Annotated in this window: 54 protein-coding genes (2 of these 54 cut by a window edge); 42 read left to right on the forward strand and 12 right to left on the reverse strand. The window is 42.7% G+C overall.

All coding sequences use genetic code 11. From position 1 onward, the window contains the following. A protein-coding gene (locus QM968_RS08625) for a carbohydrate-binding domain-containing protein (protein WP_414383608.1) crosses the window boundary here: on the reverse strand, positions 1-172 show its beginning. Its footprint begins 1,076 nt before the window's first position; 172 of the gene's 1,248 nt are visible here — the first part of the coding sequence; its start codon is at positions 170-172; the stop codon falls past the left edge of the window. A gap of 227 nt (positions 173-399) precedes the next feature. On the opposite strand from QM968_RS08625, the gene QM968_RS08630 reads away from it, so the two are divergent. The 11 genes from QM968_RS08630 (at position 400) to QM968_RS08680 (ending at position 11,185) form a co-directional block, all read left to right on the forward strand. Then, a complete protein-coding gene (locus tag QM968_RS08630) occupies positions 400-1,179 on the forward strand; it encodes a polyphosphate polymerase domain-containing protein (protein WP_414383526.1) in 780 nt (259 codons plus the stop codon). After that, a complete protein-coding gene (locus QM968_RS08635; protein WP_414383528.1) occupies positions 1,172-1,855 on the forward strand; it encodes a DUF4956 domain-containing protein in 684 nt (227 codons plus the stop codon). Before QM968_RS08630 ends, QM968_RS08635 begins: the two co-directional genes overlap by 8 nt. A 92-nt stretch (positions 1,856-1,947) precedes the next feature. Continuing rightward, a complete protein-coding gene (locus QM968_RS08640) occupies positions 1,948-3,207 on the forward strand; it encodes a S41 family peptidase (protein ID WP_414383530.1) in 1,260 nt (419 codons plus the stop codon). 168 nt (positions 3,208-3,375) lie between these two features. Beyond that, positions 3,376-3,504 carry a teichoic acid D-Ala incorporation-associated protein DltX gene (locus tag QM968_RS08645; RefSeq protein WP_006595368.1) on the forward strand — a complete coding sequence of 43 codons (129 nt, stop codon included), beginning with the start codon at positions 3,376-3,378 and terminating at the stop codon, positions 3,502-3,504. A 14-nt stretch (positions 3,505-3,518) separates the two neighbouring features. After that, on the forward strand, positions 3,519-5,069 hold the full coding sequence (dltA, locus tag QM968_RS08650; RefSeq protein WP_414383532.1) for a D-alanine--poly(phosphoribitol) ligase subunit DltA: 1,551 nt from the start codon (positions 3,519-3,521) through the stop codon (positions 5,067-5,069). Continuing rightward, a complete protein-coding gene (dltB, locus tag QM968_RS08655) occupies positions 5,066-6,319 on the forward strand; it encodes a D-alanyl-lipoteichoic acid biosynthesis protein DltB (RefSeq protein ID WP_414383534.1) in 1,254 nt (417 codons plus the stop codon). The genes dltA and dltB overlap by 4 nt, the downstream gene beginning before the upstream one ends. A gap of 15 nt (positions 6,320-6,334) precedes the next feature. Beyond that, entirely contained in the window at positions 6,335-6,574 is a 240-nt protein-coding gene (dltC, locus tag QM968_RS08660) for a D-alanine--poly(phosphoribitol) ligase subunit DltC (RefSeq protein WP_003002265.1), read from the forward strand. Then, complete coding sequence (gene dltD, locus QM968_RS08665) at positions 6,567-7,835, forward strand: D-alanyl-lipoteichoic acid biosynthesis protein DltD (RefSeq protein WP_414383536.1); 1,269 nt, start codon at positions 6,567-6,569, stop codon at positions 7,833-7,835. Before dltC ends, dltD begins: the two co-directional genes overlap by 8 nt. A gap of 253 nt (positions 7,836-8,088) precedes the next feature. Beyond that, positions 8,089-8,316: a hypothetical protein gene (locus QM968_RS08670; protein WP_414326569.1), complete on the forward strand. Its 228-nt coding sequence runs from the start codon at positions 8,089-8,091 to the stop codon at positions 8,314-8,316. Positions 8,317-8,413: 97 nt separating this feature from the next. Beyond that, positions 8,414-10,168 (forward strand): aspartate--tRNA ligase, encoded by a 1,755-nt coding sequence (gene aspS / locus QM968_RS08675; RefSeq protein WP_009731891.1) that lies wholly within the window; start codon positions 8,414-8,416, stop codon positions 10,166-10,168. Between the two features lie 75 nt (positions 10,169-10,243). Further along, on the forward strand, positions 10,244-11,185 hold the full coding sequence (locus tag QM968_RS08680) for a YitT family protein (protein ID WP_009731890.1): 942 nt from the start codon (positions 10,244-10,246) through the stop codon (positions 11,183-11,185). Between the two features lie 38 nt (positions 11,186-11,223). On the opposite strand, the gene pulA is transcribed toward QM968_RS08680, so the two are convergent. From pulA to QM968_RS08710, 6 genes are all read right to left on the reverse strand, one after another. After that, on the reverse strand, positions 11,224-13,278 hold the full coding sequence (pulA, locus tag QM968_RS08685; RefSeq protein WP_414383538.1) for a type I pullulanase: 2,055 nt from the start codon (positions 13,276-13,278) through the stop codon (positions 11,224-11,226). An 8-nt stretch (positions 13,279-13,286) separates the two neighbouring features. After that, positions 13,287-14,270, reverse strand: coding sequence for a LacI family DNA-binding transcriptional regulator (locus QM968_RS08690; RefSeq protein ID WP_009731888.1), 984 nt, complete (start codon positions 14,268-14,270; stop codon positions 13,287-13,289). A gap of 11 nt (positions 14,271-14,281) precedes the next feature. Beyond that, the gene (locus QM968_RS08695) at positions 14,282-15,094 is read right to left on the reverse strand and encodes a DUF1189 family protein (RefSeq protein ID WP_009731887.1); all 813 of its coding nucleotides are present in this window, start codon (positions 15,092-15,094) and stop codon (positions 14,282-14,284) included. Positions 15,095-15,322: 228 nt separating this feature from the next. Next, entirely contained in the window at positions 15,323-16,165 is an 843-nt protein-coding gene (locus tag QM968_RS08700) for a sugar ABC transporter permease (protein ID WP_009731886.1), read from the reverse strand. A gap of 1 nt (position 16,166) precedes the next feature. Then, complete coding sequence (locus QM968_RS08705; RefSeq protein WP_009731885.1) at positions 16,167-17,462, reverse strand: sugar ABC transporter permease; 1,296 nt, start codon at positions 17,460-17,462, stop codon at positions 16,167-16,169. Positions 17,463-17,543: 81 nt separating this feature from the next. Then, entirely contained in the window at positions 17,544-18,800 is a 1,257-nt protein-coding gene (locus tag QM968_RS08710; protein WP_009731884.1) for an extracellular solute-binding protein, read from the reverse strand. 461 nt (positions 18,801-19,261) lie between these two features. On the opposite strand from QM968_RS08710, the gene malQ reads away from it, so the two are divergent. The 5 genes from malQ to nrdI all read left to right on the forward strand — a co-directional run bounded on the left by malQ (position 19,262) and on the right by nrdI (position 27,863). After that, on the forward strand, positions 19,262-20,803 hold the full coding sequence (malQ, locus tag QM968_RS08715) for a 4-alpha-glucanotransferase (RefSeq protein WP_332251622.1): 1,542 nt from the start codon (positions 19,262-19,264) through the stop codon (positions 20,801-20,803). A 45-nt stretch (positions 20,804-20,848) separates the two neighbouring features. After that, complete coding sequence (glgP, locus tag QM968_RS08720) at positions 20,849-23,107, forward strand: glycogen/starch/alpha-glucan family phosphorylase (RefSeq protein WP_049471794.1); 2,259 nt, start codon at positions 20,849-20,851, stop codon at positions 23,105-23,107. 485 nt (positions 23,108-23,592) lie between these two features. After that, the gene (locus tag QM968_RS08725) at positions 23,593-26,403 is read left to right on the forward strand and encodes a GbpC/Spa domain-containing protein (protein WP_414383542.1); all 2,811 of its coding nucleotides are present in this window, start codon (positions 23,593-23,595) and stop codon (positions 26,401-26,403) included. 427 nt (positions 26,404-26,830) lie between these two features. Next, positions 26,831-27,346 (forward strand): hypothetical protein, encoded by a 516-nt coding sequence (locus QM968_RS08730; RefSeq protein ID WP_414383544.1) that lies wholly within the window; start codon positions 26,831-26,833, stop codon positions 27,344-27,346. 61 nt (positions 27,347-27,407) lie between these two features. After that, a complete protein-coding gene (nrdI, locus tag QM968_RS08735; protein ID WP_414383546.1) occupies positions 27,408-27,863 on the forward strand; it encodes a class Ib ribonucleoside-diphosphate reductase assembly flavoprotein NrdI in 456 nt (151 codons plus the stop codon). Between the two features lie 194 nt (positions 27,864-28,057). On the opposite strand, the gene QM968_RS08740 is transcribed toward nrdI, so the two are convergent. Both QM968_RS08740 and argS read right to left on the reverse strand, forming a co-directional pair. Further along, a complete protein-coding gene (locus QM968_RS08740; RefSeq protein ID WP_414383548.1) occupies positions 28,058-28,324 on the reverse strand; it encodes a MarR family transcriptional regulator in 267 nt (88 codons plus the stop codon). Positions 28,325-28,418: 94 nt separating this feature from the next. Beyond that, the gene (gene argS / locus QM968_RS08745; protein WP_414383550.1) at positions 28,419-30,107 is read right to left on the reverse strand and encodes an arginine--tRNA ligase; all 1,689 of its coding nucleotides are present in this window, start codon (positions 30,105-30,107) and stop codon (positions 28,419-28,421) included. A 104-nt stretch (positions 30,108-30,211) separates the two neighbouring features. On the opposite strand from argS, the gene argR reads away from it, so the two are divergent. Further along, positions 30,212-30,652 carry an arginine repressor gene (gene argR / locus QM968_RS08750; protein WP_371611467.1) on the forward strand — a complete coding sequence of 147 codons (441 nt, stop codon included), beginning with the start codon at positions 30,212-30,214 and terminating at the stop codon, positions 30,650-30,652. 124 nt (positions 30,653-30,776) lie between these two features. Further along, complete coding sequence (gene mutS / locus QM968_RS08755) at positions 30,777-33,326, forward strand: DNA mismatch repair protein MutS (protein ID WP_414383553.1); 2,550 nt, start codon at positions 30,777-30,779, stop codon at positions 33,324-33,326. A gap of 36 nt (positions 33,327-33,362) precedes the next feature. Here the strand turns inward: mutS and QM968_RS08760 are convergent, their stop codons facing one another. Continuing rightward, a complete protein-coding gene (locus QM968_RS08760; RefSeq protein WP_414383555.1) occupies positions 33,363-33,821 on the reverse strand; it encodes a DUF3021 domain-containing protein in 459 nt (152 codons plus the stop codon). Next, on the reverse strand, positions 33,818-34,255 hold the full coding sequence (locus QM968_RS08765; RefSeq protein WP_414383557.1) for a LytTR family DNA-binding domain-containing protein: 438 nt from the start codon (positions 34,253-34,255) through the stop codon (positions 33,818-33,820). The genes QM968_RS08760 and QM968_RS08765 overlap by 4 nt, the downstream gene beginning before the upstream one ends. Before the next feature lie 246 nt (positions 34,256-34,501). Here QM968_RS08765 and mutL point away from each other — a divergent pair, with 246 nt between their 5' ends. From mutL to QM968_RS08785, 4 genes are read left to right on the forward strand one after another with little or no spacing between them, the layout of a single operon-like run. Then, positions 34,502-36,445, forward strand: coding sequence for a DNA mismatch repair endonuclease MutL (gene mutL / locus QM968_RS08770; RefSeq protein ID WP_414326596.1), 1,944 nt, complete (start codon positions 34,502-34,504; stop codon positions 36,443-36,445). A 20-nt stretch (positions 36,446-36,465) separates the two neighbouring features. After that, complete coding sequence (ruvA, locus tag QM968_RS08775; RefSeq protein ID WP_414326598.1) at positions 36,466-37,059, forward strand: Holliday junction branch migration protein RuvA; 594 nt, start codon at positions 36,466-36,468, stop codon at positions 37,057-37,059. Continuing rightward, positions 37,059-37,628 carry a hypothetical protein gene (locus tag QM968_RS08780; RefSeq protein ID WP_414326600.1) on the forward strand — a complete coding sequence of 190 codons (570 nt, stop codon included), beginning with the start codon at positions 37,059-37,061 and terminating at the stop codon, positions 37,626-37,628. The genes ruvA and QM968_RS08780 overlap by 1 nt, the downstream gene beginning before the upstream one ends. Before the next feature lies 1 nt (position 37,629). Next, positions 37,630-38,196, forward strand: a complete 567-nt coding sequence (locus tag QM968_RS08785; protein WP_414383559.1) for a DNA-3-methyladenine glycosylase I — start codon at positions 37,630-37,632, stop codon at positions 38,194-38,196. 57 nt (positions 38,197-38,253) lie between these two features. On the opposite strand, the gene QM968_RS08790 is transcribed toward QM968_RS08785, so the two are convergent. Next, entirely contained in the window at positions 38,254-39,285 is a 1,032-nt protein-coding gene (locus QM968_RS08790; RefSeq protein WP_414383561.1) for a S66 family peptidase, read from the reverse strand. Positions 39,286-39,660: 375 nt separating this feature from the next. Here QM968_RS08790 and QM968_RS08795 point away from each other — a divergent pair, with 375 nt between their 5' ends. The 20 genes from QM968_RS08795 to QM968_RS08890 all read left to right on the forward strand — a co-directional run. Beyond that, entirely contained in the window at positions 39,661-40,929 is a 1,269-nt protein-coding gene (locus tag QM968_RS08795) for a competence/damage-inducible protein A (protein ID WP_414383563.1), read from the forward strand. A 119-nt stretch (positions 40,930-41,048) separates the two neighbouring features. Next, positions 41,049-42,194 carry a recombinase RecA gene (recA, locus tag QM968_RS08800; RefSeq protein ID WP_414383565.1) on the forward strand — a complete coding sequence of 382 codons (1,146 nt, stop codon included), beginning with the start codon at positions 41,049-41,051 and terminating at the stop codon, positions 42,192-42,194. A gap of 87 nt (positions 42,195-42,281) precedes the next feature. Further along, positions 42,282-42,680: a transcriptional regulator Spx gene (gene spx, locus QM968_RS08805; RefSeq protein ID WP_003009108.1), complete on the forward strand. Its 399-nt coding sequence runs from the start codon at positions 42,282-42,284 to the stop codon at positions 42,678-42,680. 134 nt (positions 42,681-42,814) lie between these two features. After that, positions 42,815-43,411: an SP0191 family lipoprotein gene (locus tag QM968_RS08810; RefSeq protein WP_414383567.1), complete on the forward strand. Its 597-nt coding sequence runs from the start codon at positions 42,815-42,817 to the stop codon at positions 43,409-43,411. A 126-nt stretch (positions 43,412-43,537) separates the two neighbouring features. Next, positions 43,538-43,804, forward strand: a complete 267-nt coding sequence (locus tag QM968_RS08815; protein ID WP_003002070.1) for an IreB family regulatory phosphoprotein — start codon at positions 43,538-43,540, stop codon at positions 43,802-43,804. Then, positions 43,804-44,223, forward strand: coding sequence for a Holliday junction resolvase RuvX (gene ruvX / locus QM968_RS08820; protein WP_009731864.1), 420 nt, complete (start codon positions 43,804-43,806; stop codon positions 44,221-44,223). The genes QM968_RS08815 and ruvX overlap by 1 nt, the downstream gene beginning before the upstream one ends. A 21-nt stretch (positions 44,224-44,244) precedes the next feature. Next, positions 44,245-44,550 carry a DUF1292 domain-containing protein gene (locus QM968_RS08825; RefSeq protein WP_003001941.1) on the forward strand — a complete coding sequence of 102 codons (306 nt, stop codon included), beginning with the start codon at positions 44,245-44,247 and terminating at the stop codon, positions 44,548-44,550. Positions 44,551-44,810: 260 nt separating this feature from the next. Beyond that, positions 44,811-46,043: a bifunctional folylpolyglutamate synthase/dihydrofolate synthase gene (locus QM968_RS08830; RefSeq protein ID WP_414383570.1), complete on the forward strand. Its 1,233-nt coding sequence runs from the start codon at positions 44,811-44,813 to the stop codon at positions 46,041-46,043. A gap of 73 nt (positions 46,044-46,116) precedes the next feature. Next, positions 46,117-46,530, forward strand: coding sequence for an SP_0198 family lipoprotein (locus QM968_RS08835; RefSeq protein WP_414383572.1), 414 nt, complete (start codon positions 46,117-46,119; stop codon positions 46,528-46,530). Between the two features lie 148 nt (positions 46,531-46,678). Beyond that, positions 46,679-48,214: a cardiolipin synthase gene (gene cls, locus QM968_RS08840; RefSeq protein WP_414383574.1), complete on the forward strand. Its 1,536-nt coding sequence runs from the start codon at positions 46,679-46,681 to the stop codon at positions 48,212-48,214. Between the two features lie 172 nt (positions 48,215-48,386). Further along, the gene (locus tag QM968_RS08845; protein WP_414383576.1) at positions 48,387-50,231 is read left to right on the forward strand and encodes an MFS transporter; all 1,845 of its coding nucleotides are present in this window, start codon (positions 48,387-48,389) and stop codon (positions 50,229-50,231) included. Positions 50,232-50,353: 122 nt separating this feature from the next. Further along, positions 50,354-52,564, forward strand: a complete 2,211-nt coding sequence (gene nrdD / locus QM968_RS08850) for an anaerobic ribonucleoside-triphosphate reductase (RefSeq protein ID WP_414383610.1) — start codon at positions 50,354-50,356, stop codon at positions 52,562-52,564. Between the two features lie 12 nt (positions 52,565-52,576). Then, complete coding sequence (locus QM968_RS08855) at positions 52,577-52,717, forward strand: hypothetical protein (protein ID WP_129822760.1); 141 nt, start codon at positions 52,577-52,579, stop codon at positions 52,715-52,717. 45 nt (positions 52,718-52,762) lie between these two features. Continuing rightward, the gene (locus QM968_RS08860; RefSeq protein ID WP_414383578.1) at positions 52,763-53,263 is read left to right on the forward strand and encodes a GNAT family N-acetyltransferase; all 501 of its coding nucleotides are present in this window, start codon (positions 52,763-52,765) and stop codon (positions 53,261-53,263) included. Positions 53,264-53,272: 9 nt separating this feature from the next. Next, positions 53,273-53,818 carry a GNAT family N-acetyltransferase gene (locus QM968_RS08865; RefSeq protein WP_009731856.1) on the forward strand — a complete coding sequence of 182 codons (546 nt, stop codon included), beginning with the start codon at positions 53,273-53,275 and terminating at the stop codon, positions 53,816-53,818. Then, entirely contained in the window at positions 53,784-54,383 is a 600-nt protein-coding gene (gene nrdG / locus QM968_RS08870; protein WP_414326620.1) for an anaerobic ribonucleoside-triphosphate reductase activating protein, read from the forward strand. Before QM968_RS08865 ends, nrdG begins: the two co-directional genes overlap by 35 nt. A 186-nt stretch (positions 54,384-54,569) precedes the next feature. Beyond that, positions 54,570-56,039, forward strand: a complete 1,470-nt coding sequence (locus QM968_RS08875; protein ID WP_414383580.1) for an LCP family protein — start codon at positions 54,570-54,572, stop codon at positions 56,037-56,039. Next, the gene (gene cps4B, locus QM968_RS08880; protein ID WP_009731853.1) at positions 56,036-56,767 is read left to right on the forward strand and encodes a capsular polysaccharide biosynthesis protein Cps4B; all 732 of its coding nucleotides are present in this window, start codon (positions 56,036-56,038) and stop codon (positions 56,765-56,767) included. The genes QM968_RS08875 and cps4B overlap by 4 nt, the downstream gene beginning before the upstream one ends. A gap of 44 nt (positions 56,768-56,811) precedes the next feature. Beyond that, the gene (locus tag QM968_RS08885; protein ID WP_009731852.1) at positions 56,812-57,507 is read left to right on the forward strand and encodes a Wzz/FepE/Etk N-terminal domain-containing protein; all 696 of its coding nucleotides are present in this window, start codon (positions 56,812-56,814) and stop codon (positions 57,505-57,507) included. 12 nt (positions 57,508-57,519) lie between these two features. Beyond that, on the forward strand, positions 57,520-57,671 hold the start of the coding sequence (locus QM968_RS08890; protein ID WP_009731851.1) for a tyrosine-protein kinase. The gene runs 541 nt beyond the window's last position; only the first 152 of its 693 coding nucleotides appear in the window; its start codon is at positions 57,520-57,522; its stop codon lies beyond the right edge, outside the window.

Here is a 57,671-nt window from a genome sequence, read left to right on the forward strand (position 1 = left end):
CCTTATCTGTAAAATAGTTGGAGCTATCTGTTTTACTATTTGAAGTAGAAGCAGCGGTTGTTTGGGCGGTATTGCTTGTTGTAGCTGATTGAGATGACGCTTGGGTATAAGCTGTCAGTAAGGTGAGGGTCGCGGCCCCCGTTACTAAGAATTTCCATTTGTTTGATTTCATGAGCTTTTCCTCTCGTTCCATTGATATGCTCCTAGTCTAAAGTTGCTAGCTGAAAGTTTCCTAAAGTTTTTCTGAAAGGAACCTTAACTTTAGTTTTCTTTAAGTTTGGCTTAATGAAAGCTTAAGAAAAGGCCACTAAACTAAGGAACCAGTAAAGCGACTCGTGGCTTTGCAACAAAAACGATAAAGAAAATGACCAACTTTTTATAGAACAAAAGGAGAAAAACATGAAAAAAACGGTAGAGACAAGTTTCAAGCGGATTGAAACCAAATATGTAGTGAATAAAGAAGACTTGGATGACTTATTGAAAGATTTGAAGAAATATGTTGTTGAAGATGATTATCCCATCTCCACGATTTCGAATGTTTATTTTGATACTGAAGACTTCGATGTGATCCAAGATGCCCTTGCTAAACAGAACCGTCGTGAAAAGATTCGGATGCGGACCTATATAGAGCATCCAACAGTAGATAGTCCGGCCTTTCTAGAAGTAAAATCAAAGGATGCAGAAGGTATTGGTCACAAGTTCCGCCTGGTCTCGAACCCCTCCTCTATTACCCGCCTCATGACGGATGGACTAGTGGATCAGACCATTCAGGATCTGGACTTGGTGCAAGAAATCCAAGCTCTGCGTCAGCGCTATGATCACCGACTACAGCCTCAGATGTACATCTATTATGATCGTTTGTCCTTAAAAGAAAAGAAGAGCATCCAAGGCTATCCTTACAATAAGATTCGGGTCACCCTGGATCAAAACCTAGTCTATCGGGATCAGCAGGTCAGTCTCCATCGTGGGAAAGTTGGAGAGCCTTTATTAGAAGAAAATACCATCATTATGGAAATCAAGGCTCCAGGTGAAGAACCTCAGTGGCTGAAGGATATTCTGGATAAGTACGGACTGGTCAAACAGAAATTTTCGAAATACAGTTGTGCCTACCATAAGTCACAAGGCTTAGACTATGCACCAACGCCAATTCAAGAAAGGACAGGTGCTGCCTATGTCTAATCTATTTGATTCTATTTTTAACAATGCTACGGCAACTGTAGATCCAGTGCGTCTGATGTTGGCCTTGGTTGTCAGCCTAGTGCTCGGGATGGCCCTGTCTTGGACCTACAAATACCGTACCCTCTATACGCGTGAATTTATCGTCAGTCTCACCTTGCTTCCCTGCATGATGACCCTGGTGATTTTCCTAGTGAACGGGAGTCTGGGGACCTCGATTGCAGTAGCGGGAACCTTTAGTTTGATTCGTTTTCGGTCTGCTACCAGCGGCTCGAGAGAATTGATCGCGATTTTCCTTGCCATGATTATTGGTTTAGCAGCGGGGTCGGGCTACCTCTTATTGGCAGTTTTGTTCATGGCCTTTCTGTTAGCTATCTGGCTCTTGCTCGAAACCAAGCAAAGTAAGACCGACCACCAACGGCGCCGTCACCTGACGATTGAGCTAGAAAATCAGTCTAGGATTGCGGAGAAGATCAGCCGTTTGCTGGATTGCAATTGTACAGAAGTCGACTTGATTTCGGTTAATACAAGCCAAAATGGGGAGCAGCTTACCTTGGATTATGAAGTGGATCTAAGACCAGAAGTTGACGATTTTGCCATGACGACCCTCCTAACAGAAGAAATTTATCATTGCGATGTATCCTTGACCAAGAAGGCTAAGAAAAGAAAGAACTTATAGACGCTATCCTCCTTTAGGATAGCTTTTTAGGCTTTTAAGAACTTTTTAAGAAAAAGTGGTATACTGTTTCTAAAAAATTGAAGGAATCCTTTATGAAAAAGACTGCTATTTTTGAAGATGTCATCTCGATTATGAGCCATGATTCATCTACCATCAAGGATCGAAAAGGATGCGACCCCGATCGCTTTCGAGAAAAAATGACAGATGATATGACAGATGATGACTTTCTCTATCAAGTTAATGCTTACCTAGCTAGTTTTGGTGTGATCGGACATGTTTCCTTTCTAGATAAAAAGGCCAGTCAAAAAGGTTTTCTTTTGAGAATAAATGGACAGAAACTGTATGTTGAGGAAGCTAATGAAGATACGGGACTTCAAGTAGGAGATCAGATCTTAGCTTTGGATGGAAGTGACTTGGAGCAGGTAGCGTCTCTTCATAAGGACTATTTTATCAGTAAGACCCCTGAAAGACACTACCGAGAATGGGCGGATTTGGTCTCTCAGTCCACAAGGGTCACCCTGCTTCGAGAAGGGGTAGAAAAGACCATTGAAGTAGCGCCCAGTCGAGAACCAATCCAAGATCAGATTTTTTGGAAACGATTAGACGATGAGATTCTTTATCTTCGTCTGGATAATTTTATGGATGAAGGAGCCATTAGTCGGGTATACCAAGAGTGTTTACTGATGATGACGGAGGTCAAGTTTCTTCTCATTGATGTCCGACAGAACGGCGGAGGGACAGATTCTTTATATTTCCCTCTAATACATCTAGGCTTAGAGAAGGATCAGGGATATGATTCGCTTGACTGGGACGATGATGGCATGGAAATTCTCTATACGGAACGTAATGTCGATTTACGCTTGAAAGATTTTGAGGACTGGATGCAACAGGAAGAAATTAGTCCTGAAACCATTAAACTGCTTGAAGAGATGAAAGAGGAATTGCTCCGCCATCGGGGGAAAGGCTATGTACCGTATCAGCAAGAAAGTGAGGAATTCTTCCCAGAGGTTAGAGGAGGCCACTATCCCGAGCGGATCTTTATCTTATCAGATATCTATTGTGGATCATCTGGGGATAATTTTGTCCAGATGATGAAGCAGTTTAAGAAGGTAACGGTGGTAGGTAGACCAACTCTCGGGATTTTAGACTATTCCAATTGTTGTACCGTTGATTATGGTGATTATCGATTGATGTTTCCCACTTCTCGCTGTCTAAGCGTGGATCAAGGCAAAGGAATGACGGATCAAGGTGTTGAACCGGATATAGAGGTTCCCTGGAGTCCTGACCATTTTGAAAGAGATGTAGATTTAGACAAGTGCTTGGAGTTAATTCGTCAGAGCAACATAAAATAAAAAGAATTCCCATCAGAAAATGTAAAGAAGAAAATTGCTTTGGTTAGAAGGCTTTAATGATTCGAAATGATAACGTTTTCTATGACATTCTCACTATGTTTAAAATTGCTTACTTGGTATAAAAAATGGTAAAATAGACATTGACAATCAAAATGAAGAGTGAAAAAGATGAAACATAAAACACTTTATAAATTTATAGGGCAAACAATCTTGTATTTTGCTATTTTCTTAGCCCTACTCTATTTCTTTAGTTACCTTGGTCAAGGTCAAGGTGGCTTTATCTACAATGAATTTTAAAGGAGATCCCTACCGTGTCAAACCAACCAATTACTGATATGATCGAGGCGATTGAGCGCTTCGCCCAACTACAGCCAGACTATCCTGTCTACAATGTCCTTGGAGAAGAGCATACCTATGGCCAATTGAAGGCAGACTCAGATAGCTTAGCAGCTCACATTGACCAAATGGGACTTCCTGAAAAGTCACCTGTTGTGGTCTTTGGTGGCCAAGAATATGAAATGTTGGCAACCTTTGTGGCCTTGACCAAATCTGGCTATGCCTATATCCCAATTGATAGCCATTCTGCTTTGGAGCGCGTGTCTGCCATTCTTGAAGTGGCTGAGCCAAGCTTAATTATCGCCATCAATGAGTTCCCAATTGAAGACCCAGCTGCTCCAATCATGTCCTTGGAGCAAGTGCGTGAAGCTTATGCGGCTCAGAATGCCTATGATTTGCAACATCCAGTCAAAGGGGATGATAACTACTACATCATCTTTACCTCTGGAACAACTGGAAAACCAAAAGGGGTGCAAATTTCGCATGATAACTTGCTCAGCTTCACCAACTGGATGATTACGGACAAGGAATTTGCAACGCCAGAGCGTCCGCAAATGTTGGCGCAACCACCTTATTCCTTTGACTTGTCTGTCATGTATTGGGCACCGACCTTGGCTCTTGGAGGAACACTTTTTGCCCTTCCATCAGCCATCACTCAAGACTTTAAACAACTCTTTGCGACCATCTTTTCACTTCCGATTGCTATCTGGACTTCGACGCCATCTTTTGCAGATATGGCCATGCTGTCTGAAGATTTCAATGCTGAAAAGATGCCAGGCATCACCCATTTCTACTTTGATGGGGAAGAGTTAACGGTTAAAACGGCTCAAAAACTGCGTGAGCGTTTCCCGAATGCGCGCATCATCAATGCCTATGGGCCAACGGAAGCAACTGTTGCTTTGTCGGCAGTCGCTATTACAGATGAGATGTTAGCGACTCTTAAACGCTTGCCAATTGGTTACACCAAAGAAGATTCTCCAACCTTCATCATTGATGAGGCAGGCAATAAATTGCCAAATGGAGAGCAAGGGGAAATCATCGTGTCTGGACCAGCTGTTTCAAAAGGTTATATGAATAATCCAGAGAAAACAGCAGAAGCCTTCTTCGAATTTGAAGGTCTTCCAGCCTACCATACGGGAGATGTCGGAACCATGACAGATGAAGGTCTCCTTCTCTATGGTGGACGGATGGACTTCCAGATCAAGTTTAACGGTTACCGTATTGAGCTAGAAGATGTTTCTCAAAACTTGAACAAATCTCAGTACATTGACTCGGCTGTTGCAGTACCGCGCTACAACAAAGATCACAAGGTCCAAAATCTCTTGGCCTATGTCATCTTAAAAGATGGGGTCAAGGAACAATTTGAGCGCGAAATTGATATTACCAAAGCGATCAAGGAAGATTTGGAACACATCATGATGTCTTATATGATGCCCTCAAAATTCCTCTACCGTGACAGCTTGCCGCTAACTCCAAATGGGAAAATCGACATCAAAGGGTTGATTAGCGAGGTTAACAACCGATGATCGAGTTTTTGAAACAGCTCCCTCATTTAGAACACTATGGAACACCGATCTATTTTATCTACCTTATTCTAGCTTTTTTGCCGATCTTTGTGGGTCTCTTCTTCAAAAAGAGATTTCCAATATATGAAGGACTTGTGAGCCTGATCTTTATCATTTTGATGCTGACTGGTTCGAATCTCAAGCAAATTTATGCCTTACTCTTTTACGTAGTCTGGCAAATCTTGATTGTCTATTCCTACAAGTTTTATCGTCAGAAGGCGGACAATAAGTGGGTTTTCTATCTTCATTCCTTCTTATCTGTCTTGCCCCTGATCTTTGTAAAGGTAGAGCCAGCGATCAAAAATGGGCACCAATCCTTGTTTGGATTTTTAGGTATTTCTTATTTAACCTTTCGAGCTGTCGGAATGATTATCGAAATGCGTGATGGTGTTTTGAAAGAATTCACTTTCTGGGAATTCTTGCGATTCATGCTCTTTATGCCCACCTTCTCAAGTGGGCCGATCGATCGTTTCAAGCGTTTTAATGAGGATTATAGAGCCATTCCTGAGCGCGAAGAATTATTGGATATGTTGGAGCAAGCTGTTAAGTACATCATGTATGGCTTCCTTTATAAATTTATCCTAGCTCATATTTTTGGCCACTTATTATTAGGTCATGTGCAGACCTATGCCTTGTCTCAAGGTGGATTCTTCAACATCGGAACGCTGGGAGTCATGTATGTTTATGGCTTGGATCTCTTCTTTGACTTTGCAGGGTATTCCATGTTTGCTTTAGCGGCTTCCAATTTGATGGGGATTAAAAGTCCTATCAACTTTGACCGTCCTTTTAAATCACGTGATTTAAAGGAATTCTGGAATCGCTGGCATATGAGTTTATCTTTCTGGTTCCGTGATTTCGTCTTTATGCGTCTCGTAATGGTACTGATGCGCAATAAAGTCTTCAAGAGCCGGATTACCATCTCAAATGTTGCCTACATTATCAATATGTTGGTCATGGGCTTCTGGCATGGAGTGACTTGGTACTACATCGCTTATGGTCTCTTCCATGGACTTGGACTGGTCATCAATGATGCTTGGATTCGCAAGAAAAAGACCATCAATAAAGAAAGAAAAGCAAAAGGATTGGATCCGATCCCGGATAATCGTTGGACCAAGGCTTTGGGGATCTTTATCACCTTTAACACAGTGATGCTGTCCTTCCTGATTTTCTCAGGATTCTTGGATCAACAATGGTTTCCAAAATTGAAATAAAAGGAGAATAGAAAAATGGATGTAAAATCACAAGTAATTGAAATTATTGACGAATTGTTTATGGAAGATGTCTCAGACATGATGGATGAAGACCTCTTTGATGCGGGTGTCCTTGATAGTATGGGAACAGTGGAATTGATTGTGGAATTGGAAAATCGCTTTGGCATCCGTGTTCCTGTATCTGAATTTGGACGCGATGATTGGAACACTGCCAACAAGATCGTAGAAGGTGTAACGGAGCTTCAGAATGCTTAAGCGTTTATGGCTGATTTTGGGGCCTGTCTTTTGCGCCCTCCTTATGGTAGCAGCCTTACTGTTCTTTTATCCAATCAATCATAAACACGACTATACAGAAGAGAAAAAAGCTGCGGTTAGTCTCAATGCAGAAGGCTTCAAGAGTCGTACAAAGAAACAAGAAGCACTTTCTGATCTACGGCATCGCTTTGTTCCTTATTTCGGCTCAAGTGAGTGGTTGCGTTTTGATGTGGTGCATCCAGCAGTTTTGGCTGAAAAATATGACCGTAATTACAGACCCTACTTTTTAGGAGAACGTGGTGCGGCTTCTTTGAACCAGTATTTTGGAATGCAACAGATTTTGCCAGAACTCAAGGACAATACAGCTGTTTATGTGGTTTCTCCGCAATGGTTTACCAAGAAGGGCTATGATTCCTCTGCCTTTCAACAATTCTTTAATAGCGATCAGTTGAATAGCTTTATTGCCAATTACCAACAGGATGCTGCATCCCAGTATGCTGCGAAACGCCTCCTGCAACAGTATCCAAATGTCGCCTTTCAAAGTGTTGTGACCAAAATTTCTCAAGGAAAGCAAATTTCAGGATTTGATCAGTCTTTGAACCAGCTTGTTTCCCATCTTGTTCAGCGCGAAGATGCCTTATTTAGCAATCTTGCCACTCGTACAAACGGGAATTATGATAAGAAGGTCAAAAAACGTCTACAAGATTTGCCAGACCAATTCTCATATGAGAAATTGGAGGAAATTGCAACGGCTGAAGCAAAAGTCAAAACCAATAACAACGACCTTGGCATCAGCAATCATTTTTACAATACCCGTTTAAAAATGAAGTTGAAGAAACTAAAAGGTTTCCAAAAGAACGAATCCTATGTCCAATCGCCGGAGTACAATGACTTGCAATTGGTTCTAGACCAGTTTGCTAAATCTCGGACCAATGTCATCTTTGTCATTCCGCCAGTCAATGCCAAATGGATGAAATATACAGGCTTGAGCCAAGAAAAGTATGAACAGGCTGTTCAAAAGATTCGTTACCAATTGGAAAGTCAAGGATTCACCAATATTGCAGACTTTTCTAAAGATGGGGATCAGCCCTACTTTATGGAAGATACGATTCATATGGGATGGAATGGTTGGCTAGCTTTTGATAAAGCGGTTAATCCCTTTGTCACAAAGGCTGAAAAAGCGCCAACTTATCATCTGAATGATCGCTTCTTTAGCAAAGACTGGGCCCAGTATAAAGGGACACCGGATCAATTTAAATAATGCCGGAACAAGGAGGCAGGATCGAATCCTGGCTCCTTGATTTATGAGCTAAAGTGATAGGAAAGTCACAGGAAATCTAGAGAGTTATCCACAAGCTGTGGGAAACTTAGGTGCAAAATGATGAAAACAAGTCCTGATGCTGTTGTATACTCCTATTTTGAGGAGAAAACGGAAGGAAGTTATCCACATTTTTGTGGATAACTTATAGAAAACAGTGGATAAGTCAGAAAAGAATGAAAAAAGGAGAACAGTTGTGAGAAAAATTTGGTTTTACGCGATCGTCCAGGGAATTAGCATTTTTCTAATTGTGGGTGTGATTACCTACATGATCAGAGGGGATTTCTTTTTCCGCTACTTATCCCTTATTTTTGGGTTAGTAGCAGCTGTCTTGCGATTTGGGACGGCGACTTTAATGAAGGTGCTAGCACCCACTCTTTATGATGATCCTAAAAAAGAAGGAAAAGACCTTCATAAAAACTGAATTGCTCAGCTTCTGAAAAAGTTGAGCTAAAGGCCGCTTTCTGCTGGTCTTTATGGTAAAATAGAAGGAAGAATATTAGTTTGGAGATAAATGAGAAATGAAACGTTCAATGTATGCTGGACGTGTTCGTGAAGAACACGTTGGAACTCACATTACTTTGAAAGGATGGGTTAGTCGTCGTCGTGATTTAGGTGGTTTGATCTTTATCGATTTGCGCGACCGCGAAGGAATCATGCAATTGGTGATCAATCCAGAAACAGTTAGTGCAGAAGTGATGGCTACAGCTGAAAGCATCCGTAGTGAATATGTACTAGAAGTAACAGGTCTTGTGGAAGCTCGTGAACAAGCCAACCCAAACTTGCCAACAGGTGCAGTAGAACTTAAGGTGGAAGCTATTACAGTTCTTAATACTGCCAAAACAACTCCGTTTGAAATCAAGGATGGAATTGAAGCCAATGATGACACTCGTCTTCGTTACCGTTACTTAGATCTTCGTCGTCCTGAGATGTTGGAAAATCTCAAACTCCGTGCGAAAGTGACCCATTCGATCCGTAATTATTTAGATGAATTAGAGTTTATTGATGTTGAAACACCGTTTCTTTCTAAATCAACTCCGGAAGGAGCACGTGACTACTTGGTTCCTTCTCGTGTCAACAAGGGGCATTTTTATGCCCTTCCACAAAGTCCTCAGATTACAAAACAATTGTTGATGAATGCCGGTTTTGATCGTTATTATCAAATCGTGAAGTGCTTCCGTGATGAAGATTTACGGGGAGACCGTCAACCTGAGTTTACACAGGTTGACTTGGAAACTTCTTTCTTGAGTGATCAAGAAATTCAAGATATCACAGAAGGCTTGATTGCACGTGTCATGAAAGAAACCAAGGGAATTGAAGTAACACTCCCATTCCCACGCATGAAGTATGATGATGCTATGGCCTTGTATGGTTCAGACAAACCAGATACACGCTTTGAAATGTTACTACAAGACTTGACAGATCTTGTCAAGGGTGTAGACTTCAAAGTCTTCTCAGAAGCTCCTGCAGTCAAGGCGATTGTTGTCAAAGGTGCGGCGGATCAGTATTCTCGTAAAGACATCGATAAGTTGACAGAAGTTGCGAAGCAATACGGTGCAAAAGGTCTTGCTTGGGTGAAATATTCTGAGGGTGCTTTGAACGGTCCTGTTGCGAAGTTCTTGACAGACTTGACAAGTGACTTGACAGATGCTTTACAATTGCAGGAAAAAGATTTGGTTCTCTTTGTTGCAGATACTCTTGAAGTGGCCAATGCAACGCTTGGTGCTTTACGTGTTCGTCTGGCTAAAGAGCTTGACTTGATTGACAACAATCAATACAATTTCTTGTGGGTAGTCGATTGGCCAATGTTTGAATGGTCTGAAGAAGAAGGCCGGTATATGTCTGCCCACCATCCATTTACACTCCCGCAAGCTGAAACGGAGCATGAATTGGAAGGTGATCTTTCAAAAGTTCGTGCTATTGCCTATGATATCGTTTTAAATGGTTATGAATTAGGTGGAGGAAGCCTTCGGATTAATCATAAAGACTTACAAGAACGGATGTTCAAGGCCCTTGGATTTACAGCAGAAGCTGCAAATGAACAATTTGGTTTCTTGTTGGAAGCCATGGATTACGGCTTCCCACCACATGGAGGATTGGCGCTTGGCTTGGATCGTTTGGTTATGCTTCTTGCCGGTGAGGACAATATCCGGGAAGTCATTGCCTTTCCTAAGAATAATAAAGCGACAGACCCAATGACACAAGCTCCATCTGTCGTTTCTGAAAAACAATTAGAAGAGTTACAGCTTCAAGTAGAAGTAGCAGATCAAGAATAGGACAAGATTAAAAAAGGAAAGTCTTGAAATTAGTTGCTCTAAGATTTTCCTTTTCTTCTAATCAATGGATTAAAAATGAAAAAAACTCGCTTTTACAAGATCTTTCGTTATAATATGCGGAGATTAGCATATAACATCAAATTATTGCGCGTGATGAAGAGTATCTCCCGGGAGAAATACGATGAAAAAGTATCGGCGTCCTTGCTGTATGGGTTCCTATCGGCAATTGCTGTCAACTTTTTCTTCCAACCAGGACATGTCTACTCCAGTGGTGCTACAGGACTAGCTCAGATTTTATCTGTCTTAAGTCAACGCTTTATTGGTTTTACGATACCGGTCTCATTAACCTTTTATGCCATTAATATTCCCTTGATGATTGTAGCATGGTATCAAATTGGCCATAAATTTACCATCTTTACTTTTATTACGGTTTCGATGAGTTCCCTCTTTATTCAGCTTGTACCGGTGGTCACTTTGACCAATGATCCGATTATGAATGCTCTATTTGGTGGGGTTGTCATGGGGACAGGAATTGGTTTTGCCCTTCGGAGCAATATCTCCAGTGGGGGAACAGATATTGTCAGTTTGACGATTCGAAAACGCACTGGAAAGAATGTTGGGAGCATCTCCTTTTTTGTAAACGGGACCATCATGTTGATTGCTGGTCTGACGTTTGGTTGGAAGTATGCTCTATACTCTATGATTACCATCTTTGTATCAAGTCGCGTAACAGATGCTGTTTTCACCAAGCAAAAACGCATGCAGGCCATGATCGTGACGAGCCATCCAGATGCTATTGTTGAAAAGATTCATAAAAAATTGAATCGAGGAGCGACGATCATCCACAATGCAGAAGGAACCTATAACCATCAAGAAAAAGCGGTTCTACTGACAGTTATTACGCGTGCAGAGTTTAATGAATTTAAATACATCATGAAAAAAGCTGATCCTCAAGCTTTTATCACCATTTCTGAAAATGTTCATATTATTGGATACTTTTTGGAAACGGAAGAATAAAAACAAGGCCCCCACATGTTGTGGTGGCCTTGTTTTGTTTAACTGGCTTCGTAGAGTAAGATCCAACTATGGGCAGAAAGAGAAAGTTCTTTCCCTTTAGGAATAGGCGTGTGGAGCTTGGCTTGAGGATAGGCAAAAAGCAGTTGACTATCGCTCGCATGTTGATAGGTTATTTCTTGATCACCGATATTGACGAGAATTGTTATTTTCTTGCGATCTTTTTCAATGGTATAGATAAAATGATGATCAGACAACCATTTAAGATCACAGAAGTCTCGAATCTCTAGCCCTTTTCTCAAACGAAGGAGTGGCTGCGATTTTCGATAAGCAATCAATTCTTTAATAAAAGCAATTTCTTCTTGGCAGTTTGAAAGGGCTGTCCAGTCCAATCGGTTGAGATGATCTGGCAGGTTATAGGTGTTGTCTTCGAGCCCTTTTGTGCGATAGAATTCTTGACCAGCATGGATAAACGGCACTCCTTGCGCTAGTAACACTAAATGAAGAGCTAATCGTGAGAGAGCTTTTCTCTCCTCTAGACGAATCTGGTCCTTTTCAATTTGGAAATAATCAAAAACAGTTGCGTTATCATGACATTCGACGTATTGAATGGCTTGTTGGGGTTGGATGAAATGAGCAGGCCCCACCTTTCCGACATTTGCCGTTAGAATGTTAGCGAAATCATTGGCTGGATGCTGACTGTCACGACGGTGACCGGCTAGGAGTGTTCTCTTGACCGTATCCCGGAAATTATCACTGAAAAAGCCAAAGTCTGGTAATGCTTTTGCTTTGTACTGGTGAGCGAGCTGGTCTTCAGAGAGCCCTGTATCCATCTTCCAACCTTCTCCATAGAGGTAGATGTTGGGATAGAGGCTTCGGAGTTCCTCTGCAATCTCTGTCATGGTTTGAATATCCAAAATCCCCATCAGGTCAAAGCGGAAACCATCAAAGCCGTATAGCTCTACCCATTGTCTGAGGGACTGTTTGATATAACGCCGAACCATAGCTCGTTCACTAGCTACATCATTGCCACAGAAGGTCCCATTGGTTCGTTGGCGGTCTTGGTCATAGCGATAGAAATAGCCTGGGACAATCCGCTCAAAAGCAAATTCATCTGCCTTGTAAACGTGGTTGTAGACGACATCCATGATGACACTGAGGTTGGCTTGGTGATAGGTAGCGATGGTATCTTGAAGCTCCAGGATTCGTGCATAAGGATCGTTGGGATCACTTGCGTAACTTCCTTCAGGCACATTGTATTGGACAGGATCATAGCCCCAGTTGTAGGCTTTCCATTGATCCTCTTCATCGACACTTCCGAAATCATAGACAGGAAGTAGCTGCACGTGCGTGACGCCAAGATGGCGAAGGTAATCAAATCCAAGTGTCTGACCATTGAGTTGAGGAGATTCTGTCAGGGCTGTAAATTTTCCAGGATGTTTAAAGCCAGCCTCTTTTTGGACAGAGAAATCACGGACACTCAGTTCATAAATAATGGACTCAGTCGGATCCAATTGTGTCGTTGCTCTCTGAATGGGGCGTTCAATCTTGTGTCGGTCGATGACATAGCTAGCTCCTGAATTGGCTTCAGAAGAAAGAGCATAAGGATCATGAACGATATGGGTTACACCGTTGACTTGATGTTGGTAGTAGTAAGAGGCTTTTTCCCAATCTCCCTCGAGTTCTAGACGCCAAACTCCTTTTTCTGTCCGCTCCATCGGGTAGGCAGTTTGGTTAATCAAGAGCTCAACCTCTTGAGAAATGGGAGCCCAGAAGGCAAAGGTCGTTTTTTCTTTTGAGTAATGAGCTCCTAAATCCTCTCCATCATAAGCATATAGCTGATCAAAGATGGGTTGGCGGACAATGTCGCGGTAGTGGAGGAGGCAGGTTTCTCCTTTAGCGTTGGAGAGAGTATAGCTTTGACTCATGTCGATGGGAAGGGGGCTTCGAAGAGTTTTTTCTTCCTCTGTCGGCAAGAGTTCAATCGTTTTCGAACCAGACGTCAATGTAAAAGGAAGAAAGGCCGTTACGCTCTCTCCTCCTTCCATGCGAATCAAGTCTTGGTCATCTAAATAAGCTGCAAAGTGTGTGGTCATAGGTTCTCCTAAAGTTCAATAATCGAGTGTTCAATGAGTTGTCTGTAGCAAACAGTTTTGTTTTCCTTGTTGTCTTTAATAATTTGGAGTAAGGTTCTGACAGATTCGCGTCCCAATTCAACCGTATTGATATCAATATAGGCGTCAATAGGGATCCGCGGTTGAATGGAGTCGAAGGAAATAATCGGAAGTTCGACTTGTTTGTCGCTCAGGTATCTCCGAACCCCTTCGGCAACTAGAATATCCGTTGTCATGAGTGCTTCAAGTTCTTCAAAAGGCAGGGTATCCATGATTTGGTAAGAATTTTCTTCCAGCAAGAAACCAAAGGAGAACTTGACTAATTCCTCACGGAGAGGTATCTGGTGACTAGCAAGAGCTTCTTGGTAGCCCTTGTAGCGGTCTTGAGAAACGGCCAATTCCTTATTTCCTCCAACAAAGGCGATGTGTTGGTATCCCTTATTGATAAAATATTCGGTCGCGTCAAAGGCTGCCTTAACATTGTCGTTATCGACTAAGGATACAAAAGGTGAAGTTGCTTTCCCTAAAATCAAGAAAGGAAATTTATCTTGAATACAGAAGTCAACCAGAGGATCATTCAATTTGGAATAGAGGAAGATGAGCCCATCTACCCGCTTACCATAAATCATTTGTTTGAGTTGATCGAGGCGGTGGGTTTCATTCGCCCCTGTACAAATCTGAATGGCATAGCCATAATCAGAAGCAACCTGACTAATCCCACGTAGGACCGTAGGGAAGAAGGGGTTTTGGAAGAACACATCACTCTCATCAGGCAAGACAAGGGCAATCACCTGACTGGACTGGCTCACTAAGCTACGAGCATTGAGGTTTGGATGGTAATCTAGTTCTTTCATGGCAGAACGAACCCGTTCTTTAGTGGCTTCACTGATGGTAGATTTATTTTGAATCACTCGTGTAACGGTAGATGGTGCAACGCCAGCAAGTTTGGCTACATCTTTGATGGTGACACGCATAAAGGACCTCCCTAAGGTTTGTAATCTGGATCCCGAAAATGAGTCTTATAGAAAGCAAGTGCGAGGAACAAGACAAATAGGATATTTTGGATCAAGACGGTTGTCGTAAAGACTTGGTGGAATACTAAACTGATCAGGACGCTCGCAAGAATAGGCAATCCAAGACAGTTGAGAGTGAAGTTGAAGCATTCTTTGAAGGTCTTGAGAGAGAAGAGACGGGACTTCCGTGTCAAGAAGAGGAAGAAGGAAGCTCCAAATACTAAAATTGCAAAATTCACAGCAGATAAGAAACCTGAGAAGAGGACGAGGAAGAGACTAACTGCCAATCGATTGGCTTGGAACCAATCTTTGGAAATGCCTTGGCTTAAAGCATCTTTGTTTTCAAGACTCTTTTGATTGATTGCCTGATAAGGAATGCTTGCAAGTTCTTTATTTTCTCTGCTGATCACTAGTTGGGTCTTATCGAAATAGAGGGTTAATTTTTCACCTAATGGAGTCCCTTCGTGATGACCAATGATAACATGGCCAGCTTTGTTCTTATGAACTCCAAAATGACTGTTATAGACTAGTTCATGCTGTTCAATACGGACATTTTCTTTCAAGTCCTTCATAACATCCTCTGTTAAGGGATCAAAGACATCGCTAACAAAGGTGGTTAAGGGGTAGGTCTGTAATTCCGCATTTTGAACGGAAACAGGAATCAGGGTCAAGGATAGAAGAAAGAGTGAGGTAAAGATCATTTGGAACCAGTTGAGTTGTTTGCGGTTCGCAAATGCTTTTCTTACCTGAAAAAGGCTGGAAAAATAATTAAATGGATAGGGCATGAAGAGACCTTTCTAATCTCCGGGATGGATTTCCCTTTTATGGAGAGCATAACATGGTTTTATCCTTAACCAAAGATGGGAGAGAGACCGGTAGCAAATCAATCAACTTGCTATCCTTGTCCCACTCCCATCCTTTCCTTAAAGATAAAATTTATGTGACTGGGAGAAAAGCACGAGAGGAAACTTCGTTCTTTTCATCATTGCTGGAAGGTTATAGAAAAGTTTATTTTATCCTTTATCCCCACCAGCGGTCAAGCCTGAAACAAAGTTCTTTTGAAGGAAGAAGAACAGCACACAGATTGGGACTGCAATCAGAATCGCACCTGCCGCAAAGAAGGCAATCTTTTGATTTTTTTGGTCGCTGATAAAGGTCTGAAGACCAACAGCTACCGTATAATTGATTTCATCGCGAAGCAAGAATTTAGACAAGATGTAGTCTCCAAAAGGTCCCATGAAGGCCCAAAGAGCTTGGACCGCAATCATTGGGCGAACCAATGGAAGGACGATTTGCCAGAAGCGACGGAAGTGTCCAGCACCATCCAATTTTGCAGATTCATCAAGTGAAATTGGGACTGTATCGAAGTAACCCTTCATCAACCATGCGTTCATTGGGATTCCCCCACCGACATAGAGGAAGATCAGGAACCAACTGTGGTTCAAGGCATTCAACATCAAGGCCATAACGAAGAAGGCAGTCAAAGCAGCCATGGTAGGGACCATTTGGATAATCAAGAAGAAGACCAAACTTTGCTTACGAGCCAAGAAGTTGTAGCGGCTGTAAGCATACCCTGCCAAGGTAATGATGGATGTTTGAGCAACCATGGTAATAATGGCGATAATCAAGGTGTTGAGATACCAAGTACCATATAGGGTATTCGTAAAGAGTTTTTGGAAGTTATCAAAGCTGAGACTGCCACTGAAATCAAGTGTAAAGGCACTGACGTTACCAGTTTTGAAGGCTGAAAGAACCGTGATCAACAAGGGATAGATGATGATGATGGAAAGGACAACCAAGTAGAGGTAAGTCAAGAAATGATTCAGGCGGCGTTTAAATTGAACTGAATTTTTCATTTTACACATCCTCCATATCAAATGCGTGCAGTTTCTTGAAGGCAATCATCGAGATCGAGATCACAATCAGAGAGATAATCAACGTAACCGCAGCAGCCATTGAGTATTGAGGTGATGAGTTCGTTGTCAATTTATAGATCCAAGAAATCAAGATATCTGTCGAACCAGCATTTCCTCCAACAGATCCAGGTCCACCATCGTTAAAGAGGTAGATAATGGAGAAGTTGTTAAAGTTGAAGGTGTATTGGCTGATGAGTGTTGGTGCCGCAACCGCCAAAATCATTGGGAAAGTAATGTTGCGGAATTTTTGCCAAGCATTCGCCCCATCAATATAGGCTGCTTCGTAAAGATCGTTTGGAATAGATTGCAAGATTCCGAGTGTCAAGACGTAAATGTAAGGGAAGCCGAGCCAACCTTGCATCATAATCAAAGCAATTTTTGTCCAAGTAGGATCTGTTTTCCAAGGAATGAGAACCCCATCCAAGAATGGGAAAATCTTCGCAAAGAGCGGAAGGACTTGCGCATTGATGGCCCCGATACTATCGTTGAACATGTTTGAGAAGGTCAAGATCGTGATGAAGGCAGGAACCGCCCAAGGAAGAAGGAAAATAACACCGAAGATGCGTTTTCCTTTAATGAATGGTTGGTTGGAAATAATGGCCGTCAGGATACCAAGAACGATTTGAAGTGTTGAAGCTGCCAAGGCCCAGATCAAGGTCCAGCCCAATACAGATGTAAAGGCAGAACGGAAGGTACTCAAAGTCCACATGTTGGTGAAGTTTTGAAGTCCGATCCAATCAAGGAGCGTAAAGCGAGCTGTATGCTTAAAGTCGTAGTTGGTAAAGGCAATCATCAAGGTAACCAAAACAGGGAAGATGATTGCAAAGGTCATGGCAATATAAGAAGGGATGATCAAGAGATAGGGGAAGCCATTTTCATAGATAGCATTCACCATCTCCTTTAGGGTCTTCGGCACTCGAATACCGTTATTAATCCGCTTAGCTACAGTACCCGCATCTTTGATATTCAAGGCGTAGAACATCAAATAAACGACGGTGATAATTAAGTGGAAGGCACCACGAATCAAGATAAAAAGAGAATTATCTTTTCCACGGACAGTACCGAGGGTAACGAGTTTGGACAATTCCTCCAAACCAATACCGAAAAAGTATGCGAGAAAGACAAGTGTTACACCGAGGAAGATGTATCCTTTTGCTTTCTGTTTGTTATAGATTTGTCCCAAACCAGGAATGAGGGATAACCACATTGCCTTTTTTGGATTTTGTTGTGTTTCCATATCGACTCCTTATAAGTGAGCGACCAGAGGCCACATCACAGCGAAAGGCTGGGAAACACTCCCAGCCCCTTGGGAACTGTATTACTTGCCACCGAATTTTTGTTCGATAGTTTCTTTGATCAATTTAACAGCATCGTCAGCAGCATCTTTAGCAGATTTCTTACCACTTACAGCGTCGAAGAGCATAGTTGCAGCTGGGTCCCAAACAGTACTCATTTCAGAGATGTTTGGCATTGGTTGTGCATTTTCAAACTGTTTAACAACGGCAGCAGTCAACTCATCGTTTTTACCAACAGCGTATTCACGAGCTTCTGTGTTAGCTGGCACTTCGTTAGTCTTATCGTATAAGGCCTTTTGTTGATCAGTTGAAGTCAAGAAGTCAACGAATTTTTGAGCTGCTTCAGGGTGGTTAGCACCTGCAGGGATAACCCAAGCTTTACCACCACCGAAGGCAGAGTAAGCTTTTCCGTTTGGAAGAGTAGGGATTGTTGCTACACCGTAGTTTACTTTTGCTTCTTTCAATGAAGCAGCTTTCCATGGACCATCGATGATGGCAGCTGTCTTACCTGATTGGAATTGAGTTTGGATAAAGTTTGCAGCACTTTTAGTGTCTTGCAATCCTTTAGGCCATTTAGCGTACCAAGTTTTTGCGTATTCGATACCGTCAATTGCACCTTGGTTGTTCAAACCAACGTCTTTTGGATCTGTACCATCTTTACCGAAGACATAGCCACCGTTACCTGAAAGGAGTCCATATGCATAGTAGAAGTTTGTCCAGTCAGCAAGGAAGGCAGTGTTTTTACCAGCTTCATCAGCGAAGTCATACTTGCTGTCTTTTGCCAATTCTTCAAGTTCACCAAATGTTTTTGGAGCTTCTTGCAAGAGGTCTTTGTTGTAGTAAAGAACCAATGTTTCGATAACAGCTGGTGCACCGTATACTTTACCACCGTTTGTTACAAGTGATTCAGTTGTTTTGTCAGTCTTGCTGTCTTTGTTCAATGTCACTTCAGCCAATTGACCGTCGTTACCAAGTCCACCTACGCGGTCGTATGGTGCCATCATAACGTCTGGCGCTTTACCAGATTGGTTGTCAAGAGACAATTTGTCCAATCCACCAAGAGCGTCCCCTGTCTTGATAGTTACTTTTGTTCCACTTTCTTTTTCAAAAGCTTTCGCAGCTTCTTTCATGTACTTTTCGTATCCACCGTCGACATAGACAGTCAAGTTTTCACTAGCAGCAGAAGAATCTTCTTTTTTGCCTCCACAAGCTACCAAAAGAAGTGATGCGAATCCAACTGTACCAAGTACAGCAGCGCTTCGAAGAATTGTGCGTTTCATGATTTATTCCTCCTAAAGAATAAAAATAAGATTATTAGTTGAAAACGTTTTAGACAAACGTTTTCCTTAACACGAATAGTATATCACAGGGCGAAAACGTTTGCAAGCTCTTTGTGCAAAAATTTTTAAAATTTTTTTATCTTCTATTATATACACACAAATAGTTGACAAGAGAATAAGAAAGGGTTAAACTAGGCATGGAGTGAATCTGCAGAAAAAATCATAAAAGTTTAGGAAACCTCTTGCATAAACTGCAGGAATACTTTATAATGGACACGTAACGCAAACGTTTTCCTTGGACGTTGCATAAAGATGACCTAGAGTCATTTATAAATAGGTTAAATTCAGTTCTATGTCTGATGGCTGGGCTTCTTCTATTCTTTCTGAGAGTCGGAGTTGGATCAGAAACAGTGTAGAAGGTTCGTCTATTTTTCTTTGAAACAAAAAATATTAAACTAAAGGTGGTACCCTCAATGAAAAAACGCCAAAGTGGTGTCTTGATGCACATTTCATCCTTGCCTGGGAAGTATGGAATCGGTTCGTTTGGTCAAGCGGCCTACGATTTTGTGGATTTCCTGGTTCGGACCAAGCAACGGTATTGGCAAATTTTGCCTCTCGGAACAACCAGTTATGGAGATTCTCCATATCAATCTTTCTCAGCTTTTGCAGGTAACACCCACTTTATTGACTTCGATCTCTTTATCGAGCAAGGGCTCTTGGATGCATCTGATGTTGAAGGTGTTGATTTTGGTCAAGATCCAATAGAAGTAGACTATGCGAAGATCTTCGAACAACGTCGTCCCCTTTTAGAAAAAGCCGTTGCGAACTTCTTGAAATCAGGTGATCAAAAAGAATTCCAAGCCTTTTGCGAAGCCAATGCTTCTTGGTTGGAGCTCTTCGCAGAATACATGGCTATTAAAGAACACTTTGATTTGAAAGCTTGGACAGAGTGGCCAGATGCAGCTATTCGTGCGCGTGAGCCAAAAGCTTTGGCTAAATACCGTGAAGAATTGGCTGATCAATTGACTTACCATCGTGTAACTCAATTCTTCTTCTTCCAACAATGGTTGGCCTTGAAAGCTTATGCCAACGACCACCACATTGAAATTGTGGGAGATATGCCAATCTATGTAGCGGAAGATTCAAGTGACATGTGGGCTAATCCTCATCTCTTCAAAACAGATGAAAACGGAAAAGCAACTTGCATTGCAGGATGCCCGCCAGATGAGTTCTCAGCAACTGGTCAACTTTGGGGGAACCCAATCTATGACTGGGAAGCAATGGACAAAGATGGCTACCAATGGTGGATTGAACGCTTGCGTGAAAGCTTCAAGATCTATGACATCGTTCGGATCGACCACTTCCGTGGTTTCGAATCATACTGGGAAATCCCTGCTGGTTCTGAAACTGCAGCACCAGGTAAATGGGTCAAAGGTCCTGGCTACAAACTCTTTGCAGCCGTGAAGGAAGAGCTCGGTGATTTGAACATCATCGCTGAGGACCTTGGCTTTATGACGGATGAAGTTATTGAGCTTCGCGAACGTACTGGTTTCCCAGGAATGAAGATTCTTCAATTCGCCTTCAATCCTGACGATGAAAGTATCGATAGCCCTCACTTGGCACCAAACAACTCTGTGATGTACACTGGAACACATGATAACAACACAGTTCTTGGATGGTACCGCAATGAAATCGACGATCCAACTCGTGAGTATCTTGCTCGTTATACCAACCGGAAAGAGTACGAATCTGTACCGCATGCTATGCTTCGCACCGTCTTTGCTTCCGTCAGCTTCATGGCGATTGCTACGATGCAAGACTTGCTTGAGTTAGATGGCTCAGCTCGGATGAACTTCCCATCTACTCTCGGTGGTAACTGGTCATGGCGAATGACAGCGGATCAATTGACTCCAGCTGTCGAGCAAGAATTGCTTGATTTCACTACGATCTATCGTCGTGAAAACAAAGACTTGAAAAAAGAAGTTAAGAAAGCAAAAAAATAATCTTTCCCCCCTATTAAAATTGTTGAAACAAAGGAGACTCCCAACATGGAATCATTACAAAAATATGTGATTGATCATCATCAAAAAACAATTGCTGAATGTTCAAATGAAGAATTGTACATTGCCTTGCTAAATTACACGAAGCAAGCAAGCGCTCAAAAGAAATTAAATACTGGTAAGAAAAAAGTTTACTACATCTCAGCTGAGTTCTTGATCGGTAAACTCTTGTCTAACAACTTGATCAACTTGGGTCTTTACGACGATGTTAAAAAAGAATTGTCAGATGCTGGTAAAGACTTGATCGAAGTCGAAGAAGTGGAATTGGAACCATCACTTGGTAACGGTGGTTTGGGACGTTTGGCAGCCTGCTTTATCGACTCTATCTCAAGCCTTGGTTTGACAGGGGATGGGGTTGGTTTGAACTACCACTTTGGTTTGTTCCAACAAGTCCTTAAAAACAACCAACAAGAAACGATTCCAAATGCATGGTTGACTGACCAAAGCTGGCTCGTTCGTTCAAGCCGTAGCTACCAAGTGCCATTTGCACACTTCACATTGACTTCTACCCTTTATGATATCGATGTCCCTGGTTACAAGATTGAAACCAAGAACCGTTTGCGTTTGTTCGACTTGGATTCAGTTGATTCATCTATTATTGAAGATGGTATTAACTTTGACAAGACAGATATCGCTCGCAACTTGACCCTCTTCTTGTACCCAGATGATAGTAACCGTCAAGGGGAATTGCTCCGTATCTTCCAACAATACTTCATGGTATCAAACGGTGCACAATTGATCATCGACGAAGCCATCGAAAAAGGAAGCAACTTGCATGACCTTGCTGACTATGCTGTTGTCCAAATCAACGATACTCACCCATCAATGGTCATCCCTGAATTGATCCGTCTTTTGACAGAACGTGGTATTGGAATGGATGAAGCCATCTCTATCGTTCGTAGCATGACGGCTTACACTAACCACACAATCCTTGCAGAAGCCCTTGAAAAATGGCCACTTGAATTTTTGCAAGAAGTGGTTCCTCACTTGGTTCCAATCATTGAAGAATTGGACCGCCGTGTTCGCGCTGAATACAAAGATCCAGCTGTTCAAATCATCGATGAGAATGATCGCGTACACATGGCGCACATGGATATCCACTATGGATTTAGCGTAAACGGGGTAGCAGCACTTCACACAGAAATCTTGAAGAATTCTGAGTTGAAAGCCTTCTACGACATTTACCCTGAAAAATTCAACAACAAAACAAACGGTATCACATTCCGTCGTTGGCTCATGCATGCCAACCCAACCTTGTCACACTACTTGGATGATATCCTCGGACGTGACTGGCACCATGACGCATCTAAATTGGAAGACCTTCTTTCTTATGAAGATAAAGATGCAGTCAAAGCAAAATTGGAAAACATCAAGTCTCACAACAAACGGAAATTGGCTCGTTTCTTGAAAGACCATCAAGGTGTGGAAATCAATCCTAACTCTATCTTTGATACCCAAATCAAACGTCTCCACGAATACAAACGTCAACAAATGAACGCTTTGTATGTGATCCACAAATACTTGGACATCAAAGCTGGAAATATCCCTGCTCGCCCAATCACTGTTCTCTTTGGTGGTAAAGCAGCTCCTGCCTACACCATTGCACAAGATATTATCCACTTGATCCTTTGCTTGTCTGAAGTGATTGCAAACGATCCAGCAGTAGCTCCACACTTGCAAGTCGTTATGGTAGAAAACTACAACGTGACTGCTGCAAGCTACTTGATTCCAGCTAGCGATATTTCTGAGCAAATCTCCCTTGCTTCTAAGGAAGCTTCAGGTACTGGTAACATGAAATTCATGTTGAATGGTGCGTTAACACTTGGTACTATGGATGGAGCAAACGTGGAAATCGCTGAATTGGTTGGACGTGACAACATCTACATCTTCGGTGAAGATTCAGAAACTGTAATCGATCTATATGAGAAATCAGCATACAAATCAGCGGACTTCTATGAACGTGAAGCTATCAAACCATTGGTAGACTTCATTATCAGCGATGCCGTTCTTGCAGTTGGTAACAAGGAACGCTTGACTCGTCTTCACAAGGAATTGATCAACAAAGACTGGTTCATGACTCTTCTTGACTTGGAAGACTACATTGTAACCAAAGAACGCATGTTGGCTGATTACGAAGACCGTGATGCATGGTTGGATCAAGTTATCGTAAACATTGCTAAAGCAGGATTCTTCTCATCTGACCGTACGATCGCTCAGTACAATGAAGATATCTGGCACTTAAACTAATCATTAGTTGTTAGACCAAGGTCCATAAGACCTTGGTCTTTTTCATTACTTCTCATTTGGGAGAAGAAATGGAGCTAGTTTAGGGAATGGACACTCTGCAAAAAGTGTTGTTTTTTTGAATTTTGCAACCCCTAAAGGGAAAAAATTACATAATTTTTATTTCAGTCTTCAAATCTAATTTATTGGTATAAAAAAATACTTCCCTTTAAAAAGCCTTTCGGTGAAATTTATAAAAAGAGAAAGTGTCTTAAAAACCCTTGAAAATAAAGGATTTTTTCACAGGCGTTTGCATATATTTTCAACTAAAGATGGGGAAGGCAAGGAAAGTTTGGGGATTCAAGTTGTTATATATTTAAAGTAAAATAAAAAATTAAATTGACAAATATATAAAAATGGTTGATTGTGATACAATGAAGTTAACTGGAAGTAGCATATTTTTGCCTCTACAGTGAGATTTTTTTAAACAAAAAAGGAGAGTTTTGAAAATGAAAAGCTATCGTGAACATGTTTCGAAGCAGGAAAAATTTTCAATTCGTAAGTTATCAGTCGGTGTTGTTTCATTGGCCATCGCTGGATTGGCTACTGTTAATACCTACGGAGCAGAAGTGAAAGCAGATGAAGCAACAGCGCCTGCAACTGAAGCGACTACTACGGATACAGCAACAAGCGATGCAGCTGTTTCAACAAGTTCTAAGTTGACATCTACAACTGTGACAGAAGGAAATAAAACAGTTACGACGACTTATGTAGAATCACCAGAACTTGAAAAAGCAAAAGCTGATGCAGCTACAGAAGGTGTGACCGTTACAGAAGAAGCTGAAAAAGTTCAACCATCTATCGCAGTAGCAGAAGCAGATAATAAAGCTCAAACAGCTGAAATCAACACAGTCGTTGAAAACTACAAAAAGGCCAAAGCCGATTATGAAGCAAAATCTCAAGAAATCACATTGATTGAAAAGAGAAATGCGGATGCGGAAGCAGATTACCAAAAGAAAACAGCAAAGTACAATCAGGAAAAGGCAGCTTATGATAAAGCTTTAGAAGAGTACAATACTACAAAAGCAGCCTACGATGCCAAAGTAGCAGAAAAAGCAGCAGCAGATCAAGCGAATTCAGAAGCTAAAGCTAAGTATGATGCGGAAATGGCTGTTTACAATACAGCTAAAGCGCAATATGACAAAGATTTACAAGAATATCAAGCTAAGAAAGCTCAATACGATAAAGATAAAGAAGCTTATGGTAAGTTAGTTGCTAAGAAAGCAGAAGAAGATGCTGCCAAGAAAAAATACGACGCTGATCTTAACACATACAATGTTAAAAAAGCACAGTATGAAAATGACTATATTGCTTATCAAAAGGAATTAGCTGAATACGAAGTTGCCAAAAAACAATATACGGACGCGAAACAAGCATACGACAAATATATGACAGACAATGCGTATGCTGACCTTAAAAATGTTTCAACTGTTCAAGATTTGACCTTCCAACGTGAAGGTGGAGCAACGCACACCATTGACGGCATCAGCACTTATCTTACTCGTGATGCTCAAGCTCGTTTAAATACAAGCAATGTCCATCAATATGATTCTAATAAATTGGAAGCTTCAGATATTGTAGCAACTAGTCCTTGGGCCAATAATGAAACTGAATACATTCAAGTGAAGGAAGGCGACAAATTTGTTGTGACCTATGATAACTTGAATCAGTCTAGCATGCGTGAAAATACGGATATGCATCCAATCAAACGTGTGATTTACCGTTATGAGATTTTAAGTCTTCCATCAAATGATGGCAAAGGGATTGCAGCAGTCAACGCAGATCCAACGGTAACCATGACAGTGGGTGCTTCAACAGACCAAGACAAACCTGTTAAGGTTGCTGTCGATGTTGAATTCTATGATGGTGATGGCAATAAATTTGATTTGACTCAACGCAATGCCATTGTCGCTTTGAACTCGCTCAACCACTGGACAGGTGCTTCCTATGTCGATAGTGGAGACAAACCTCGTGCCCTTACAGTAGAAGCCAAAGATAAAAATGGCAACACTGTTCGTGGAACTTGGGATCCATATGCAGATGGTTCATCCATGAGCATTGAAAACAATGAAGTGAAGGTTAAAACAGGAAGAGCAAACTTTGGTGATGCCACTGTTTCCATTTCAGCGGACAATCCTCTTAAAATTGTGAAACAGACCTATGGTTATGTAGAAGTTGAAGCCGGTAAATGGGCACCAGGTACAACTCCTGAGAAGGAAGAAGTAACAGATGCCTTAACTGTAAATGCTTCGGGTTCAGGAAGTGTTCATTCTATTGGTACAGAAGAATTTACCTTTGAAGGTAAGGATGATGTTATCGGATCATACAAAGTAGATGCAACTACAGGTCAAATTACGTTCACGCCTAAGAAGAAATTTGAAAACGTGGAACACCAAGAGTCTGTAAATGTTGGAAATAATAAATTTATTCCAATTCCAAACTCAAGTGTTTCTTATGATGCTGCTACTAAAGAAGTGACTTCCTTTAAAGATAACCAATATATTGAACATGGCTCTGTCTTTAACGGTGAATCTTCAACAACTCTTGAAGGTTGGGATAATCCATCTTCTCCATACCTCTATTATGGTGGAGCAGGCTTGAAGATGTCAGATGGACACTTAGTCTTTACGGCTAATGGTGCCAATGCGGCTGGTCAACCAACGGTTTATTGGTTTGCCATCAACTCAAATGTAGGTCTTCCTAAAGAGCCAGGAGAAAAACCGAAAGAGCCAACAAAACCAACAGAACCAAAGGCTCCAACTCCACCAACACCAACAGTTGTGGAAGTACCAGCAGAGCCAAGTAAACCTGAAGAACCTAAATCACCAACTCCGCCAACAGCACCTAACTACACTGTGATTACGGTCGATGTGGAGGAACCAAAAGCTCCAACTCCACCAACCCAACCAACCCCGCCGACTCCTGAAGTCGTTCCAAATACGAAACCGGTGAAACCGGAAGCTGAAGTGAAATGGCATAAGAATAAAGTGGTAACGGAAACAGACATTCCAACCCCACCAACACCAGTTCCACCAACTCCACCAACTCCATATAACCCACCAACACCAATCGTTCCTCCAACTCCAGAGGTTCCAACAAAACCAACTCCTGAAGTTCCGGAACAGCCTGTAGAACCTGCGCAACGACAAACACCTGCGCTTCCAAATACAGGTACAGAAAGCTCAGCTGCAGCTGTTCTTGCAGGTGCGATGGCTGGATTGCTTGGATTGGGTCTTGCTTGCAAGAAAAAAGAGGATTAAATCTTATTTCTTTCGTTCATTCATCTAAATAAAGAAAGTCAGAAGGCAAATGCTTCTGGCTTTTTTAATGGAGTGATGACCAAATGGTTGCAAAAAAGAACTGAATAGTTTTTGGATAAGGAACGGAAATGGCTTTTAAAGACCAAATCGTGTCCAAATGAAGCAGAATAGAAATAAATGACTGAAATAGAGAAAAATCAGCTATACTAGTCCTGTTCGAATGAAAGTTTATAGGACTCCGTTAGATCTCTAATCATTCCAATCATACAGTTGCGATGTCTTTTTCATCTTTTTCACACATTACTTTTCCAAATGAATTTCATTTGAACATATCAGCGATCAGGCAAGTACTTCCATGGTTTTGAGGTGCTTGCCTTTCTATCTGTATCGCGATATAATAGTGTGTAAGAAATGAAAAGGAGTTTGTATGAAAAAGAAACCTATCTATTTGTATATCCTGTTATTTTTCTCCACAGTGGGAACCCTAACATCAGCTGTCGCTACCTTTGGAGCTTCAAAGAATTTCGAATTGACAGACGATTTTGCAAACCAACTTGCTTTAACGACAGCTCAAGACAAGGCAGATTACATAGTTTATTATGAAAAATCAGTACAAGTCAATCAGTCTCCACTAGCTTTTTTATTTGTTTCACTGATTTTGATTGCCTTACTTGCAACTTTCTATTTCCTCTTTATGAAGCAGGATCTGTTAACAGCCCATTATACGTATATGGGACAGATTGTGTTAAGTCAAGTCTTCTCTTGTTATAATTATTTTGCAGGGCGCTCACTATTAGCTACTTTTTCAAATCCATCCCTTCGTCAACGATATCTAGCATCTTCATCCCTTGCTTTGTTACTCTTGACGGCTATAGCCATCCTCTTCTTTGGAATTGTTTTGTATAAAGCCTTGAGTTTGAGAAAAGCTCAAGCTAGGGCATAATAGATAAGTTTGAATGGAGCTCTCTTAGAGGATAAGAGAGCTTCTTGATTGGAGAAAAAAGATGAAAGTATCCTTTGTGTATATTAGTCTGAGTGGGAATACAGAGAGTTTTGTTCGCCGTTTAAGTGACTATTTGCTGGAAGCCCATCCAGGGCTTGAAATTGAAAAAATCCATGTCAAAGACTTAGTCAAAGAAGGGAAGCCCTTCTTTGAAGTCGATACACCTTTTATCACCTTTTTGCCTACCTATCTAGAAGGAGGTAATGGTGTTGATAATGGGGACGTAGAGATTTTAACAACCGATGTAGCAGACTTTATTGCCTATGGAGACAATGCCACTAAATGCTTGGGTGTTGTAGGATCTGGAAACCGCAACTTCAATAATCAATATTGCCTAACGGCCAAGCAGTACAGTCAACGCTTTGGTTTCCCTATGCTAGCAGACTTTGAGATGCGAGGGATGCTAGGGGATATCAAAAAAGTAGCTGCGATTGTAGAAGATCTGTATCATCTGTAAAATAAAGAGAGGCTGGGACAAAAGTCCTAGCCTCTTAATTGTTTTTGGATTGTCGAGCAAGACGCAGTGGTTGAGTGGGCTCTACTACGCTGATTTCATCAGATTTTACAGCCCTACTCAACTGTGCGGAGGTGGGACGACGAAATCGAATTCTAACGAATGACCGATTTCTGTCCCACTCTCTTTTTTACGGTTTATTTTAATTTCTCTATAACTTCTTTAGCAAGTAAAAGACCTAATCGATAGTCCTTATCGATGGCATGAATGACATCGTTGATGTTGGCGGTCTCTTGGATTTTTTTCTTGATACTCTCTTTGAAGGCTTGGTCTTTCAAAAGTTGTTCTTGTAGGAGCCGTTTGAGTGTTTCTTTTTCGTATTTGTTATATAAAAAGAGGATCACTAAACTGAATAAAAATTGATGTGTGAAATGTTGTCTCTTCGAAAATCCGAGCATGGACATGAGAAAAGGAGTGAGAAAGAACTAAATTCAAACGCATTTAGTTTTTTCTCACTCCCATAAGAGATGTTCTACTTATCAATAACTAGATAAGAAATTACATTTTCTCAGGTGCATCGACACCAAGTAAGCGAAGAGCTTCTTTCAAAACAACTGCTGTTGAGTAGCTAAGAGCAAGGCGGCTATCGCGTTCTGGACTTTCATCCAAGATACGAGTGTGTGCATAGTACTTGTTGAAGGCTTGAGCCAAGTTGATGGCATATTTAGCAATCAAGGATGGATCATAGTTTTCAGCAGCACGTTTCACGACACGAGAGAAGTCTTGGAGAAGTTTGATGATTTCCCAGCTTTCTGGGTCGCTCAAGCTGTAAGTTGCATCTGTTGATGGAGTGAAGTTAGCTTTGCGAAGGATGGATTGGATACGAGCGTATGCGTATTGAACGTAAGGTCCAGTTTCCCCTTCGAAGGATACCATGGCTTCAAGGTCAAAGTCATACCCGTTGCGACGGTCAGTCTTCAAGTCATAGAACTTAACGGCACCAACACCGACTGCATGTGCTACTTCTTCCTTGTTTTCCAGTTCAGGGTTCTTCTCTTCGATCTGAGCTTTGGCACGAGAGATAGCTTCTTGAAGAGTTGGTTCGAGTAGGATGATATTTCCTTTACGAGTTGACAATTTTTGGCGGTTCTTTGTGACCAAACCAAAGTCAACGTGGATCATATCGTCGCTCCAGTCAAATCCCATTTTCTTCAAAACAGCTTTCAACTGACGGAAGTGGTTGGATTGTTCTTGACCTACAGCATAGATGTTTTTCACAAAGTTGTAAGTCCGAGCACGGTAGATAGCGGTCGCGATATCACGAGTGATATAAAGAGTAGCGCCGTCTGATTTTTTGATCATAGCTGGTGGAAGGTTGACATCATCCAATTCAACGATGCTAGCTCCTTTAGATTCTTTCAACAAGCCTTTGTCTTCAAGGATTTGAACCCCTTCATCCATCTTGTCGTTGTAGAAAGCTTCCCCGTTTAAGCTATCAAACTCAACACCAAGGAGTTTGTAGATACGGTTGAATTCCACCAAGCTTTCGTCACGGAACCATTGCCACAATTCAGTCGCTTCTGGATCTCCATCTTCCAATTTCTTGAACCATTTACGTCCTTCTTCATCAAGCTCAGGATCATTTTCAATTTCAGCATTGATACGAACGTAAAGTTTTAGTAATTCATCGATTGGGTTGGCTTCGACAGCTTCCTTGCTACCCCATTTTTTATAAGCGACCATCAAGAGACCGAACTGTTTGCCCCAGTCTCCTAAGTGGTTGATTTTAATCGTGTTGTAGCCCATTTTTCGGAAGATGTTTGAAAGAGCATCCCCGATAACAGTTGAACGTAAGTGACCAACTGAGAATGGTTTTGCAATATTTGGACTTGAAAGGTCGATGGTAATGTTTTGACCATGACCTTCGTCTTGTTGGCCGTAGTCTGCACCCGCTTCGATGACGGATTTGATTACTTGATCAGAGATCTTAGATTTATCTAAGAAGAAGTTCACGTAAGGTCCAGTTGCAACGACTTTTTCGAAGGCGCTTTGGTCGATCTTTTCAGCAATATCTGCAGCGATTGCTTGAGGAGCCTTGCGTTCCACTTTTGCAAGTGAGAAGGCTGGAAAAGCAATGTCACCAAGATCAGATGATTTTGGTTGTTCAAGCAAATTTAAAATAGCATCTTGGTCAAGAGAGTCAATCACTTTGGCCAATTCACTAGCAATGAGTTCTTTATTATTCATATTAGCTCCTTAGTCCTTTTAACTATTATTTTAACACAATTTCGAGCGAATTTTCAATTTTTTTGGTATAATTTAAAGTATATTTATTCAAAAGTGGAGGTCCAATGAAAAAGACAGAACGTCACCTTTTGATTCAACAAATGATTCGAAATGAAAAATTGTCGACTCAAAAAGAGATTCAGGATCGATTAGAAGCAAAAGGGATTGCCGTGACGCAAACAACTCTTTCACGTGATTTACGCGATCTAGGTCTGGTCAAGGTAAAGCGAAAAGATCAATTGTATTATATTTTGCCAAATGAGCCTGAGGTGGCAGAGATTTATATTATGCTGTCCAGCCATGCCAAGTCTGTCTCACGGGCAGAATTCACCTTGGTCTTGCGGACAGAGCTGGGAGAAGCAGCTCTCTTGGCCAATGGTGTAGATGAAATGGCAGATGAGCGTATTTTGGGAACAGTGGCTGGGGCCAATACCCTCTTGATTGTCTGTCGAGACCAAGATGCGGCCATTGAAATTCAAAATGAAATTTTAGGGATGATGCAATAATCAAGCCCATTGAAAGTAAACCGATTCTTAGATGTCATAGGAGGAAGATAGGCAACTATCTACTCCTGTTTTCATCTATGGAGCTTGTGTCAGAAAATGATGCAACAGTAAGGAATAAAGAAGTATGACAGTAGAAAAAATATCCCCTGGAATGCAGCAGTATCTAGATATCAAAAAAGACTATCCGGATGCCTTTTTGCTGTTTCGAATGGGAGATTTTTACGAATTATTTTATGAAGATGCAGTGAATGCAGCTCAAATTTTAGAGATTTCCTTAACCTCACGGAATAAAAATGCAGAGAATCCAATTCCTATGGCAGGTGTTCCCTACCATTCGGCCCAGCAGTATATTGATGTTCTTATTGAACAGGGGTATAAGGTCGCGATTGCAGAACAAATGGAAGATCCCAAAGAAGCCAAGGGGGTTGTTAAGCGGGAAGTGGTACAGGTGATTACCCCTGGTACAGTGGTGGATTCGACAAAACCGGATAGTGAGAATAACTTCTTGGTTGCCTTGGATTGCTCAGGAAATGATTATGGACTAGCCTATATGGATCTGGTGACAGGTGAGTTTCAGGTGACCACCCTTAATGACTTCACTATGGTTTGTGGAGAAATCCGCAATTTACGTGCGCGTGAGGTGGTCCTGGGTTATGAGTTGCCAGAACAGGAAGAGCGTGTTTTTGTGAGCCAGATGAATCTCTTGCTGTCACGTGTTGAGACGGCGCTTGACGATGTCCAACTCTTAGGGGATCATCTGAGTGAGCTAGAAAAGAAAACGGCTGGGAAACTTCTCCAGTATGTCCACCAGACGCAAATGCGGGAATTGAGCCATCTCAAAAAAGCCCATCATTATGAGATTTGCGATTTCTTGCAGATGGACTTTGCGACCAAGGCCAGTCTGGATTTGACAGAGAATGCTCGGACTGGGAAGAAACATGGTAGCTTGTATTGGTATTTGGATGAAACTAAGACGGCCATGGGAGGTCGTTTGTTGCGGTCCTGGATTCAGAAACCCTTAGTCGATTTGAAACGGATTCAAGAGCGCCAGGACATCATTCAGGTCTTTATGGATCATTTCTTTGAACGGAGCGATTTGACCGACAGCCTCAAAGGGGTCTATGACATTGAACGCTTAGCGAGTCGGGTTTCCTTTGGTAAGATCAATCCTAAGGATCTCTTGCAGCTAGGAGATACTCTGGGGCATGTGCCGACGATCAAGTCGATTCTACTGGGGATTGGTGATCCAGTATTAGATGTCTTGATTGCACGCTTGGATGAACTGCCTGAGTTGCACCGCTTGATTACCTCGGCTATTGCTCCGGAAGCGTCTGCTGTTATTACAGAGGGAAATATCATCCGTACAGGTTTTGACGAGCAATTGGACCAGTATCGTGTCGTTCTTCGGGATGGTACCGGTTGGATTGCAGAGATTGAAGCCAAGGAGCGTGAGGCTAGTGGTATTACCGGTTTGAAAATTGATTACAACAAGAAGGATGGCTACTATTTCCATGTCACCAATTCTCAATTGAACCACGTTCCTGCCCATTTTTTCCGCAAGGCGACCTTGAAAAATTCAGAACGCTTTGGCACGGAAGAATTGGCACGCATCGAAGGCGATATGCTAGAGGCGCGTGAGAAGTCTGCTAATCTGGAATATACGATTTTTATGCGGATTCGTGAAGAAGTTGGTAAGTATATTCAGCATCTGCAACAGTTGGCTCAGGCGATTGCGACAGTTGATGTTTTACAAAGTCTAGCCAGTGTTGCCGAATCGCAACAATTGATTCGTCCCCTCTTCCATGAAGAGAGACGGATAGCGATCGACAAAGGCCGTCATCCGGTTGTTGAGAAAGTCATGGGGGCCCAGTCCTATATTCCCAATAGCATCTTTATGGATGAAGAGCAGGATATTCAGTTGATTACAGGGCCAAACATGAGCGGGAAGTCTACCTATATGCGCCAATTGGCAATTATCGTGATTCTTGCGCAAATTGGCTCCTATGTTCCAGCCCAAAAGGCAGAGTTACCAATCTTTGACGCCATTTATACCCGGATCGGTGCTGCCGATGACCTGGTATCGGGCCAGTCTACTTTTATGGTAGAAATGATGGAGGCTAATCAGGCCATTCGAAAGGCAACGCACCAGTCTTTGATTTTATTTGATGAATTGGGACGGGGAACGGCGACCTATGATGGAATGGCTCTTGCCCAGTCAATCATCGAATACATTCATGATCGTACTGGAGCCAAAACCTTGTTTGCGACCCATTACCATGAGCTGACGGCTCTCTCGGAGACCCTATCCCGATTGGAAAATGTCCATGTCGCGACCTTGGAGCGAGATGGACAGGTCACCTTCTTGCACAAGATTGAACCTGGCCCAGCGGATAAGTCCTATGGGATTCACGTGGCCAAGATTGCTGGTTTACCAGAGGTATTATTGCAGCGGGCGGATGCGATTTTGACCAAACTAGAAGGACAAGCCCAGCAAGTACCGCTTGTGGATGCAACTCCTAAAAAGGAAGTCCCTTCGCAGGTTGCAGAGCAAATGTCCCTCTTTGAGGAAGCGTCAGAAAATGCGGTAATCACAGAATTGAAGAATCTGGATCTCTACAATATGACTCCCATGGAAGTCATGATGGCGGTTGCCGAGATGAAAAAGAGAATATAAAAAAACAGTTCATTTTGAACTGTTTTTTTATATTCCTCATGCTTTCCCTTGTAATTGACGGTTGATCTCGTCTACTTTCTTTTTATTGTGGTAGTGAGAAACAAGCCAGATAATGAGATAGACGAAGCTAAATTCAAGAATGACGGAGAGATAAAAACTGATTTGCATTGGGAACCAACCCCCCAAAGTTGCTAGTGGTAGGAAACCAAAGAGCATCAAAAGATAGTGGCTGACGGTTGCGCGCAGTAAACTCCAATCTTTGTTGAAAAGGACATTCCCCAAGCTGAAGAGGAGTCCGATTCCGGCCCAGATTAGGACACAATAGAGCATAACAATAGAGCCGTGTACTTCATGTTTTTGCATCCACTGGCCAACAGCTGAGCTAGGACTGAGGGGCATATAGGTGGAAGGGGCGTTCAAGAATGAAAAGAGGATCGAGAGGATGAGACCGATCAAGATCCCTTTTAGAGCGTTTGTAAAATGGTGTTTCATCATGATAATTTCTCCTTAATAGCTTTTAAATACCGACGAGAGGAGTATGCTAAACTCCCGTTTTTAAGATAGATTTGAACCGATCCGCTAGTGGTAAAATTCAGATGATCGATTTCTTTGGTGTTGATAATTTCAGATTGGGAAATTTTTAAAAAGTAGCTGGGCAAGTCTTCAGAGACTTGGTAGAGAGGACCTGTAAGGATAAAATGATCATCCTTTGTTTCACCAACTACTTGCCGATTTTCAATATAGAACCGATGGAACAAGCGGGCCTCTACAAGATAGGTTTCGCCCTCTTTTTTCGCTCGCAAACGTTCCTTCTGGTCCAACATTTCCACAAAATCACGGACTTGTTCTACACGCGTAGATAGTGTAGGTGCTGTAATGGTCACCGCTTCTTCTTGGAAATGGGAATCAATGTGTACTTCAACTTTCATAAGATATTCTCTCCCTCCTTAAGTAAAGTCGGTTGGCCTGCTAGCCCGGCTCCTTCTTTACACTACTATTAAACACTTTTTCCAAAGGGAAGACAAGGGGATTTGTTTATGTGGTCATTTTCTTTGCCTATGCGGTTTTTAGGGAAGAAGATGGGGCCGGCCTCCATTTTTTTAAGAAGGGGAGACCTGTGGATCTGTGGTATAATAGAGCTACATGTATCGGTGAAAAAAGGTAAAGGAGCAGCTATGTCACAGATTATTGAATTGCCAGAAGTCCTAGCCAACCAGATTGCGGCAGGTGAAGTAATTGAACGACCTGCTAGTGTGGTCAAGGAATTGGTTGAAAACTCGATCGATGCTGGAGCTAGCCAGATCGTCGTTGAAATCGAAGAAGCAGGATTGAAGTCGATTCGGATCACAGACAATGGGGAAGGAATTGCGCATGATGAGGTCGCTTTGGCCCTTCGTCGACATGCGACCAGTAAGATCAAGAATCAAGCGGATCTTTTTCGCATTCGAACGCTTGGTTTTCGTGGCGAGGCCATGCCTTCCATTGCTTCTGTTAGTATTCTAACCCTTCTAACGGCGCAAGAAGGAGCTGCCCACGGGACCAAATTGGTCGCAAAGGGTGGTGAAATTGAGGAATTGGAGCCAGCGACAAGTCCTGTCGGGACCAAGATCACAGTAGAAGATCTCTTTTTTAATACCCCTGCTCGTCTCAAGTATTTAAAGAGCCAGCAGGCAGAGCTATCCCATATCGTGGATATTCTCAATCGCTTGAGCTTGGCCCATCCAGAGATTGCTTTCACCTTAATCAATGACGGAAAAGAAATGACCAAAACGGCAGGTACTGGTAATCTCCGGCAAGCGATTGCGGGCGTCTATGGTCTAGCTTCTGCCAAGAAGATGGTGGCCATTGAAAATCACGACCTGGATTTTGAAGTGACGGGCTTTGTGTCTTTGCCTGAATTGACTCGTGCCAATCGCAACTACATCAGTCTCTTTATCAACGGCCGCTACATCAAGAATTTCTTGCTCAATCGGGCTATTTTAGACGGCTACGGTAGTAAACTCATGGTGGGTCGCTTCCCACTTGCGATCATTCATATCCAGATCGACCCTTACTTAGCGGATGTCAATGTTCATCCGACCAAGCAAGAGGTTCGTATCTCCAAAGAACGAGAACTGATGGCCTTGATTTCCCAAGCTATTGCGAATGCTCTGAAAGAGCAGGACCTAATTCCGGATGCTCTAGAAAATCTAGCCAAGTCGACCATTCGTCGAGCAGAAAAGCCGGTTCAGACGACTTTGCCTTTAAAAGAAAACCGCCTTTATTATGACCGCGAAAGTCAAGATTTCAAACTTCGACCAGAGGTGGCAGATCCTCAACTTCCTCTGACAGATGAAGCTACTGCTGATTCGATAAGCCAAGAAAATCCAGTAGAAAAACCGACAAGCGCGATCAAGTTTGCGGAAAGAAAGGCTACGGTATACGATGAACTGGATCACCCAGAGTTGGATCTGGCTAGTCTAGACAAGGTCTATGACAAGCTGGAGGGAGAGGAAGCATCGACCTTCCCAGAGTTGGAATATTTTGGACAGATGCATGGGACCTATCTCTTTGCTCAAGGAAATGGGGGACTTTACATCATTGACCAGCACGCGGCCCAAGAGCGGGTCAAATACGAAGAATACCGGGAGAGCATCGGGGATGTGGACGGTAGCCAGCAACAACTGCTGGTGCCTTATATCTTTGAGTTCCCTGCAGATGATCTGATCCGCCTGCAACAGCGCAAACACCTCCTAGAGGAAGTGGGCGTCTATCTAGAAGAGTACGGAGCCAACCAGTTGATCTTGCGGGAGCATCCGATTTGGATGAAGGAAGAAGAGATCGAGTCGGGTATCTATGAGATGTGTGACATGCTCCTCTTGACCAAGGAAGTGTCCATCAAGAAATACCGGGCTGAGTTGGCTATCATGATGTCCTGCAAACGCTCCATCAAGGCCAACCACACGCTGGACGATTACTCTGCACGCGACCTGATCTATCAACTGTCCCAATGTGACAACCCTTATAACTGCCCTCATGGCCGTCCAGTTTTGGTTAACTTTACCAAGTCAGATATGGAAAAGATGTTCCGACGCATTCAGGAAAATCACACTAGCCTAAGGGAATTGGGTAAATATTAAATAAAGAATAAAGGAAGATTATGTACGAATACATTAAAGGAATCTTAACGAAAATCACCGCCAAATATATCGTAGTAGAAACAGCTGGGATCGGCTATCTCTTACATGTAGCTAATCCATATGCCTACTCTGGCAAAGTGAATCAAGAGGTGCAAGTCTATCTGCACCAGGTGGTCCGTGAAGATGCTCACCTTCTCTATGGCTTTGCGACAGAAGAAGAGAAAAAGCTCTTTTTGAACTTGATCTCGGTCTCTGGAATTGGACCAGTGTCAGCTCTAGCTATCATTGCTGCGGATGACAATGCAGGCCTTGTCCAAGCCATCGAAAGCAAGAACATCACCTACTTGACCAAGTTTCCGAAGATCGGCAAGAAAACAGCCCAGCAGATGGTCTTGGATCTAGAAGGTAAGATCAATCTTGATCTAGAAGATGCACCGGCTCAGTCCAAAGCCAAAGTTGCAGAAGAAAACCAAGCCCTTGAGGAAGCCATGGAAGCTATGTTGGCATTGGGCTACAAGGCAACGGAACTCAAGAAGATCAAGAAATTCTTTGAAGGAACTTCGGATACAGCAGAGAACTATATCAAGTCTGCCCTTAAGATGTTGGTGAAATAATGAGCATTGCTCGAATTAAACTAGTTGAAGCAAGAAGCAGTAACAACCATATCAAGATAATGTTTAAGAATGGGAAGATTAAGACGATACGGATACACTGTAAAGTTTTTCCTTTGTTTTGTAAAAATTGTCAACAGAGTCAGACAGAATTATTTTTGCATAATGGATCTCGCTATGGTCAAGTTGGCTCAATTCCTTGTGAATTTTGTGGTGTGAGTATTGCCATAGTGGATAACGACAATATAGTAGATAGTATAAAGGTGAATGATGAATCTTGTTCTTTCGAAAAACTCTATCTGTTAAGTGCAGACTACATTGAATGGTTTCAAGAATGGTATGGAATAACATTGGCTCCCGAAAGCTTTTTTGAAGGTTGGACTGATTGGATAACTGTAGACCAACTTCGAGAACAGATTGAAACATTAACTGGTATAGAAACAGATGGTCAAGCAAGGTATCAAACAGATGAAAAATTTAACCCTCTACCACCAGATATTAATCGTTGGATTAATCTATTGGACAAGTCTACTGTTCCCTTGCCTGATTATGTTTCAAAGATAGGAGAATAAGATGCCAAAACGTTGTAGCTGGGTTAAAATGAACAACCCGCTATATGTAGCTTACCATGATGAAGAGTGGGGCCAACCTCTCCACGATGACCAGGCGCTCTTTGAGTTGCTTTGCTTAGAGACCTATCAGGCTGGCCTGTCTTGGGAGACGGTGCTCAATAAACGGCAGGCTTTCCGTGAGGTTTTTCATGGCTATAACCTTCAAGGTGTTGCAGACATGACGGATGAAGAACTGGAAGCTTTGTTAGACAATCCAGCCATCATCCGCAATCGTGCCAAGATTTTTGCGACACGTGCCAACGCCCAGGCCTTTCTACAAGTGCAGGCAGAATTCGGAACTTTTGATGCTTATCTTTGGTCTTTTGTTGAGGGGAAAACCATCAACAATGATGTTCCGGATTACCGGTTGGCTCCTGCGAAGACAGCTCTTTCCGAGAAGCTTGCTAAAGATCTCAAAAAGCGTGGTTTCAAGTTTACGGGTCCCGTTGCAGTCCTATCCTACCTACAAGCAGCAGGCCTGGTCAATGATCATGAGAATGATTGTGAATGGAAAAGTGGAAATAAGTGACGTTAGATGACTAGAACATCAGAGAATATAGAAAAAGCTGAGAGTCTTATCTCAGCTTTATTTGTTATAGTCAAAGTGGATGACTTGCTCCGTTGCATCTACATACGCGTGGACTCCAAAGGGAACAATCGCTCTTGGAGTGGCATGGCCAACGTTTAGATTATAGAGAATTGGGATATTGCTGTCAATGATATCCAATAGTGCCTCTTTATAGTCGTCATAAAAAGTTTCATCCATAGGTTTTCCGACTAATAGTCCACTGATGACCTCAAATATGCCAGTGTCCTTCAAAGTCCGCAACATCTTTTTGAAGTCGTCAGGTTCAGGCTTTTCTTCGCTTGTTTCTAGCAATAGAATCTTTCCTTCCCAGTCTGACAAGTCAGGGAAAAGTTTGTATTTTTGGCAGAGGTCTGTGCTATCTGCGTGTAGAGAGTTGTCAAAGATATCGTAGAGGGATTCGAGGCAACCGCCGAGGATTTCCCCCTCGAACTTAGCATTGCCTTGTAACAAGTCAAAACCTGTATTTGCATGGCTGACACGAGGAGTTCCCAAGGCTTTGGGACTAAAATCAGTCCGTTCCTCATACCAAACGTTACTAGGGCGAATTTCTGAGATTTTTCCAGTCTTAATCAATTCTTTAAAGTAGTGAAGGCTATATGGCAACATTTCTTTGTCTAACTCACAAATGTCTGCTAGAAAGGATTGGCCGTAAAAAGTCTTGACTCCTAGTTTATGCAACATGAGGTGGTTCATGGTCGTATCCGAGAAACCGAGAAAAATCTTTGGTTTGATAACCTTTTGTAGTTGGTCATTTTCAAAGAGGTAGGGTAGCAAGCGATAGGTATCGTCTCCACCGATGGCACATAGAATCATCTCGATACTATCATCAGAAAAGGCCTGAATCAAATCCTCTGCACGAGCTTCAGGATGTTCTTTGATAAAATCTAAGCCTTTTAGTGAATGAGGTAAAAAGATAGGATTGAGTCCGAGGTCCTTGAGTCGTTGGACCCCCAAGTCCACTTCGTGCTTGACAAAGTCTTCACCGATAATCCCACTAGATAAACTTATAATACCAATAGTAGAAGCCATATATTATCCTCCTAGAAAAAATTGAAGCTATTGTATCACAAAAGATGAGGGGAAACAACAAGAATTAGAGTCAGAAGAAGGCTTTTAGATCAAGAAAGTAGTAAAAAAGCAACCACTCGATATGGTTGCTTCGGAATATAGATAAGCTCTATCAACAATAGAAAATAGCCCTTTAGAAGTTGATTGCCACATAGTTAAAACTCTTAGGAATGCTGATGTAATGATATTTCTAAGAATTTTTACTTTATACTCTAAAGTAAAAAGATTGAAGAAAGTTGTCCAAAATGGACTTTATCTTCAATCTGTTTTTTTAATAATTTAAGAAATTGTGTTAAAATGAAATGAAAATTACGAATAGTATAAGTGGGAGGCACCATGAAGGCGGAAATTATTGCAGTGGGAACCGAAATTCTCACAGGACAGATTGTGAACACCAATGCTCAATTCTTGTCTGAAAAATTAGCTAGTTTAGGGATTGATGTCTATTATCATGTGGCGGTAGGAGACAATGAAGGTCGTCTCTTCTCGACCATTGAGACAGCTTCAAAACGCAGCGATTTGGTGATTTTATGCGGTGGACTTGGTCCAACAGAGGATGATTTGACCAAGCAAACCCTTGCTAAGTTTTTAGGGAAAGAACTGGTTTTTGATCCGACAGCGCTTGCCAAACTCGACACCTTCTTTGCCAGTCGCCCTGATTATGTCCGGACGCCCAATAATGAGCGACAAGCACAAATGATCGCTGGATCAATCCCCCTTCAAAACCGTACAGGTCTCGCGGTTGGAGGTTTGATTGAAGTCGACGATGTGACCTATGTCGTTCTACCTGGTCCTCCAAGTGAGTTAAAACCCATGGTCAACGAACAATTGGTGCCTCATTTGACAACAGGGGAGCAGCTATTTTCAAGAGTTTTGCGCTTCTTTGGGATTGGGGAAAGCCAGCTGGTTACGATTTTAGCCGATATCATTGAAGAACAGAGCGATCCGACGGTAGCTCCTTATGCCAAGACAGGAGAAGTGACCTTACGTCTGTCTACAAAGGCGAAAGATCAGGCAGAAGCGGATGCTAAGCTCGATGTCTTAGAAAAGGAAATCTTATCACGTCACACCCTGGATCATCAACCCTTGCAAGAGTTGTTTTACGGTTATGGAGATGACAATTCGATGGCCAAGGTGGCCTTTGATCTTTTGAAACAGACTGCTAAGACGATTACAGCTGCAGAAAGCCTGACAGCTGGCCTCTTCCAAGCGACTCTGGCAGATTTTTCAGGAGCGTCCAGCATCTTCGCGGGTGGTTTTGTCACCTATAGTTTGGAAGAGAAAAGCAAGATGTTGTCTATTCCAGCTCAAGAGTTGGAGCAACATGGAGTAGTGTCTCATTTTACAGCCCAAGCCATGGCGTCACAGGCCCGTAAGTTAACAGGATCCGATTATGGTGTTAGCCTAACCGGAGTTGCGGGACCTGATAGTCTGGAAGGGCATCCAGCAGGGACAGTCTTTATCGGACTGGCAACTCCAAATGGAGTGGATAGTGTCCAAGTCAATATCGCCGGACGTAGCCGAGCTGATGTCCGCGAAATTGCAGTTCTGCATGCCTTTAATTTGGTGCGCTTGGCTGTATTAAATAGTGAAAATTTGGTATAATGAAGTTTGTGCCAAATGAAGAATGATTCTAAAAATGGATAGGAAATGAGCCTTTCAAATGACGGTAATCGTTGGTGAGTTGCATACATTTCCTGTATAGTAAAAAATAGGAGAAAAGAATGGCGAAAAAACAGAAAAAATTAGATGATATCTCTAAGAAATTTGGAGATGAGCGTGAAAAAGCGCTCAATGATGCCCTGAAGTTGATCGAAAAGGATTTTGGTAAAGGATCCATCATGCGTTTGGGCGAACGCGCGGAACAAAAGGTTCAAGTCATGAGCTCTGGTTCATTGGCTCTTGATATTGCCTTGGGTGCTGGGGGTTATCCAAAAGGTCGGATCATCGAAATCTATGGTCCAGAATCATCTGGTAAAACTACCGTTGCCCTCCATGCAGTAGCGCAAGCACAGAAAGAAGGGGGCATTGCTGCCTTTATTGATGCCGAGCATGCCTTGGATCCATCATATGCAGCAGCTCTTGGGGTTAATATCGACGAACTTCTCTTGTCTCAACCAGACTCAGGGGAACAAGGACTTGAAATTGCCGGTAAATTGATCGACTCTGGGGCGGTTGATTTGGTGGTTGTCGACTCTGTTGCAGCCTTGGTACCACGTGCGGAAATCGATGGAGATATCGGGGATAGCCACGTTGGTTTGCAAGCGCGGATGATGAGCCAAGCGATGCGTAAACTTGGAGCTTCGATCAACAAGACCAAGACCATTGCCATCTTTATCAACCAATTGCGTGAAAAAGTTGGGGTCATGTTTGGGAATCCTGAAACGACACCTGGTGGTCGTGCCCTGAAATTCTACGCCTCTGTCCGTCTAGATGTTCGTGGAAATACCCAAATCAAGGGTACTGGGGACCAAAAAGATACCAACGTTGGTAAGGAAACAAAGATCAAGGTTGTGAAGAACAAGGTAGCTCCTCCGTTTAAAGAAGCCATGGTTGAAATTATGTACGGGGAAGGAATTTCACGTACGGGTGAATTGGTGAAGATTGCAACAGATTTGGATATCATCCAAAAAGCTGGTGCTTGGTACTCATATAATGGCGAAAAAATCGGTCAAGGATCTGAAAATGCTAAGAAATTCTTGGTTGACCACCCAGAAATTTTCGACGAAATCGACCACAAGGTTCGGGTACATTTTGGTTTGATCGAAGAAAACGAAGCAGTGAAACCGCTTGATAAAACTGAAGAAGCAGCTCCGATCGTAGAAGAAGTGACACTAGATTTAGATGACGCGATTGAAATTGAAGATTAATTTTTTTCAAAATAGGTCGCTAGACTGATGGTTTTTGTGTTATAATTTAATACGATAGTATTATCGTGTAGCGAAAGGAGTGCATGCATGATTAAAATATATACAGTGTCAAGTTGCACCAGCTGTAAAAAAGCAAAGACTTGGCTCAACGCTCACCAGCTAACTTATAAAGAACAAAACCTCGGTAAGGAAGGGATCACCAAAGAAGAATTATTGGATATCCTTACAAAAACTGAAAATGGAGTGGCAAGTATTGTCTCTTCAAAAAATCGATACGCTAAAAATCTAGGAGTGGATATCGAAGACTTGAGTGTCAATGAAGTCATTGATATCATTATGGAAACTCCACGTATTCTAAAAAGTCCTATCTTGGTAGATGATAAACGCCTCCAAGTTGGCTACAAAGAAGACGATATTCGTGCCTTCTTGCCACGATCAGTTCGAAATGTAGAAAATGCAGAAGCGCGGATGCGTGCAGCACTTTAAAGCAATTGAAAATCAGAAACAGTTTGTTTCTGATTTTTTTCTTTAAATTTAGAAATGCAGAGTAGTTTCCTGCGCCATTTTCCCAAATCTGTGATACAATATTTTAGAAACCAATAACTAGTAAGGAATGAAAAATGAAAAGAAAGATCTTCTTATTGGGTGCTCTTGTTTTGTGTTTGACAGGATGCGGTCAAAAAAAGCAAGCGAAAACGCCAACCTCAAGTGAGCAAAAAGCAATCAAAGCGAAAGCAGAACAGCTGCAAAAAGATAATAAGAGTATCTTGCAAAAGGCTGAGGAGAATCAAGTGATCACACGAACCTTTGTCTTTCCAAAAGATGACAAGGGAACGCAACAGACCCAAATCGTAACCTATGTGGGCAACACCTTCAAGAAATTGGAGACCATCAATGTGACGGCAACCGATGAGGAATTGAAAAAAGGGATCCAACAGGTCGGTGTCGAAGAAGCACAAAAACAATTGAGAGAATCCTTTAATAAGGATGATGCCTTTAAGGAAGCTTTGACAGTGCCTGGTTTCACGGCTGATCTGACCTTGGAAAATGAGAATGAGTACAAGGTGACCATTACCTATGACTTTGAAGCCATGGATGTGAAGAAGGCAGAAGGCATGACCTACTTCAAAAATAATCACTTGCCAGAGTTGTTGAAGTTGACACCAAGTCAATTTGCGGATAATCTCATCAATGCCGGAGCGAGTGAGCAAAAATAAAATAGAACAGTCGGGGATCAGTAGCCTAAAAATGCTTGAAAAAGCTGTAAAATCAATGGCTTGTCCGTTGTGAAAAGGCTCTGTTTATGATATAATAGTAATATTCTAAGGAAAGAGGGTGTTCTTGTGGGATTTACAGATGAAACAGTACGTTTTAATCTTGATGATTCAAATCGTAAGGAAATTAGCGAAACATTGAAAGATGTTTATTTGTCACTGGATGAAAAAGGCTACAATCCAATTAATCAAATCGTAGGATACGTACTTAGTGGTGATCCTGCCTATGTACCTCGGTATAACAATGCGCGAAACCAAATTCGTAAGTATGAACGAGATGAAATCGTTGAAGAATTGGTGCGTTATTATTTGAAAGGGCAAGGAATAGACCTCTAATGAGAATTATGGGATTGGATGTTGGCTCAAAGACAGTTGGGGTTGCGGTGAGTGATCCTCTGGGTTTTACAGCTCAAGGTCTTGAAATCATCCAAATCGATGAAGATAAAAAAGAATTTGGTTTGGAGCGCTTATCCGAATTAGTGGCTCAGTACAAGGTGGATCGTTTTGTTGTGGGCTTGCCCAAAAATATGAACAACACCAGCGGACCACGTGTGGAAGCTAGTCAGGTTTATGGTGCCATGATTGCTGAAAAGTTTGGCTTACCAGTTGATTATCAAGATGAGCGATTGACCACAGTAGCTGCAGAGCGGATGTTGATCGAACAAGCAGATGTGAGCCGTAGCAAGCGTAAAAAAGTCATTGATAAGTTGGCCGCCCAGCTCATTTTACAAAATTATTTAGATCGCAATTTTTAGAAAGAAAACGAGGAAAACAGTATGGCACATGATCATAACCACGACCATGAAGAACGTGAATTAATCACATTGGTGGATGAACAAGGAAATGAAACACTTTTTGAAATCCTTTTGACCATCGATGGAAAAGAAGAATTTGGCAAGAACTATGTCCTTTTGATCCCTGCCAATGCAGAAGAAGATGAAAACGGCGAAGTTGAAATCCAAGCTTATTCATTTACAGAAAATGAAGATGGAACAGAAGGTGACCTTCAACCAATCCCAGAAGACTCAGATGCAGAATGGGACATGATCGAAGAAGTCTTCAACAGCTTTATGGAGGAGTAAAAACGTCCGGGGGACGTTTTTAGCCTTGCGCTAGAAATAAAGACCGCAAGTAAGTCTGGGAGACTGTATTACCCCAACTCCCAAAAACTGGAGAGAGTTGGAACATCCAGTGGACGTTTTTAGCCCAGCTCCTGAAAATATGAGAGAGCTGACAAGTCCAAAGGGCTTGATGGAAATAGGAACGTAAAGAAACGAGTACAAAAGAAAGGAGCGCAAATGTCAGAAGAGGCTTTGTCGCTTTTTTCTTTTAGGAGGAAGATGTGAATAAGATTGAGCAATGGATGAATAGTCGGATCGGTCTGAATTTCCGATCAGGACTGGATCGTATGGAGCAGGCAGTAACTCTGTTAGGGAGGCCTGACAAGGCTTACCCGATCCTTCATGTAACAGGGACCAATGGAAAGGGCTCAACGATTGCCTTTATGCGCCAACTGTTGATATCTCATGGGAAGAAGGTTGGAACCTTTACTTCTCCCCATATGATCAGTATTCATGACCGGATTTGTATCGGGGATCAGCCAATTTCAGATGAAGATTTTACTCGGATCGGCCAACAGGTACAAGAAATGGAGCAAATCTTGCTCCAAACCCAGGATCAACTCTCCTATTTTGAGATTATCTGTCTCATGGCTCTGTTGTATTTTAAGGAACAAGGAGTAGACGTGGTTCTGCTGGAAGTCGGTATCGGTGGGCTTCTGGATACGACCAACGTAGTGACGGGAGAGATTGCGGTAATCACTTCGGTTGGCCTGGATCACCAAGAAACGCTAGGAGGGACTATTGCGGCAATTGCTCAGCAAAAAGCAGGGATCTTTAAAGAAGGCAAGAAAGCAGTAGTGGGGCCTTTATCGAATGAAGCTACGGCGGTATGCCAAGAAATAGCAGAGCAGTTAGCTGTGGATCTTCACACCTTCCAGAAAGATTTTGGTTTAGAGCAGGATCGTTTTTGGAACGAAAGAGCGGAACTTATCCTACCGCCACTTGGCTTGAAGGGCGACTACCAACGAGAAAATGCTGCGGTAGCTTTAGAGGCCTTTTTCCTCTACATGGAGGGCCTAGAACAAGCAGTGGATATGAATCGGGTTAAGCTTGCCTTGCAGGAGACTCGTTGGCCAGGACGTTTAGAGCTATTTGGAGAGCAGTTGTATCTAGATGGGGCTCATAATCCCCATGCAATGGCGCGATTGATCGAGTTCGCAAATAGCTTAGCGGGGAAACGAGTGAAGGTATTATTTGGAGCCCTCAAGCGAAAAGACTACAGCGGGATGCTCGAAGCACTTCAAGTGGGCTTACCAGAGGCTGAATTGATTTTGACAACCTTCCATTATGGAGAAGTAGTCGCACAGGGTGACCGTCAAGACTTGCCCTATGTAGCTGACTATAAGTCTTATATTCAAGAGTTTTTGGAACAGAGTCGTTCCGATGAGGTCTTATTTGTAACGGGCTCCTTGTATTTTATTGCAGAAGTAAGGGCATTCTTATTAGAGGCTTAAACAATTGACCAGAAGACTTTCTTGGCGTATACTGGTGGTAGATGGTATCCGTTGAAGGCGAAAGGAGTCGATGATGATGAAAAAAATAGTGGTTGCGTTGACCTTTATGGTCGCGATTTTCCTGACGGCTTGTAGCCAGCAGGATCAAGCAAGCACGTCGTCAAGTGGAGAAAGTTCTAGCTCACCAGAGAAAGTAGCTCCGTCTAGCGAACAGTCAGAGCATGGGGTATCCATAGATGGTAGTTATCGAGGGCAGGACGAAGAGCATACGATCCTTCTTGTTGTGACGGGTCAAAAAGGTACATTTACGGTGCAAGACGCTGATGGAGAAGAAGAGACTAAAGAGGTGAGTGTTGATCCGGTCAACCAATCCATGCGCATTGGGGATGAGCCTTATCGCTATCGTATCGAAGGGAACCAGTTATCGCTAGAAGATTTGGAGCAGGCAGAGGATGATCAAGGCATCATTGAATTGACCAAACAATAAGAAAGCTATATCAGATTGTATCTATCATTGATTCGAGAGGCGGAAGGGGAGTCTTCCCCTCTTTTTCATGGCTTCAAAGGGAGTTGGTTGGTCGTTGCATCGGGTAAAAAGAATTGTTATACTAGTAGAAAGAAAAAAGGAGGATGCCGTGACCTTTCGAAAATTACGTCTTTTAATGTCCAAGTATGGATTTAGTATTTTGTTTATGGGTTTTGAACTATGGGCCTCCTTTGCAGCCTTCTTTTGGCTCAATAAATGGTTCCCGCATTGGCTATCTGTAGTAGTTATTGGAATTTTATATGTGTCGACGATCTTGGCGATTGTCAATCGTAATACCCCTCCTGAAAATAAGGTGACCTGGCTCTTGATTGCGGTTATTCCTGTCTTTGGATCGCTCCTATACCTCATGTTTGGCGAACGGCGTTTGTCTAAAAAGGAGATCCTTCAGCTAGAAAATATGGAGTCTATGAAGCATATAGAGGACAATAGTCAGCAACTGCGTAAGGAACTCAAGCAAGAAAGTAAAGCAGTCTATGGCTTGGTCAAGTCGATTCTATCCATGGACCACAATGCTGACCTCTATAATGGGACGGCGTCAACCTTTTATCCTCTTGGAGAGGAAATGTATGCGCAATTGCTAGAGGATCTGAAAGCGGCGAAAAAATTTATCTTCATCGAGTTTTACATCATTGATGAGGGCTTGATGTGGGACAGTATCCTAGAAATTCTAGAGCAGAAAGTGAAAGAAGGGGTTGAAGTCAAGCTCCTTTATGACGATATTGGCTGTATGGCGACCCTGGCGGGGAACTATACCAAACGGCTGCGAAAGATGGGGATTGATGCCCATAAATTTAACAAGGTGATTCCCCGTCTGACGGTAGCTTATAACAACCGAGATCACCGTAAGATTCTGGTCATTGATGGTCAGATTGGCTATACAGGTGGTGTCAATTTGGCAGACGAATATATCAATCAGATTGAGCGGTTTGGCCACTGGAAGGACAGTGCTATCCGTTTGGACGGACGAGCAGTTAAGGCTTTGACCCGATTGTTTCTCATGACCTGGTACATTAACCGTGGTGAAATTGAGGATTTTGATCGTTACCATATGGAAAATCAAGCAGTCGAAGGCGAAGGACTATACATTCCCTATGGGAGTGGACCAAAGCCGATTTACAAGTCGCAGGTCGGAAAGACAGTCTATCAAAATATGATCAATCAGGCGACAGATTACGTCTATATCACAACTCCTTACTTGATCATCGATTATGATTTGACAGAGGATATTCGCAATGCGGCCCTTCGTGGGGTAGATGTCCGGATTGTGACCCCGCATATTCCGGATAAAAAATTGATCCAAATCGTCACACGTGGGGCTTACTTGGATCTGATGGATGCAGGTGTAAAAATCTATGAATACACGCCCGGTTTTATCCACAGTAAGCAAGTGTTAGCAGATGATGAAATGGCGGTTGTGGGAACGATCAACTTTGACTACCGTAGTTTGGTCCATCACTACGAAAATGCGGTCTGGATGTATCGGACACCTGCACTGAAAGAGATTCGAGCAGACTTTGATCACATTTTTGAGGTGTCTCAGGAGATCACTGAAGATACCTTCCGCTTTACATGGCACCAAAGTTTGATCAAGGAAATTATGCAATTATTCGCACCGATGTTGTAACAAGTGTGTGAAAACAGAGAAAAGAGTCAGAAGCTGAGAGGCCTGACTCTTTTTACCTATCACTATGTGGCAAGAGGCTGACAGGGTCGCCAGAATTTGGTATACTAGAAAAGATAAGGAGCTTTTTTCTAAAGGGAAAGAGCAGAGAAACATCTAGAAAAAAGGAAAAAGAATGAGCGAAAAAGAGCAAGAAATGACTTCAAAAAAATTAGGGCTTCACGTGGGAGATAGTTTCCAAGACACACGTGAGATTCGCGAAGTGTTAGACAAGTCGATCTTTCGTGAAGAGCAGCCTACTCATCATTCGCAAGTAGAGGCCCTAGAGGAACCCTACACTAATGAAGCATCGGAAGCTGTCGGTGAGGTTGAAGATACGCTTGTATCAGATCCGGAATTGCTAGCAGAACCGAAAGAGGAACCAGAACAGCCCCTAAGTCGGGCCAATCGTCGTTCGCGTAAAGGGGAAGTGGAAGCAGGAAAAGCGGAAGCACCCATTGTAGAAGAAAGGGCTGAGGAGTTGGAAGAGGATGTGGCAGTTGAGCCTGTCCGCAGTCAAGCCAAACGCCCAGTGCCATTGGCGCTTCCATTTGTACTGAGCCTCTTGATTAGTTTGCTTCATGTTGGGGTACCATTTTTGACCCGTTTTGCAACTAACCAGCAGTCTCAAGACCTCTATGCTGGCTGGGCGATGACCAAAGGTCAAGTACCATTTGGTGATTTTTACGGGACCAACGGCCTCCTCTACTATGCGATCAATTGGTTAGGAAGCTTAGCTGGTGGGCATTGGATCTTGATGCTCCTCCAAGCGATTGCCCTCTTCTTTGCAGGGACTTACCTCTATCGCGTCGTGCGCTTACTCGTGGCGGATAAAGGTACAGCCAAGAATATCCAATTACTCTTTTATTTCTTAGTACTAGGCCTTGGTTTTGGAGGAGTTTATGTGACCTTCTTTAGCCTTCCAATCCTATTTGCCAGCATGAATTTTATTTTGGCTTATCTAATTGGGGATCGTAAGGACGAAGGCTTTATCTTTTACGGTGCAATCGCAGCTGTGGCTTTCTTGATTGATCCGATGACCAGTGCACTCTTCTACTTGTTAGCCTTCCTTGGCTTAACAGGTTTTAATATCAAGGAGAAGAGATGGGCGCGTGGTTTCTATCAAATGTTGGCTGCCCTTCTTGGTTTTTCACTTGTCTTTTATCCAATTGGGTATGTGACCGTTTGGAATCAGACTTTCGGCTATGCCATTAATCAAGTGACCTATGTCTTTAACGCCTTGAATTTCACGAATGGACAGACTTTTAGCAATGCCATTTATTACGGACTATTAGCGCTTGCCTTTGGTTTGGTTTCTGCCTTTTTAATGTCCTTTACCAAGCAAGATAGCAGCGCTCGTCGGATCTTCCGTTTTATGGGATGGGTGGGTAGCCTGGTTGTTCTCCTTGTGTCGATTGGTCTCCCTGAACAAGGGGCTTATCAACTATTGCCGATGTTGCCATTTGTCCTTCCTTTATTTGCGCTTTGGTTCTCACGGGACGAGGAAACGGATGAAGGGCTTGAACGTCGTGGCCGTAAGAAGAAAAACAAGAAAGTCTGGGCTGCTTACTTTACAAGTCAAGCTTTCTTACCAGTAATCGCCCTCATCTATTTAGTTGCATCCCCAGTAGTGCAAGATCAGGTTCTTCAACCCGGTCAATCTAGTGAACGGAGCGAAATCGCAAGCTACATCCAAAAGCATAGCAAGTCTAAGGAGACCATTTATGCTTGGGATACAAGGGCTACTCTTTACCAAGAGAGTGATCGTTTGGCGGCTTCTGCCTTATTGACTCCAACTTCTTATCTGGGAATTTATGAGAACCGGACCAATGTGACTCAACAGATCGATCGATCTGAAGCTAAGTATATTGTGGTTAACAATCAAGTAGAGTTGACCTCTAATATGAAGAAGCTCCTCAAAGAAAATTACCGTCTAGTTGAGAAGAAATACCGGCATTTCAAACTCTATCAACGCTCTTAATAAAATCAATATCTTGTGTTTTAGAAAGTTTTTTAGAATTTTCACCACAAGATATTGATTTTTATTTTTGGAGTGGTATAATACAACTTGTATGTAAATGAATGAAGAAAGGCGCGTTTGGTATGATCACCTTGAGAGAAGAAAAACTGAGAATGGCCCCGGATATTTTTGTTGAAAAACGAGATGGCCGCCGTGTTCAATTCGATGTTGAAAAAATTTATAAAGCCTTGTTGAAGGCGACAGAAGAAGTGACTTCTCTCACTCCAGTGATGGAAGCCAAACTAGAGGCCATTGTCGATCGTGTGATCGCAGAGATTTTGGAGCGTTTCCCAAATGGTGTGAAGATCTATGAGATTCAAAATGTGGTCGAACATGAATTGCTTCAAGCCAATGAATATGCGATTGCGGAGAGCTATATTACCTATCGGACTCAGCGGGATTTTGAGCGCTCAAAAGCAACCGATATCAATTTTACGATCGGAAAACTCCTCAACAAAGACCAAGCTGTCGTCAATGAAAATGCCAATAAGGACAGCGACGTTTTTAATACCCAGCGTGATTTGACAGCGGGAATTGTCGGCAAGTCTATTGGTCTTAAACTGTTGCCCAAACACGTAGCCAATGCCCACCAAAAAGGGGATATCCACTACCATGATTTGGACTATAGTCCTTACACTCCGATGACCAACTGTTGTTTGATCGATTTTGAAGGCATGCTGCGTAATGGCTTTAAGATTGGAAATGCAGAAGTAGAAAGTCCCAAGTCCATCCAAACTGCAACGGCTCAGATCTCGCAAATCATTGCCAATGTGGCCTCTAGTCAGTATGGTGGTTGCTCAGCTGACCGAATCGACGAGGTCTTAGCTCCTTATGCAGAAAAGAATTATCAGAAGCACTTGAAAGATGCAGAGGAGTGGGTTCTCCCGGAAAAACGTGAGGACTATGCTTGGCAAAAAACGAAAAAAGATATCTATGATGCTATGCAGTCCTTGGAATACGAGATCAATACCCTCTTTACTTCCAATGGGCAAACACCTTTTACTTCATTGGGCTTCGGCCTTGGAACTACTCGCTTCGAACGCGAAATCCAAAAGGCGATTCTTGAGATTCGAATCAAGGGACTTGGATCGGAACATCGGACAGCCATTTTTCCAAAATTAATCTTTACCCTCAAGCGGGGACTCAATCTAGAGCCTGGAACGCCTAACTATGATATCAAGCAATTGGCCTTGGAATGTGCTACCAAACGCATGTATCCAGATGTCCTCTCTTATGACAAGATTGTAGAATTGACAGGCTCCTTCAAGGTGCCCATGGGATGTCGCTCTTTCCTCCAAGGGTGGAAGGACGAGAATGGTGTGGAAGTCAATTCTGGCCGGATGAATCTGGGGGTTGTGACGGTGAATCTACCCCGGATTGCCTTGGAATCTGGTGGAGACAAGGAAAAGTTCTGGCAAATTTTTAATGAACGGATGAATATTGCGGAAGATGCTTTGGTTTACCGGGTGGAACGCACCAAAGAAGCGACACCAGCCAATGCACCGATTCTCTACCAATATGGGGCTTTCGGGAAACGTTTGGGTAAATATGACCAGGTAGACCAGCTCTTCCGCAACCGTAGAGCAACCATTTCACTCGGTTATATCGGATTGTATGAAGTGGCGACAGTCTTTTATGGACCTAACTGGGAAGCAAATCCAGAAGCCAAACAATTTACAATCGAAATCATTAAGGATATGAAGAAACGGGTCGAAGAATGGTCTGACCAATATGACTACCACTTCTCGATTTATTCGACGCCATCAGAAAGCTTGACAGACCGCTTCTGTCGCCTGGATACGGAGAAATTTGGGAAGGTTCCGGATATTACAGACAAGGAATACTATACCAATAGTTTCCACTACGATGTTCGCAAGAACCCAAGCCCGTTTGAAAAGCTTGATTTTGAAAAAGTCTATCCAGAAGCTGGAGCGACGGGTGGCTTTATCCACTATTGTGAGTACCCAGTTCTCCAACAAAATCCAAAAGCCCTTGAAGCGGTTTGGGATTATGCCTATGACCGTGTCGGTTATCTTGGAACCAATACACCAATTGACCGTTGCTACAAGTGTGACTTCGAAGGGGACTTCACACCAACCGAGCGTGGTTTTACTTGCCCAAACTGTGGCAATAGTGATCCCAAGACAGTAGATGTGGTCAAACGGACCTGCGGCTATCTCGGAAATCCTCAAGCTCGCCCCATGGTCAATGGCCGCCATAAGGAAATAGCTGCACGGGTGAAACACATGAATGGCTCCACGATCAAATCAGCTGGACAGCAAGTGACAGATTAGAAAAGGAAGATTATGGGAAAATACCAATTAGACGATAAAGGCAAGGCCCAGGTTCAACGATTCCACGAAAAGCATTCGACAGGTGGAGTCAATAAAAAAGACCGCGTGGCCAGCCTAAGAGAGAAATTTTTAAAAAAGGCTAAGAAAAAATAAAAGTGAGAGTCCGCTCTCGCTTTTCTCGTATGGGGGGAGGTAAAGATGGAACTACGCAGACCGACTCTAGCAGATAAAGAAACTGTATTAGACATGATGGCAGAGTTTGAAGCGAATCAATCAGCTCACGATGGCGGATTTTGGGATGCTGAGAATTTTGTTTATGAAGAGTGGTTGGAAAGTAATCAGAATCATGAAATGGGGATTAATTTGCCTGAAGGGTGGGTGCCTGATATTCAGTTAGTTGCTTTTTCGAGAGATGGACAAGCCGTAGGGTTTCTCAATCTGAGATTGCGTCTTAGTGACTATTTGCTGGAAGTAGGTGGTCATATTGGCTATAGTATCCGTCCCTCTGCGCGTGGGCAAGGATTGGCAAAAGAGCAGCTGCGGCAAGGATTGCAAGTAGCCAAAAGTAAAAATATCAAACGTGCTTTAGTGACTTGTGATAGTGACAATGTTGCCAGTCGAGCAGTGATTCTGACTAATGGCGGAGCTTTAGAGGATGTTCGAGGCGGGAAAGAGCGCTATTGGATTGATTTAGATTGAGGAAAGTTTATGAAGTTACAACGACCAACTTTAGAAGATAAAGACGCGATTTTAGAGATGATTGCTGAGTTCGATGCTGCAAAATCCTATATGCACGGTGGCATGGGCTCCACTTGGAAGCGAGCAAAGGACTTTGCGGATTGGTTGCGAATCGTAGAGCAGCAGGAGGATACTGAGAATCTGCCAGAAGGCTGGGTTCCTACCATTCAATTTTTATCCTTTGATGAGACTGGCTACCCTCTGGGCTTTTTAGCCCTGCGCTTGTCCTTGAATGACAAATTATTTGTAGAGGGTGGTCACATTGGCTATTCCATCCGGCCCAGTCAACGCAGAAAGGGCTTGGCTAAGTTGCAGCTAGAGCTAGGACTAGCAGAGGCTCGAAAGCAAGGATTGGAACGAGTACTGATTACCTGTGATGAAGACAACGAAGCCAGTCGTCGCACCATTCTCTCTGCTGGCGGTGTTTACGAAAACACAATCGACAGAAGTCAGCGCTACTGGATTGATTTGGAGGATGAAGATGAACAATCCCAAACCTCAAGAATGGAAAAGTAAGGAGCTGAGTAAAGGGCGAATCATTGACTATAAGGCCTTTAACTTTGTAGATGGCGAAGGTGTCCGCAACTCCCTTTATGTAGCGGGTTGCATGTTTCACTGCGAGGGCTGTTACAATGTAGCCACCTGGTCTTTTAACGCGGGTATTCCCTACACCAAAGAGTTAGAAGAACAGATCATGGCCGATTTGGCCCAACCCTATGTTCAGGGCTTGACCCTGCTTGGGGGGGAACCTTTTCTCAACACTGGTATCCTGCTGCCTTTGGTCAAGCGCGTGAAAAGAGAATTGCCTGACAAAGATATCTGGTCTTGGACCGGCTACACTTGGGAAGAAATGATGTTAGAAACGCCTGATAAACTGGAGCTCTTGTCGCTGATTGATATCCTGGTCGATGGACGGTATGATAAAAGCAAACGCAACCTCATGTTGCAGTTCCGAGGCTCTTCTAACCAGCGGATCATTGATGTTCAAAAATCATTGAAAGAAGGAAAGGTTGTCATCTGGGACAAGCTCAATGATGGCAAGGAAAGTTTTGAGCAAGTCAAGCGGGATGATCTTTTGTAGGATCTTCAAAAACCGGGTGTTTCACCCGGTTTTTTGGATTATCTGCATAAGTATACAAGGGATTTTGCCTGTTTTGGAAAACGCTTACTTTTCAAATGTCCATAATGGACAAAAAAGTGATAATTAATGCATTTTTTGCTAAAAATATGTTACAATAAATATGATTAGGACTAATTGGAGGTATTTATGTCACAAAGGAGACGGAGTCGTCGTTCAGAGCATAAGTGGGGGCAATTGCGAATCGTTAATTCCGTATTGCTTATTTTTTTGCTTATAACCGCGAGTTGGGCGACCTATACCATGTTGGCCAATAACATCTTGGCTTTTCGCTATGTTAATGTTCTCGTGATGGTACTACTAGCTGTTCTCTTGCTCTTATCAGCTTGGTTTGTGATCAAAAATCAGGCCAAAAAGACAGCTTTGGTCCTGCTTCTTGTCGGCTTATTGGCTAGTTCAGGAGTTTTGTTTGCTAGTCAACAGCTGCTAAATCTGACGAGTAATGTCAATGGGCACTCCAACTATACAGAGTTTGAGATGGCTGTCTATGTCAAGAAAGACAGTGAGATCAAAGACATCAAAGAAATCAAGGAAGTGGTGGCACCAAAGGGCAACAATAACGAAGCCAATCTTACGGCCCTCTTGGACAATATCAAAAAGAACAAGGGACAGGAAATCTCCGTAGTGGACGCACCGACCTATCTGGATGCATATAAGAGCTTGCAAGAGGGTGACGCTACTGCCATTGTGTTGAACAGTACCTTTGAAGATACCATTGCAGCAGAAGATGCTGACTACGCTAAGAAATTAAAGAAACTTTATTCCTACAAGATTCGAAAAGAAGTGGCGGCGACAAGTAAGGTATCTGCAGATGCAGATGTCTTTAACATCTATGTCAGCGGGATCGATACCTATGGTCCGGTAACCTCGGTTTCACGATCAGATGTCAATATCATCATGACCGTCAATCGGAAGACCAAGCAAGTTCTGTTGACAACGACGCCGCGGGATGCCTATGTGCCAATTGCAGATGGCGGTAACAACCAAAATGACAAGCTGACCCATGCGGGAATCTATGGGGTGGATGCCTCGATTCATACCCTTGAAAATCTCTATGACATTAAGTTGAACTATTATGTCCGTCTCAACTTCACATCCTTCCTCAAGTTGATTGACCTGGTAGGGGGGATCGATGTGGAAAATGATCAAGAATTCACGAGTCTTCACGGCAAGTTCCATTTCCCTGTTGGGAAGGTCCATTTGAATTCAGAGCAAGCACTCGGTTTTGTTCGGGAACGCTACTCCCTCCAAGGTGGCGATAATGACCGTGGGAAGAACCAAGAAAAAGTCATTGCGGCCATTATCAAAAAGTTGACCTCTACCAAGGTCTTGAGCAACTACAATGAGATTATCGGGAACCTCCAAGATTCTGTCCAAACCAATATGCAGTTGCCAACCATGATGAATCTGATTAATACCCAATTGGAAACAGGTGGCTCTTATGAGGTGACTTCCCAAGCGGTTACAGGTCAAGGTCGAAATGACTTGCCATCTTATGCCATGCCAGGTTACAACCTCTATGTCATGGAGTTGGATCAAGCCAGCTTGACCAAAGCTAAGGAAACCATTCAAAAAGTAATGGAAGGAAAAGAAAAATGATTGATATCCACTCGCACATCGTCTTTGATGTGGATGATGGACCAAAGACAAGGGAAGATACCCGTGCCTTATTGGAAGAAAGCTATCGCCAAGGGGTCCGGACCATTATCTCCACTTCTCATCGTCGCAAGGGGATGTTTGAAACTCCAGAAGAAAAAATTGCAGAAAATTTTCAAGAAGTAAAGAAAATCGCAGCACAAGTCGCGCCGGATCTGAACATTCATTACGGTGCAGAGATCTACTTTACCAATGATGTCTTGAAAAAATTGGAAGAGAAAATCTTTCCACGTTTGGCAGAGACGCGCTTTGCTTTGATCGAATTCAGCATGGGAACGCCATACAAGGAGATTCATACAGCCTTGGACCGTTTGCTCCATCTAGGCATCACCCCAGTGGTGGCCCATATCGAGCGCTACAAGTGCTTGGAGAAAAATGAGGAGCGCGTGCAAGAGATGATCGACATGGGCTGCTACATGCAGATCAATAGTTCAAGTGTTCTCAAACCTCGACTCTTTGGGGATGAGCAAAAACAACTGAAAAAACGGGCTCGGTATTTCTTAGAAAAAGACTTGGTTCACTTTGTTGCCAGCGATATGCACAATGTGGATAAACGACCGCCTTATATGGCAGAAGCCTATCGTTTGATCAAGGAAGAATACGGAGAACAACGAGCTCAACGGCTCTTTGTCGACAATCAACAGCTCTTGTTAGCGGATGAATTAATCTAACCATGAAACAGGTGGAGAGATCCACATGAAGGAGTAATTAGGAAATGAACAATCAAGAAAAACAAGCAGTGGAAATTGATGTTTTCGCTATGCTGAAGACCCTATGGAAACGCAAGTTTTCGATCGTTTTGGTCGCTCTTGTCTTTGCTATCGCAGCCTTTGGCTACAGCGCATTTTTAGCTAAGAAAGAATACCAAAGTACCAGCCGTATTTATGTGGTTAGCCGTCAAAATCAGGAAAACAACGCCTTGACCAACTCGGATTTGCAGGCAGGTTCTTACTTGGTTAAAGACTATCGTGAGATCATCCTTTCTCAAAATGTCTTGACGCAAGCCATCGAAGAATTGAAACTCGATATGACACCTGCTGAGTTGTCGAAAAAGATCAGTGTGTCTGTTCCGACCGATACTCGGATCCTCTCCATCACAGCTAAGGATGGAGATCCAAAAGAAGCTGCTCGTATCGCCAACGGCCTTCGCAATGTAGCAGCTGAAAAGATCATCTCTGTAACCAAGGTGTCAGATGTCACGACTTTGGATGAGGCAGAAGTGCCGCAATCACCTTCTTCACCAAATATCCGACGCAATGTCCTTCTTGGCTTCATTGCTGGAGCTGGTCTGATGGTGGTTCTCTTGGTTGTAGTAGAAGTCTTGGACGATCGTGTCAAGAGACCAGAAGATATCGAAGAGTTGATGGGCTTAACCCTACTTGGTGTTGTGCCAGATATTAAGAAACTGTAGACTGGGGATCGCATGAATACGTTAGAAATTTCAAAAAATAAACTGCAAGAAATTCGAAAGGCAGAAGAGTACTTCAATGCCCTTGCAACGAATATCCAATTGAGTGGGGTGGATTTAAAAGTGATCGCCATCTCATCTGTACAAGAAAATGAAGGAAAATCAAC

It is taken from the genome of Streptococcus sp. OMI870 (assembly GCF_047460295.1).
Classification (GTDB): Bacteria; Bacillota; Bacilli; order Lactobacillales; family Streptococcaceae; genus Streptococcus.

Excerpts from the sequence above, each read along its gene's own strand:
- QM968_RS08710 (WP_009731884.1), bottom strand. The coding sequence starts at position 18,800 with ATGAAACGCACAATTCTTCGAAGCGCTGCTGTACTTGGTACAGTTGGA.
- argR (WP_371611467.1), top strand. The coding sequence starts at position 30,212 with ATGAAAAAGACAGAACGTCACCTTTTGATTCAACAAATGATTCGAAAT.
- QM968_RS08845 (WP_414383576.1), top strand. The coding sequence starts at position 48,387 with ATGAGCGAAAAAGAGCAAGAAATGACTTCAAAAAAATTAGGGCTTCAC.
- QM968_RS08680 (WP_009731890.1), top strand. The coding sequence starts at position 10,244 with ATGAAAAAAACTCGCTTTTACAAGATCTTTCGTTATAATATGCGGAGA.
- dltB (WP_414383534.1), top strand. The coding sequence starts at position 5,066 with ATGATCGAGTTTTTGAAACAGCTCCCTCATTTAGAACACTATGGAACA.
- QM968_RS08795 (WP_414383563.1), top strand. The coding sequence starts at position 39,661 with ATGAAGGCGGAAATTATTGCAGTGGGAACCGAAATTCTCACAGGACAG.
- nrdI (WP_414383546.1), top strand. The coding sequence starts at position 27,408 with ATGAAAGTATCCTTTGTGTATATTAGTCTGAGTGGGAATACAGAGAGT.
- QM968_RS08875 (WP_414383580.1), top strand. The coding sequence starts at position 54,570 with ATGTCACAAAGGAGACGGAGTCGTCGTTCAGAGCATAAGTGGGGGCAA.
- QM968_RS08825 (WP_003001941.1), top strand. The coding sequence starts at position 44,245 with ATGGCACATGATCATAACCACGACCATGAAGAACGTGAATTAATCACA.
- QM968_RS08835 (WP_414383572.1), top strand. The coding sequence starts at position 46,117 with ATGATGAAAAAAATAGTGGTTGCGTTGACCTTTATGGTCGCGATTTTC.
- glgP (WP_049471794.1), top strand. The coding sequence starts at position 20,849 with ATGGAATCATTACAAAAATATGTGATTGATCATCATCAAAAAACAATT.
- dltD (WP_414383536.1), top strand. The coding sequence starts at position 6,567 with ATGCTTAAGCGTTTATGGCTGATTTTGGGGCCTGTCTTTTGCGCCCTC.
- QM968_RS08780 (WP_414326600.1), top strand. The coding sequence starts at position 37,059 with ATGAGCATTGCTCGAATTAAACTAGTTGAAGCAAGAAGCAGTAACAAC.
- ruvA (WP_414326598.1), top strand. The coding sequence starts at position 36,466 with ATGTACGAATACATTAAAGGAATCTTAACGAAAATCACCGCCAAATAT.
- QM968_RS08640 (WP_414383530.1), top strand. The coding sequence starts at position 1,948 with ATGAAAAAGACTGCTATTTTTGAAGATGTCATCTCGATTATGAGCCAT.
- QM968_RS08740 (WP_414383548.1), bottom strand. The coding sequence starts at position 28,324 with ATGTCCATGCTCGGATTTTCGAAGAGACAACATTTCACACATCAATTT.
- cps4B (WP_009731853.1), top strand. The coding sequence starts at position 56,036 with ATGATTGATATCCACTCGCACATCGTCTTTGATGTGGATGATGGACCA.
- argS (WP_414383550.1), bottom strand. The coding sequence starts at position 30,107 with ATGAATAATAAAGAACTCATTGCTAGTGAATTGGCCAAAGTGATTGAC.
- QM968_RS08725 (WP_414383542.1), top strand. The coding sequence starts at position 23,593 with ATGAAAAGCTATCGTGAACATGTTTCGAAGCAGGAAAAATTTTCAATT.
- QM968_RS08860 (WP_414383578.1), top strand. The coding sequence starts at position 52,763 with ATGGAACTACGCAGACCGACTCTAGCAGATAAAGAAACTGTATTAGAC.
- ruvX (WP_009731864.1), top strand. The coding sequence starts at position 43,804 with ATGAGAATTATGGGATTGGATGTTGGCTCAAAGACAGTTGGGGTTGCG.
- nrdG (WP_414326620.1), top strand. The coding sequence starts at position 53,784 with ATGAACAATCCCAAACCTCAAGAATGGAAAAGTAAGGAGCTGAGTAAA.
- QM968_RS08765 (WP_414383557.1), bottom strand. The coding sequence starts at position 34,255 with ATGAAAGTTGAAGTACACATTGATTCCCATTTCCAAGAAGAAGCGGTG.
- recA (WP_414383565.1), top strand. The coding sequence starts at position 41,049 with ATGGCGAAAAAACAGAAAAAATTAGATGATATCTCTAAGAAATTTGGA.
- QM968_RS08695 (WP_009731887.1), bottom strand. The coding sequence starts at position 15,094 with ATGCCCTATCCATTTAATTATTTTTCCAGCCTTTTTCAGGTAAGAAAA.
- QM968_RS08810 (WP_414383567.1), top strand. The coding sequence starts at position 42,815 with ATGAAAAGAAAGATCTTCTTATTGGGTGCTCTTGTTTTGTGTTTGACA.
- dltC (WP_003002265.1), top strand. The coding sequence starts at position 6,335 with ATGGATGTAAAATCACAAGTAATTGAAATTATTGACGAATTGTTTATG.
- QM968_RS08865 (WP_009731856.1), top strand. The coding sequence starts at position 53,273 with ATGAAGTTACAACGACCAACTTTAGAAGATAAAGACGCGATTTTAGAG.
- QM968_RS08630 (WP_414383526.1), top strand. The coding sequence starts at position 400 with ATGAAAAAAACGGTAGAGACAAGTTTCAAGCGGATTGAAACCAAATAT.
- QM968_RS08760 (WP_414383555.1), bottom strand. The coding sequence starts at position 33,821 with ATGATGAAACACCATTTTACAAACGCTCTAAAAGGGATCTTGATCGGT.
- QM968_RS08785 (WP_414383559.1), top strand. The coding sequence starts at position 37,630 with ATGCCAAAACGTTGTAGCTGGGTTAAAATGAACAACCCGCTATATGTA.
- QM968_RS08790 (WP_414383561.1), bottom strand. The coding sequence starts at position 39,285 with ATGGCTTCTACTATTGGTATTATAAGTTTATCTAGTGGGATTATCGGT.
- spx (WP_003009108.1), top strand. The coding sequence starts at position 42,282 with ATGATTAAAATATATACAGTGTCAAGTTGCACCAGCTGTAAAAAAGCA.
- QM968_RS08705 (WP_009731885.1), bottom strand. The coding sequence starts at position 17,462 with ATGGAAACACAACAAAATCCAAAAAAGGCAATGTGGTTATCCCTCATT.
- nrdD (WP_414383610.1), top strand. The coding sequence starts at position 50,354 with ATGATCACCTTGAGAGAAGAAAAACTGAGAATGGCCCCGGATATTTTT.
- QM968_RS08700 (WP_009731886.1), bottom strand. The coding sequence starts at position 16,165 with ATGAAAAATTCAGTTCAATTTAAACGCCGCCTGAATCATTTCTTGACT.
- pulA (WP_414383538.1), bottom strand. The coding sequence starts at position 13,278 with ATGACCACACACTTTGCAGCTTATTTAGATGACCAAGACTTGATTCGC.
- QM968_RS08690 (WP_009731888.1), bottom strand. The coding sequence starts at position 14,270 with ATGCGTGTCACCATCAAAGATGTAGCCAAACTTGCTGGCGTTGCACCA.
- mutL (WP_414326596.1), top strand. The coding sequence starts at position 34,502 with ATGTCACAGATTATTGAATTGCCAGAAGTCCTAGCCAACCAGATTGCG.
- QM968_RS08855 (WP_129822760.1), top strand. The coding sequence starts at position 52,577 with ATGGGAAAATACCAATTAGACGATAAAGGCAAGGCCCAGGTTCAACGA.
- mutS (WP_414383553.1), top strand. The coding sequence starts at position 30,777 with ATGACAGTAGAAAAAATATCCCCTGGAATGCAGCAGTATCTAGATATC.
- aspS (WP_009731891.1), top strand. The coding sequence starts at position 8,414 with ATGAAACGTTCAATGTATGCTGGACGTGTTCGTGAAGAACACGTTGGA.
- QM968_RS08645 (WP_006595368.1), top strand. The coding sequence starts at position 3,376 with ATGAAACATAAAACACTTTATAAATTTATAGGGCAAACAATCTTGTAT.
- QM968_RS08885 (WP_009731852.1), top strand. The coding sequence starts at position 56,812 with ATGAACAATCAAGAAAAACAAGCAGTGGAAATTGATGTTTTCGCTATG.
- QM968_RS08635 (WP_414383528.1), top strand. The coding sequence starts at position 1,172 with ATGTCTAATCTATTTGATTCTATTTTTAACAATGCTACGGCAACTGTA.
- QM968_RS08730 (WP_414383544.1), top strand. The coding sequence starts at position 26,831 with ATGAAAAAGAAACCTATCTATTTGTATATCCTGTTATTTTTCTCCACA.